The following is a 55,778-nucleotide window of genomic DNA, read 5'->3' as shown; positions in this document are numbered from 1 at the left end:
CGTCCTTGCGCAGGGACTTCGCGGGGTAGTCGTCGGGGTTCACGATGGACATGCCCGGGGTGGCGAGCACGAACGGGAACGTGGCGTCGGGCTGGTTGAGCTTGAACGTGACCTGGCGGTCGCCGCTCACCTGGACGCTGTCCAGGCTGCCCAGGAGTCCGGCGGGGCCGGTGGACGCGTTGATCGACTTGATGCGGTCGATCGAGTACTTCACCGCGGCGGCGTCGAGCGCGTCACCGTTGGAGAACTTCAGGCCCTCGCGCAGTTCGCAGCGGTAGGTGCGGCTGGAGTTGTCCGTGAACGCACAGCTCTTGGCGGCGTCCGGCTGGGGCGTGGTCGCCCCGTTCGGGTAGGACAGCAGTGTCTGGTAGATGTTGCGGAACAGCTCCCAGGAACCGTCCCAGGCCGCCGCGGGGTCCAGCGTGCTGGGGGCACTGGTGGTGCCCACGACGATCGGCCCGGCCTCGTCGGAGCTCTCGTCGCCCAGAAGACCGCATCCGCTCACCAGCGATATGGACGCGATCACCGCCATGTGCTGCAACGATCGGTTCCGGTAGAACACGCACACGCTCCTCGATAAAGCCATGCCAAGAGTGGCCAGACCATACCGCAGGCCCACGGAAGCTCAACCGGTGAGAGGAAAGCGTTATTGATCAGCGAGAAACGTGACGACGTTGTCATCCGTTCGTACCGTCCCCGGAGTCGACAGGGGCGCCGGTTCCGTCAAGGAACCGGCGCCCCTGTCAGCGCTGGATGAGACCTAGCCCACACCGGCGTTGAGGAAGATGCCGCCGTCGACGACGAGCGTCTGGCCGGTGATCCAGTCCGACTGCTCCGAGGTGAGGAACGCGGCGGTGCCGCCGATGTCGGAGGGCACGCCGAGCCGGCCCAGCGGATAGGCGGCGGCCGCCTCCGCCTCACGGCCCTCGTAGAGGGCTTCGGCGAACTTGGTCTTCACCACGGCGGGGGCGATCGCGTTGACCCTCACACGGGGCGCGAACTCGTGCGCCAGCTGCTGGGTCAGGTTGATCATCGCCGCCTTGCTGACGCCGTACGCGCCGATGAAGGGCGAGGCCGACAGGCCCGCGACGGAGGCGATGTTGACGATCGCGCCGCCGTTGTCCTTCTGCCAGGCGTGCCAGGTCCTCTGGGCGAAGCCGAGGGCGGAGACCACGTTGGTCTCGAAGACCTTGCGCGCCACGTCGAGGTCGAGGTCGGCGATCGGCCCGAACACGGGGTTGGTGCCCGCGTTGTTGACGAGGTAGTCGACGCGGCCGAAGGCCTCCATCGTGGCCTCGACGGCGGCCGTCTGGTGCCCGAGGTCGTGCGCCTTGCCGGCCACGCCGATGACCCGGTCCGCGCCGAGCCTGTCGACGGCCTCCTTCAGCGCGTCCTCGTTGCGGCCGGTGATGCAGACGCGGTCGCCGCGGGCGACGAGGGCCTCGGCGACGCCGTAGCCGATGCCTCGGCTGGCGCCCGTGACGAGCGCGACCTTGCCGGAGAGTTCCACAGTCATGTTCCTGGCCCCTAGTCGAGCGGTCCGCCGGCGACGTACAGCACCTGGCCGGAGACGAAGCCGGCGGCCTCGCCGGTGAAGAAGGCGATCGCGTTGGCGATGTCCTCGGGCTCGCCGACGCGCGCCACGGGGATCTGGGTGGCGGCCGCGGCCTTGAACTCCTCGAAGCCCATGCCGACGCGCTCGGCGGTCGCGGCGGTCATGTCGGTGGCGATGAAGCCGGGGGCGACGGCGTTGGCGGTGATGCCGAACTTGCCGAGCTCGATGGCGAGGGTCTTGGTGAAGCCCTGCAGACCGGCCTTGGCGGCGGAGTAGTTGGCCTGGCCGCGGTTGCCGAGCGCGGAGGAGGACGACAGGTTGACGATCCGCCCGAAGCCGGCGTCGACCATGTGCTTCTGGACGGCCTTGGACATCAGGAACGAGCCGCGCAGGTGCACGTTGAGGACGGTGTCCCAGTCGGAGGCGCTCATCTTGAACAGCAGGTTGTCGCGGAGCACGCCCGCGTTGTTGACGAGGATCGTGGGGGCGCCGAGCTCCTCGACGACGCGGGCGATCGCCGCCTGGACCTGGGCCTCGTCGGAGACGTCGGCGCCGACCGCGACGGCCTTGCCGCCGGCCGCGGTGATCTTCTCCACGGTGTCCTTGCAGGCGGCCTCGTCGAGGTCGACCACGGCGACCGCACGGCCCTCGGCGGCCAGCCGTACGGCGGTGGCGGCTCCGATACCGCGCGCCGCGCCCGTGACTACGGCGACCCGCTGCTCAGTGGTGGACATTGCTTTTTCTCCTCGCCCTTGAGAAAGCCCGCGTGATGAGGCCTGACTGCGCCCGGGTGAGCGCCGGCTGCTCCCGGAGTGGTGAGCGACCGCTTAGTACCTTCGGCAGACGTGACGCTAGAAGCCCTGGCACCCGGTGTCAACGCCACACGGCGCCGGTGTGATCCATTACCTCACCAGGAGTTCCAGCAACCGTCCGGTCTCGGCCGCCGGATCGGTGGTGAGCCCGGTGTGCACCGGCCCCGGCTGCACCACCGTGGAGCGCGGCGCGACCAGCCAGCGGAACCGCCGCCCGGCGTCGTCGCCCGCGGCCTGGCCGGCCGTGGTGCCGCCGCCGCACACCCCTTCGACGGCCGACAGCGCCGCCCTGATCCCGGCCACGTCCGCGTCCGGGTCGAGGGCGAGCAGCCGTGCCTCGTCGAGATGGGTGCGGGCACCGACGTAGGCCTGGGCACGGCAGTAGACCAGCACGCCCGCGTTGATGCACTCGCCGCGCTCGACCCGCGGTACGACCCGCAGCAGCGCGTACTCGAAGACGTCCCGGTCGCCGCCCTGGCCGGCCCGGGTGATGTGGCGCTCGGTCACATGACCGGCCATGTGGATGCGGTGCTCGCTCACTTGCCCTCCTCGATGCCGGTGATGCGCTCGGCGATGACGGCGGCCCGGGCCAGCAGCGGCCGCGCGTAGGCGCGCCTGAGGTCGTCCGGGGTCTCGAAGCCGGGTTCGTCGGCGAGCCAGGCGTCGGGGATCTCGGCGGTGACCTCGGCCAGCAGTTCCGCGGTGACCTGCGGGGCGAGCCGCTCCGCCGCGCCGGCGAGGTCCGGGGCGAAGGTCGCGAGGGCGTGGCCGGAGGCGTCGTACGGGCGGGCCGCGGAGGTCTCGGCGGTGGGCCAGTTGTGCTGCCAGATCATGGTGGCGCCGTGGTCGATGAGCCAGAGGTCACCCCGCAGGAGCAGCAGGTTGGGGTTGCGCCAGGAGCGGTCGACGTTGCCCACGAGGGCGTCGAACCAGACGATCCGGCCGGCCTCCTCGGGGCTCACCGGGAAGGCGAGCGGGTCGAAGCCGAGGGCTCCGGAGAGGAAGTCCATGCCGAGGTTGGTGCCGCCGCTGGACCTGAGCAGCTCCTGGACCTGCTGGTCGGGTTCGCCGAGCCCCAGCACCGGGTCGAGGTCCACGGTCACCAGGCGGGGCATCCGGAAGCCGAGCCGGCGGGCGAGTTCGCCGCAGACGACCTCCGCGACGAGCGTCTTGCGGCCCTGTCCGGCGCCGGTGAACTTCATGACGTAGGTCCCGAAGTCGTCGGCCTCGACGAGCCCCGGCAGTGAGCCGCCCTCGCGCAACGGTGTGATGTAGCGGGTGGCGGTGACTTCCTTGAGCATCGCCCCAGGTTACTGGGGCCGCGCGGGCCGCGGCCGACAGCTTGGCGACAGCTCCGGCTTACGCGGGCCTGATCTCGAACCGGTCAATATCTCGACACTGTCCGGACTTGGCGCGGACGCTGAACAAGGGGCGTCCGCCGACCGTACCTCTCGGCAGATCCATGCAGCCCCTGGAAGGGAAACCTCAGCATGACCAGCGCATCGTTCACGTCCTCGTCGGGACCCGCCCGCCGCTCCGTCATGGCGGCCGCCGGAGCTGCGGGGCTCTCCGTCGCGCTGACGGCGTGCGGAGGCTCCGACGACGACACGTCGAGTTCCTCGGCGTCGTCCGGCGGCACGTCGGGCTCCACCGGTTCGGCCGGTTCCACGGGCAGCGGCGAGTCGGCGAGCACGGGCGGGGACGCCGCGGCCGGCTCCGCGCTGACCACGACCTCCGAGATCCCCGAGGGCGGCGGCAAGGTCTTCGGCGCCGAGAAGGTGGTCGTCGTCCAGCCGACGGCGGGCACGTACAAGGCGTTCTCGGCCGTGTGCACGCACGCCGGGTGCAGTGTGAAGAGCATCTCCGACGGTGTCATCAACTGCCCCTGTCACAACAGCAACTTCTCGATCGAGGACGGCAGCGTGAAGAGCGGTCCGGCGACGAAGGCGCTGCCCGAGGTGAAGATCACCGTCAGCGGTGACTCGATCACCCTGGCCTGACGTCCGCCGGCCACAGACAGGCCAGCACCTCGTCCGTGGTCGCGACCGTGGCGACCAGAGCGAGGGTGTGACGGATCATCGCGGGGGTGTAGTCGGCAGGCACCCCCGCGATGGCGTCCGAGGGCACGACGGCCGCGTAGCCCCGGTTGACGGCGTCGAAGACCGTGTTCGGGATCGCGACGTTGGCCGAGACCCCGGTCACGACCAGGGTGCGGCAGCCGAGGTTGCGCAGCAGGGCGTCGACGTCGGTGCCCTGGATCGGCGACAGCCCGTGCAGCCGGCGTACGACCAGGTCCTGCTCGGCGACCTCGATCGGGGGCGCGAGCAGGGTGGCGTCGGTGCCGGTGAGCTGCTGGACGGGCAGGCGCTCGGCGGCGCGGAAGAGGCGTGCGTTGCGGTTGGCCCCCCGGCCGTCGGGACGGCGTTCGGCGACGGCGTGGATCACCTGGATCCCGCTGTCACGGGCGGCGGCCACCAGCCGGGCGACGTTCGCGAGAGCACCCGACTCCCTTGCCTCCCGGGCGAGTCGGGGCAACGCCGCACCCGGTCCGACGACGCCCCGCTGACACTCCACCGTGATCAGGGCGGTGGACTCGGGGTCGAGGAGGGTACTGAGCTCTTCGGATGGCGGCACGACGCCCCCTGATGTCGAGAATCTTGCTTTTCTGACACAGCGTCAGAAAAGTGGTACCGAAGTAGCAGTACACGCCGAACGGCAACAAGAGAAGAATGAGGGGGCCGGATGACCGTCACTCAGCGCCGGGGCCGGAAGATCATGATGACGCCGGGTGAGCTGGACGCGTTCCTCACCACGCAGCGCACCTGTCGGGTGGCCACGGTGTCCGCCGACGGCGCCCCGCACGTGAGCGCCCTGTGGTTCCTGTGGGACGGCAGCGCGCTGTGGCTGTACTCGGTCGTGCGCAGCAAGCGCTGGACGCAGCTGCGTCGCGATCCGCGGGTCGCGATCGTGATCGACACGGGTGAGGAGTACGAGTCGCTGCGGGGCGTCGAGCTGTCCGGCACCGTGGAGTTCGTGGGCGAGGCTCCGCGGACCGGGGAGCTGTGCGCCGAACTCGACTCCGTGGAGACGCTGTTCGCCCGCAAGAACTTCGGCCTGGACGCCATGCCGCACGACGGGCGGCACGCATGGGTGCGGCTGAGGCCGGAGAAGATCGTCTCCTGGGACTTCCGCAAGCTCGGCGACCAGTGACCGGCGACCGCCGGCGGTCGGTCAACCCACCGCAGCCCCGGCCGACTTGAGCGCCTCGACCGCCGCCCGGATCGACGGACGGCGGTCCGCGTCCGCCCGCCAGACCACGTACACGTGCCGGCGCACCCGCTGTCGGAGCGGGACCGTGACGACCCCTTCGGGCACCGGGTGACGGCCGAGCAGCGGCGCGATGCAGACTCCCAGTCCGGCGGCGACCAGCCCGAGCTGGGTATGGGTCTCGGCGGCCCGGTGGCCGACGATCGGTTCGACGCCGCGCGAGCGCAGGGTGAACATCAGCCATTCGTGGCAGAACTCGCCCTCGCCCCAGGTGATCCACTCGTCCTCGGCGAACTCCCCGAGGTCCACCTCGTCCCGGCCCGCGAGCGGATGTCCGGCCGGCATGGCGACCTCGGCGGGGTCGTCCAGGATGGGCGCCTTGACCAGGCCGTCCGGCACCGGCATCGGCTTGTTGTACCAGTCCAGGACGACCGCCAGGTCCAGGTCGCCGCGGACCACCCCCGCGATGCCGTTCTCCGGCTCCAGCTCACAGGAGCGCAGCCGCAGTCCCGGGTGCGCCTTGCGCAGTTCGGCGAGCGCCACCGGGAACAGACCGCGGGCGGCGGTCGGGAACGCGGAGATCCTCAACTCCCCCGCGACCTGACCGCGCTGGGCCTCCAGGTCGGACTGCGCGAGCTCGACCTGGGACAGGATCCGGGAGGCGTGGTCGGCGAGCAGCCGCCCCGCGTCCGTCAGCCGCACCCCCCGCCCGTGCTTGGCCAGGAGCTGCTGGCCGACCTCCCGCTCCAGTTTGGCCAGCTGCTGCGAGACGGCCGAGGTCGTGATGTGCAGTCCGGCCGCCGCGGCGCTGACCGAGCCGTGCCGGGCGAGGGCGTCGAGGGTGCGCAGGCGCTCCAGGTTCAACATGTAAGCAATGCTACGAGATACCGGGTGCGAATTCTCGATTGTGCTACGAGGTAGGGTCCAGCATCGTTACGGCCATGACCACCGTCACCGACACCACGAGCCGGGCCCCCGCCGCCGTCACCGCCCGCCCCCGCCGCAGCCTCGACTGGCGCCTGCGCTTCGGCGCGCTCTCGCTGATCTGGGGCTTCAGCTTCCTGCTCATCAAGGTGGGCACCCACGGCTACGCACCCTTCCAGGTCACCCTGGGCCGGCTGGTCTTCGGTACGGCGGTGCTGGCCGCCGCGATGGCGGTGAAGCGGGAACGGCTGCCGCGCGGGGCACGCACATGGGCGCATCTGACGGTCGCCGCGTTCCTCCTGAACGCCCTGCCGTTCTCCCTGTTCGCCTACGCCGAGCTGACGATCCCGTCCACGCTGGCGGGCATCTGCAACGCGACCTCGCCGCTGTGGGGCATGGCCCTCTCCCTGGTCGCCCTGTCGGAGGACCGGCCGACCCGGGTGCGCGTCGCGGGCCTCGGCCTGGGCTTCCTCGGTGTGCTGACGGTCCTGGGCGCCTGGCAGGGCTTCGCCGGCCTGGACGGCCGGGGCACCGCGATGGCGCTGCTGGCGTCGCTGAGCTACCCGGTCGGCTGGATCTACGTCCGCCGGACACTGGCGGGGACGGGGGCCTCGGCGCTGTCGATGACGGGCGCGCAGCTGTTCGTCGCGAGCCTCCAACTGGCCTTGGTCACCCCGCTGTTCACGAGCGTTCCGACCCGCTTCCCGCTGCTGCCGCTGCTGGCGATCGCCGCACTGGGCGCCCTCGGCACCGGTCTTGCCCTGCTGATCCAGTACGGCCTGGTCGCCGAGGTCGGCCCGACGACCGCGCAGATGGTCACGTACTTCATCCCGGTGATCGCGACGGGGGCGGGGGTCGCCCTGCTGGGCGAGTCGCTTCGGTGGAGCACGCCGGTGGGGGCCGTGATCGTTCTCGCGGGGGCGGCACTGACACAGGCGAGGGGCAGGTCGTAGACCGTAGGGGGTGCGGTGCGCTCACGGGTGCGGGTCCGTCGTGGCCGGTGGGCGCAGTTCCCCGCGCCTCTCGAGGTGGGACCGCTCACCGGCGTCTAGACGTAACTGCGTGCCGGTGACGGCCCCACCGCCGAGGCCACCGCGTCCGCCAGCGGGACGGTCTCCTCCCCCGTCAGCGTCGACACCGTGATGCGGATCGCCGGCGCGGACACGAGACGGAACCGTGCCCCCGGCGCCACCGCCCACCCGGCGTGCAGCAACCGGGCCACCGCCCCCGTCTCGTCCGGCACCGGGACCCACACGTTCATCCCGCTCCGGCCGTGAGAGGCAACCCCCCGCTCGGCCAGCGCGGCCATCAACGCGTCGCGCCGCCCCCGGTAGGAGGCGGCCACCGCGTGGCCGTCCACCGCCCCGTCCGCCCACAGCCGCACCACGGCCCGCTGCACCAGCAGGCTCACCCAGCCGGGCCCCAGTCGCTGCCGCCCCCGCACCCGGTCCACCGTCACCGCATCGCCGGTCAGCACGGCGAGCCGCAGGTCGGGGCCGTACGCCTTGGCGACCGAGCGGACGAAGGCCCAGTGCCGGGTGACACCCGCGAGGGGGTGCAGGGGCAGGTCGACGATGCCGTGGCCGTGGTCGTCCTCGATCAGCAGGGTTCCGGGGTGGGCGGCGAGGACGGCCCGCAGTTCCCCCGCCCGTGCGGCGCTCACGGACGCGCCCGTGGGGTTCTGCGCCCGGTCGGTGACGAGTACGGCGCGTGCCCCGGCCACCAGCGCGGCCCGCAGATCGCCGGGGAGCGGCCCCTCGTCGTCCACGCCCACCGGGACCGTGCGCAGCCCGAGCGCGGGGACGAGGTCCAGGGTCCGCCCCCAGCCGGGGTCCTCGACGGCGACCCCGTCACCGGGTTTGAGGTGCGCCATCAGCACCCGCTCGACGGCGTCCAGGGATCCGGAGGCCACGGTGAGCGGTCCGGCGGGCACGCCGTCGGCGTCGAGCGCGGCCCGGGCCGTCCGGGCCAGTTCGGGGTCCACGGGGTCGGCCCCGTACAGGACCGGCGCACGGTCACCCCGCTCGGCGGCGGCCGCGAACGCGCCCGCGAGCGGGGGCAGCAGGGCCGGGTCGGGGTTGCCGTCCGCCAGGTCACGGACCCCCGCCGGGACGTCGACGCGCACCTTCTCGCGGCCGGTGGTGGCCGGCTTGGGCCGCACCCGGCTGCCGCGGCGCCCATGGGTCTCGATCACCCCGCGCTCACGCAGGGTGCGGTACGCGGCCGCGACGGTGTTCGGGTTGACCCCGAGCGTGACCGCCAACTCCCTCATCGGAGGCAGTGGTTGGCCCGGTTCCAGCACGCCTTCGCCCACCGCGCGCTCGATGCTCGCGGAAATGTCCGCTGCACGCCGGCCTTTGATCGGATACTCTCCTAGCACAAAGAAGATTATGCACTAGTGCAATGGAGAACGCCATGCAGGGGACTCCCCAGCCGACGCCGCAGCCCGCCGCGTACCCCGCCACCGACCGCACGGTCCCCACGCGTGCCGCGCACAAGGCCTCCTACGACAGGGAACTGGTGCACTCGATACTCGACGAGGGCTATGTCTGCCACCTCGGATTCGTGCGCGACGGCGCGCCGGTGGTGCTGCCGACGCTGTACGGCCGGGTCGGCGAGACCCTCTACGTGCACGGTTCGACGGGCTCGCGCCCGCTGCGGATGACCGGACAGGCCGACCCGGGGCTTGCGGTGTGCCTGACGGTGACCCACGTGGACGGTCTGGTCCTGGCCCGCTCGGCCTTCCACCACTCGGTCAACTACCGCTCGGTCGTGGTGCACGGCCTCGCGTACGACGTCACCGACCCGGAGGAGAAGCGCGCCGCGCTCGACGCCCTGGTCGACCACGTCGTCCCCGGCCGGGCCGCCGACTCCCGCCCGGCCGATAAGAAGGAGCTGGCGGCGACCGCGGTGATCCGCCTCGACCTGAACGAGGTCTCCGCCAAGACCCGCACCGGCGGTGTGAACGAGGAGCCCGAGGACCTGGCACTTCCCTACTGGGCGGGCGTGGTCCCGCTGCGCAAGGGCTACGGCACCCCGCTCCCCGAGGCCGACCTCGCCCCCGGCACCGCGCTGCCGGACTACCTGGCGGTCCTGTGATGCTCGTCCACCCCTGGGACGCGCCCCGCGACGACGACGAGTGGCGCGGCTGGCTGGCCGTGCACGACTTCGGCCAGCTGGCCGTGAACGGCCTCGCGGGTGAACCGCCGTTCGTCCAGCCCCTCCACTTCGCGTACGACGCCGGCCGCGGTGAGGCGCTCACCCATCTGGCGCGCCCCAACCCGCTGTGGCCCGCCCTGGAGGCGAACCCGGTGGTCGTGCTGAGCGTGGTCGACGACTACGTGTTCGTCCGCGGCCCCTGGCAGGCCGAGCCGGACGGCCCGGCCGAGCACGGCACTCCGACCAGCTTCTACGCGGCGGTCCAGCTCCGCTGCACGGCCCATGTCGTGGACGACCCGGCCGCCAAGGCCGACCTCCTCAACCGCCAGCTGGGCCACTTCCAGCCGGAGGGCGGCTCGGCCCGGGCGGCGGTGGGCGAGGCACCGTACGGCCGTCTGCTCGCCGGTATCCGGGGCCTGCGCCTCGAGGTGACGGACGTACGGGCGAAGTTCAAGTACGCGGGCCGTCGCTCGTCCGAGGTCCAGGACCGCGTCGCGGCCGGGCTGGCGGCGCGGGGCGGACCTGGCGACGCGGCGGCACGGGAACATCTGCTGCGCCGGCGCGCCGGCTGACCCGCCGGTCCGTCACACCGGCGCCGTCCCTCCCTTCGCCTCCGCCCACGCGAGGCCCCCCACCGAGGCCAGCATCAGCAGCGTGCCGGCGAGGGTCGGGGCCGTGAGGGGCTCGTCCAGCAGCGCCACGGCGAGGACCGCCGCGCTCACCGGCTCCAGCAGCATGATCACGGACACGGTGGCCGACCGGACGACGGCCGCGCCCGCGAAGTACAGGGCGTAGGCGAGGGCGGTGGGGACCGCCGCGATGTAGGCCAGCAGCGCCAGCACCCGGACGGGCTCGGCGCTGTGCGGCACCAGCCCCTCGGCGGCCGCGAACGGCAGCAGGCACAGGGCGGTCACGGCGAAGGCCCCCACGGTGGTCGACGAGACATCCGCACCTGAGCCGCGGCCCCAGTACCGGGTGAGCAGGGTCATCGCGCTGTATCCGGCGGCCGACAGCAGGGCGAGGAGCATCCCGGCGGGGTCCACGGCCGTGCCCCCCTCCCCCAGGGACAGCACTGCGAGCCCGGCCAGCGCACCACCGACGGCGAGCGCCCCGGCGCCGCCGAGCCGCTCCCCGAGGAACAGCCGGGCGCCGAGCGCGATGAGCACGGGGCCGGCGCCGAGCGTGACCACGGTGGCGACGGCGAGGCCGGTGGCGGCGACCGCGGCGAAGTAGGCCGTCTGGAAGACGGCGAGCCCGACGCCGGTCACTCCGGTGCGCAGGAACCGGCGGTGCGGCGGCCCGGATTGCGGGGTGGTCCGGGGGCGCGGGCGCAGCAGGCGGGCGGCGAGCAGCAGCACCAGCCCGGCCGCGCACCGCCAGAAGGACAGGGCGACGGCGCCTAGATCACTGGCCCGGAAGACCAGGGAGGCGGCGGCACCCGCCGTACCCCAGGCCGCACCGGCGACGATCAGACAGAGCAGGGCCCGCCCGAGGGGCAGGCGGGAAAGAGTGAAGGACACGCGTTCTCTCCGCAGGGAGGCAGAAGTTCGGGAGGAGACCGCGACAGCGGTCCGCGGACTTCTTCTGCGGGCAGCACCGTTCGGCCCGGCAGCGCGCGCCGGGCGTACTTCTCCGGAGGGCCCGCCTCAGGCGGCCGGAGGCGCGAGAACGAGTGCGTCGGAAGGCATGATCGTCACCCTAGGCAGCGGTCGAGGGCACCGGCAACTCCCTTTCCGGGGTGCCGCCGGCCACCGGCTCGGGGGAGCCCTTGGCGGGGGTGGACGACTGGGCGATGAAGGCGCCGAGGAGCACCACGGCACCGCCCGCGATCTGCGGCAATGACAGGTGCTCGCCGAGCAGGATCCAGGCCAGGACGGTCGCGACGACCGCCTCCAGGCAGGCCACCACCCCGGCGACCGGCGGGGAGAGCCGGCGTACCGAGACCACGCCGGTGACGTAGGCGACGACCGTGGCGATCAGCACGATCCACGCGAGCAGCAGCCAGGCCGGGACCTCGGTGCCGTTCATGCCGGCGGTGTGCCGGAGCACCGACCGGTCCAGGTTCCAGGGGCGGGCCACGGCGGTCAGCACCAGGGCGCCGACGAGGAGGCCGTAGGCGATCACGCCGAGCGGGTCGGGGACGTCGTCGCCGGAGTCGCTGCCCTGGTCGGACAGGACGAAGTAGCCGACCTGACAGCAGGCGGCGGCCAGCGCGAGCAGCAGTCCGAGGGCGTCGAAGCGCAGCCCCGACCACACCTCGACGACACACGCGAGCCCGCCCACCGCGAGGACCACGCCGAACGCGGCGGCGCGGGTCACCGGCCGCCGCTGCACGAACCGCACCCAGCCGAGCACCAGGGCGGGCGCGAGGTACTCCAGAAGCAGCGCGACGGCGACGGGCATCCGGGAGATCGAGGCGAAGTAGAAGGCCTGCACCCCGGCCACTCCGAGCAGACCGAACCCGGCGAGCAGGGCGGGACGGCGGTGCAGCAGCGCGCGATGGCGGACGGCGAGCGGCAGCATCACCAGAGCGGCGCCGGTCACCCTCAGCCAGACCACGTGCAGCGGGTCGAGCCCCGCCTCGATCAGCGGCTTGGCCGCGACTCCCGATCCGCCGAAGGCGATCGCCGACCCGACCGCCAGACCGAGCCCGATGCCCTTTCCGCGGTTGCCCTGACTGCTCACAGACGTACGCACCGGCACATGATGACAGGCGATGACATGACCGTCATCCCTTTTGACACCTGTCTCGGGCTAGGGACGCGGAGGGCCGGGAAGCGGCCGGTTCCAGCGCGCGGCCTCGCCACCTCCGGCGCACTCCTCCAGCCCGTCCGACACCAGGCCGGCCCTCCCCGGGCCACCCGTCCCCGGGGCGTCGGCCGCCGGACTGTCGGCCTCCGGGCCGCCCGTGATCCGCGCGCGCAGTTCGCACAGGTCGACCCCGGCGCGGGTGAGGACCTCGACGGCCCTCGCCTCCGGGTCCGCGACGATCGCCGCGAGCAGGTCGACCCCACCGGCCGCAGCGCCGCCGCGGCGGACGGCGCTCGCGCGGGCCCGGTCGAGCGCGGCGGCGGCCAGTGGCGAGAAGCCCTCCACGGAGAGGGCGGCCGGAAGGGCGCGGGCGTCGTCGAGGGCCGTGGGGGCGTGCAGGGCTCCGGCGCCGCGGACGTCCGGCACCACGGGCAGCGCCCCGGAGTCCTCGACACCGCTCTGCCAGCGCAGGCCGTAGCCGATGCTGCGCTGCACGAGATAGCCGAGCAGCCGGGCGAGCTGGGGACCGCCGCCGAAGGCGGCGCGGACCCGGGGGTCGTGCTCCAGCAGGGAGTGCAGGAGATGGGCGGTGTCGATCTGCCGGTCCCCGTCGCGCACCGCACGGCGGCGGGCGGCCGCCAGCGCGGCCGCGGACTCGGCCTCGAGGCCCGGGGCGCCGTCCGTCCGGTGCGCCGCATGGTCACGCGTCGACTGCCGGGGAATACGGGGTTGCACACCCCCACCTCATCAGCCACGGCCGGACGGGGCATCCCCGGAGCGAAGCATTTGCGGCTCCCACGCAGAGCGGACACCGGCGGACGGAATCTCCTCCTTACGGATGAGATCAGGCCACCGCCTCCCGCACGGGGCCTGCGCTCCAGGGTTCCTGACGGTTCATCAGTATTGAATGTTCGAGGCCCTGGCGTTACGTTCCGCGACACCGCAGCCCGAGTCTGCCCGAACCCGAAGAGGTGGTCGCATGGCCGAAGTCAGCGCGGAGGCACGCATCCAGGCACCGGCCGAGACGGTGTGGGCCCAGCTCACCGACTGGCCGGCCTACGGCGCGTGGAACGCGACCCACACCAACTTCCCGCAGGGCGGGCCCGAGACCCTCGAAGTGGGCGCGACCTTCCAGGAGAACATGAAGCTGATGGGCTTTCCGGCCGAGGTCGAGTGGACGGTCGCGGAGCTGGAGCCGGCCCGGGTGCTGGCCATCCGCGGCAAGGGCCCGATGGCCGTGTCCGTCGCCACCCGCTACACCCTCACCCCCGACGGCGACGCCACGACGGTCCGGATCGACGGCGAGTTCACGGGCGCGGCGGTGTCGTTGATGGCGGGGAAGCTGAAGGACTCGGGAACGGCCGCGCTCAACGAGTCACTGCGCAAGCTGGGCGGACTGGTGGCCTGACGCCGAGCCGCCCACACCACGCGAGGGCGCCCCGCGGATCGCTCCACGGGGCGCCCCGCCCGCCGTACGACCGCCGACGGCCCTCGTCCGACCGCGGTCAGTCCTCGTCGGCGAGGATCAGGTACAGCTTCTTGCGGGCGTCGTTGATGACCGTGAGCGCCTTGTCGCGCTGCTCCTTGCTGCCGGTCTTCCAGACCTGCCCGAAGGCCTCCATCAGGCCGAAGCCGGCCTGGCGGATCTCGCCGAGCGCCTCCCAGTCGACCCCGCGCGAGGCCTCCTCCCAGGGGGCGTCCGGGCCCTGCTCCGCCGCCTCGCGGCCTTCGTCGGTGAGCGAGAACAGCTTCTTGCCGCCTTCGCTCTCACTGCTGATCAGGCCCTCGTCCTCCAGAAGCTGGAGGGTCGGGTACACCGAACCCGGGCTGGGCTTCCACGCCCCGCCGCTGCGCTCGGCGATCTCCTGGATCATCTCGTAGCCGTGCATGGGACGGTCCGTGAGCAGGGCCAGGATCGAGGCCCGTACGTCACCGCGCCGCGCCCTCCCCCGGGGACCGCCGCGCCCTCGTCCGCCCCAGGGGCCGGGACCGAAGCCCGGACCGCCCGGACCGAAACCGGGACCGCCGGGGCCGAACCCCGGACCGCCCGGGCCGAAGGGCCCGAAGGCCGCACGCCGTCCGTCGGGACCACCGAAGCCACCGCGGCCGCGCCGGGGGCCGTCCTGACCATGTCCACGCTCGAATCCATGGGTACGCATCGCACACCACTCCTTCATTCCATCGTTGATCTGTCGCGATGCGTCAACGATATATCGGAATAGTTCGCTTGGCAAGGCTCCCCGGTCGTCGCCGCCCCTGCGCCGAGACGCGTCACCTCCCTCTGGAAAACTCGGGACATGACAACCCAGCGCAGCTCCGCCACGTACCTGTCCGCACTGTTCTCGCTGGACGGTCTGGTCGCCGTGGTGACGGGCGGGAGTTCCGGCATCGGCCGGGCCATCGCCGGATCGCTCGCGCGGGCGGGGGCGAGCGTGGTGGTCGTGGCCCGCAGGGAGCCGGAACTGGCCGCCACCGTCGACGAGTTGACGGCTGAGGGCGGCCGGGCCGCCTGGGTGAGCGCCGACCTGGGCACCCGCGAGGGGGTGCGCGCGGCGGCGGAGCGGGCCGCCGCCGTGTACGGGGAGCCCGACATCCTCGTCAACTGCGCCGGCATCAACGTGCGGCCGCCGATGAGCGAGCTCGGCGAGGACGTGTGGGACGCCACGATGGCCGTGAACCTGGAGGCGCCCTACCTGCTGGGCCTGCGGTTCGGCCCCGGCATGGCGGAGCGGGGCTTCGGGCGGATCATCCACATCACGTCGCAGCAGGCGCACCGGGCCTTCGTCCGGAGCGGCGCCTACGGCGTCTCGAAGGGGGCGCTGGAGTCGCTGGCGCGTTCCCAGGCCGAGGAGTGGTCGCCGCACGGCGTCACCTGCAACACGCTCGTGCCCGGCTTCGTCATGACGCCGCTGAACGCGCGGCTGTCGTCCGATCCGGAGAAGGTGGCGGCGCTGGCCGCGCGCACGATGGTCAAGCGCAACGGCCTCGCCGAGGACTTCGCCGGAGCGGCGGTGTTCCTGGCCTCCCGCGCCTCCGGCTACGTCACCGGGCAGGCGATCTTCGTCGACGGCGGCTTCTCGGTGCACTGAGCCCGTGCGGCCGCGGGGGCGGCAGGATCACGCCGCCTGCGGGGCGAAGTGCTGGAGCTGGTCGGCGCCCGGCTCCACGACGCCGTAGCTGCTCTCGGGCACCTCGTTCCAGGCGCCGGGGAGGTCACCCAGGGGCTCGGAGACCACCAGGCGGGTGTCGTCGGAGACCCCGCGCAGGAACGTGATGTCGGGATGGAGCTCGCGCAGTGTCTCCACCCGGGTGCTGTAGTAGAGGGACCGCGAGGCTCCCTGGCTGGAGTAGCGGAAGCCCCACAGCCGGTGTCCGTCGCTGACGGCCACCGTCATCTGCAGCGGGAACTCCACGCCGTGCGTGTGCCCGGTCTGCTCCACGAAGCCGGCCATCCGTTCGACGGCGGCGGGCGGGTCCTGCTCCAGCCCGAAGGTGAGCGCCAGGTAGAACATCATCTCGGAGTCCGTCGATCCCTCCATCTCCAGGAAGAGTTCCGGGTCCACGGCCAGGGCGAAATCGCGCCGCATGCGGTGGAAGTCGGTGATCGCCCCGTTGTGCATCCACATCCAGCGGCCGTGCCGGAAGGGGTGGCAGTTCGTCTGCTGCACCGCCGTGCCGGTCGTGGCCCGGATGTGGGCGAAGAACAGCGGGGAACGGACATGGCGGGCGAGCTCCCGCAGGTTGCGGTTGCTCCAGGCCGGTCCGGTGTCGCGGAAGACCGCCGGGGCGTCGCCGTCCATGTCGGGCGCGTACCAGCCGACGCCGAAGCCGTCGCCGTTGGTCGTCTCGACGCCCATCCGGGAGTGCAGGCTCTGGTCGATGAGCGAGTGCGCCGGTCTGTAGAGGATCGTGTCAAGGAGTACGGGGGTTCCCGAGTAGGCCAGCCATCGGCACATCGTCGTCAGCCTTCCTGATCAGAGGGAGTCTTCCGGTCCTCGCGGGCGGTGCCTCACCGCTCCCCTCCCGGCCCGCGCACCGCTCGCCGGGTCGGCCGCCGCTCCCCTGACGGTCCGGCCGGGCGAGCGGTGCCGGGCGCCCCAGGGGTCACGCGTACCGGTCCGGCCGTACGACGCACAGGGCCCAGATGACGAACGCCGAGAAGGCGATCATCACGACCGACCACACCGGGTAGTACGGCAGCGAGAGGAAGTTGGCGATGATGACGAGCCCGGCGATGGCCACACCGCCGACGCGGGCCCACATCGCCGTCTGGAACAGCCCCATGCTGACGATCACCGCGACCGCGCCGAGGATGAGATGGACCCAGCCCCAGCCGGTGAGGTCGAACTCGAAGACGTAGTTGCGCGTCGTGACGAAGATGTCGTCCTCGGCGATGCCCATGATCCCGCGGAAGATGTCCAGCACTCCGGCGATCATGAGGATGACGGCGGCGAACGCCGTCAGACCCTCGGCCCACTGCCTCCGGGGCTCGTGCGCGCGCGTCGGGTTGGTCGTCATGCCTTGCCTCGATTCGGTGTCATCGTGTCGTTCGGCGGGCTCAGTGATGTCCCGGGGAACCGTGCCCGCTCAGCACCAGCTGCTTGGCCCGGTCGAACTCCTCGTCCGTGATGTCTCCGCGGGCCTTGATCTCGGACAGCCGGGCGAGTTCGTCCACGCTGCTCGTCGCTCCGCCCGTGCCCTTGGCGGTCTCCCGGATGTACTCGTCGAACTGCTTCTGCTGGGCCCGCGCCTGCGCCGCCTCGCGGCGGCCCATGTTCTTCCCGCGTGCCACGACGTAGACGAACACGCCCAGGAACGGCAGGAAGATGCAGAACGCCAGCCAGCCGGTCTTGCCCCAGCCGCTGAGGTCGTCGTCGCGGAAGATGTCCAGGACGACCCGGAAGAGCAGGACGAACCACATGATCCACAGGAAGAAGATCAGCATGGTCCAGAAGGCGCTCAGCAGCGGATAGTCGTAGGCGAGGTACGTGTCCCCGGTCATGTCACTCCTCCGTTCCGGGCCTGGGCCCGTCGGCCGTTCCCTGGCGTCTTCAGCGTGCGCACGGCAAGCGGTGGGCGCCTCACCCCGGACGGGTGAGGCCGTCCGGGGTGAGGCCGGCGGATCAGCGGGGCCCCGGGTGACCGTGCGGGGCGGGGATGCCGGCCCTGCGCAGTGCGGCCCGCCAGGCGAGGGCCAGCACCACCTCGACCAGGCCGAGCAGGACCAGCCACAGACCGAGCAGCCGGGTCAGGGCCCGGGCCGACTCGGTGGGCAGGGCCAGCACGACGACGCCCGCGACGATGCCGAGAAGCGCGGCACCCATGACGAAGGCGCGGTGGGGCAGGTCCCGGGCGGCGAGGGCCGTGTAGAGGGTGAGGACCCCGGACACCAGCCACACGACCCCGACGATCAGCGAGAGCGCGGCGATGGTCTGCAGCGGGTTGCGCAGGCAGAGCACGCCGGCCAGGACGTAGAGGACCGACAGCAGGAGCCCGGGCAGCCGTTCGCCGTGGTCCTCCCGGGCGAAGGCGGCGACGAACCGGAACATCCCCGTCACGAGCAGGTACAGGCCGATGAGGACGGCCAGGACGTGCAGGGTCTCGTCCGGCCAGACCAGGACCAGGACGCCGGGCAGGAGGGTGGCGACGGCCGACCCGAGAAGCCAGGTCCAGGAACGCCCGAGGGCGGCCAGGACGTCGGCGGGGTCCGTGCCCGCCGGCCCCGGGGCCGTACCGCCGGGCATCCGCTGCGGTCCGGGGTACGGCTCCGGTCCTCGCGACTCGGTCATGGCTCCTCCCAGCGGGGTCAGTCCGGCATCTGCCGCATCTCCAGGACCCGCAGTCCCAGCGACTGGCAGCGGGCCAGCAGTCCGTACAGATGCGCCTCGTCGACGACGTGTCCGAACAGGACGGTCTGGCCGGACATCACCACGTGCTCCAGCTCGGGAAACACCTGGATCAACGTCTCCGACATCTGTCCGTCGACACGGATCTCGTAGCGCATGAGCCTTCCTAGGGGTCTCCCTGCGATCGTCCGTCGCGGCCTCCTGCCGGGCCTCACCCGGTACAGGTGATACGCGTCCGGCCGCGCGGCTGATCTGCGGCGATGGCTCCCGGTCAATGGGTGATGACCAGCTTGAACACGATGATCAGCAGGCCGAGCAGCAGGTTCACGGTGGCGGTGATCGCCACCAGCCGCCAGGACGCGCCGACCCGCCGTGCCGCCGCCGTGGACCAGCCCACCTGGCCCGCCACGGCGACCGCGAGCGCGAGCCACAGCGCGCCCTGCGTATCGAGGCCGAGAAGGGGACTGACGGCCACGGCGAGGGCGGGCGGGACGGCGGCCTCCACGATCGGCCACTCCTCACGGCACACCTCCCGGACGACGGCGCGGTCCGGCGGCCGCTGGGCCAGCCGCGCCCCGAACAGGTGGGCGTGCACGTGCGCGATCCAGAACACCACGCCGGTGAGCAACAGCAGCAGCACCAGTTCCACCCGGGGGAACGAGCCGAAGGTGCCGGCGCCGACGACGACGGAGGCGGCGAGCATGGAGCCGTAGACGCCCCCGGTGTACTCGGCGCGGCCCCGGCGCCCGGCGGCGGGCTCCGGGGCCGTGCAGTGCTGGGTGTCGGACATGACCGGGCTCCCTCACGGGTCAGGCCGCGCGGCCGCGCGCCGGTTCGGGGCGGGCGGCGGGCCGGGCCGGCAGATTGCCCGTGACCAGGAAACTGGCCAGGGTGATTCCGCCGGCGGCGAGGATCCCCGCCTTCAGTCCGTCGAGCTGCGCCGACGCGTAGGAGTCGGTGAGCGCGTCCACCTCCGACGGCGGCAGCCCCGCCTGCTCGGCAGCGGAGCGCACCTGGTCGGTGGAGACGAAGCTGATCCCGGCCTCGAGCGCGACGCTCGTCTGCTGCTTGGCCTCCTGCGACAGCTTCGGATCGTCCTCGACCTGGGTGGTGAACGCCTGGGCGAGCGCGCCGACGAGCAACGACCCGATGAGTGCGGTGCCCAGCGCGGATCCCAGGTTCTGGGCGGTGAACTGCAGCCCGCCGGCCTCGCTGCGCTCCTCCTCGCCCACGCTGGACTGGACGACGTTGCCGAGCTGCGAGGCGAGCAGGCCCATCCCGATGCCGAGCAGCGCCATGGCGCAGGCGAACTGCGCGTCGTCGATCACCGGGTCGATGGTGGCCAGCAGCCACACGATGGCGGCGACCAGCATCAGCAGGGCCAGCCGGACCACGCGGCGCGCTCCGGCCGCCCGGCCCAGCCGCGCGGCGAGCGTGGAGGCCGCGAGCATGGTGACGGACACCGGCAGCAGGCGCAGACCGGTCTCGAAGGCGTCGAAGCCCTGGACCACCTGCAGATAGAGCGGGATCGTGAAGAACAGCCCCAGCAGAATCAGGTTCTGGCTCAGCAGGCACAGCAGGCCGGAGCGCAGCGGCAGGTTGTGCAGCAGGTCCAGGTGCACCAGGGGGTCGGTGTGCCGCGCCTCCCGGCGCCGCTCCCAGCGCACGAAGAACGCCAGGACGACGGCGCCGAGCCCGATCACGAACAGTGTGGGCGCGAAGCCCATCACCGTGAAAGGCGGGTTGCGCGGCTCCACCCAGCCCCAGGTGCCGCTCTGCAGCACGCCGAGTACGCCCAGTGCCAGGCCGGTCGCCGACAGCGCCGCGCCGACCCCGTCGAGCCGGGGCCGCGTCCCGGTCCGCGGGGCTTCCGTGATCACCCGGCGGAAGGCGAGCATCGCGAGGACGACCACGACCTCACCGGCGAAGACCAGCCGCCAGGTGAGGTACGTCGTCACCCAGCCGCCCAGCAGCGGACCGACCGCGATGCCCGCACCGGCGAGCCCGCCGACGACGCCGTAGGCGACGGCCCGCTCGCGGCCCTGGTAGGACTCGGCGACGAGGGCCGCCATGGCCGGCAGCACCATCGCGGCACCGAGCCCCTCGATGACCGACCAGCCCAGGGCGAGGACCCACACGGTGGGCGCGGCGGCGGTCAGGGCCGAGCCGACGCCGTAGACGACGAGCCCGAGGATGAACAGTCTGCGTCGTCCGAGGATGTCGCCGAGGCGGCCGCCCACGAGCATGAAGGCCGCCATCACCAGCGCGTACAGCGTGATGACGGCCTGGATGGCGGTCACCTCGGTGTCGAAGTCCTCCACCAGCTGGCTGATGGAGACGTTCATGACGGACGTGTCCAGCACCATCAGGAACTGGGCCGTGCCCAGGACGATCAGAGCCCGCCAGTGTGCCACGTCACCCACCTCGTCGAGTCGGGGCCGCCCGGGGACACCGGCGGAGCCGGCCGGGCTGCGGCCGGGGCGAACCGGCCACCTCCCCGATCCCAGCGGAGGAGCCGGCCACGCGCCTCACCCGCCAGGGGCGAACGCGGGCCCGCGGGTCACACGGTCACAGCAGGCCGAGCTCCCGTGCGCGGCGCACCGCGTCGTGGCGGCGGTTGACCCCCAGCTTCCGGTAGGCGCTCTTGAGGTGGGTCTTGACCGTGTTCACCGACAGGTACAGGTCCGCCGCGATCTCGTCCGTGGACATCATCAGCGCCAGCCGGCGCAGCACGTCACGCTCGCGTCCGCTCAGCTCCTCGACGACCACCGCGGGAGGCTGCTCGCCGGCGGGGGGCGGCGGGGCGGGGGTGAGCCAGCCATCGGCCAGTTCCCGCAGGGGCCCGGCGGTCAGCAGCGGCCGCAGCCACGGTCCGGCTTCGCGGAAGGGCCGGCGCAGCCGCTCGCGCCGGGCCTCGCGCAGGGCCCGGGCGACGAGCCGGCGGGCGGCGGCGGGGTCGCCGGTCTGCTCGGCGGCCCGGGCCCGCACCAGCGTGGCCCGGACGGTGACCGCGGGGCCGGAGCCGTCCTCGGGGCGGGCCCGGTCGAGCAGGCCGGCCGCCGCGGCGGGCTCGCCCGCCGCCAGCCGGGCCCGAGCCGCTTCCACGGCACAGGCGGGCTGCCCGTCCGGCACCTCGCGCAGCAGCCGCTCCGCGGCCTCGGGCCGGCCTTCGGCGAGGTGCGCGGCCGAGGCGACGAGCGCCGACTGCCCCGCCGCCCAGGGCGATACCGCTTCGGCGGCGACCGCCCGCTCCACCGCTTCCCGCGCGGCCCCGGTGTCTCCCCGGGCCAGGTGCAGCCGTGCCGTGACGATGGCGCGGCCCGCCTCCATCACCGGGTCCCGCAGCGCGGGGTGCGAGCCGGCCGCCGCTTCGAGAAGGGTCTTCGCCTCGTCGAACTCGTCGCGGTCGACGGCCACGGCGGCCAGGACGAGCAGTCCGACGCCGGAGCCGGCCGACCGGGGCAGCCCGAACCGCTCCGTCTCGGCCATCGCCGCGCGAGCCCTGCGCTCCGCCGGGCCGGGCCGGCCGTTCAGCCAGTCGATCAGGGCCAGGCGGCCCAGGGCGTCCTCGCGCAACAGCGCGGTCGAGGCTCCGCCGGGACAGTCGGCGGCCGCGCCGAGGGCGGCCCGCGCCTCCTCGAACCGCCCCGCCCACAGCCGGGTCGAGCCCACGTGGGTCAGCAGCAGGGCGGTGAGTTCGGGATGCTTGTCCAGCAGATGCGCGGGGACCTGCCCCCGCACCCGCTCGGCCTCCGCCACGGCCGCCTCCGCCCGCCCGGGCGCCCCGGTCAGCCGCCCCGCGGAGGCCTCCAGCAGCGCACAACTCAACTGCGCGGCCGCCCACTCCGAAACGACGACCACGGCTCCCGCCGAACCGAAGGCGGGCACCCCGGGTGAACCGGCGGCAGCCACCCCACCCGCCACCTCGGGCGCACCGACGTGCTCCTCCGCCACCGCCCCGATCGCCTCTCCGCCCGGCCCTTCCGCCCCAGCCGCGCCGGCCGCCCCCTCGGCGTCCGCCGTCCCAGCCGCGCCGTCCGCGTCCGTGGCCCCAACCGCCTCAGCCGGCTCCCCCGCCCGCACCGCCTCCGCCAGCCCCCGCTCAGCCCGGCGCAGATGGGCCAGGCCGTGTTCGAGGTCGCAGCGGGAGAGGGCGAGGGCCGCGCGGACGAGGTCCGTCGCCGGGGTTCTGGGCTCGGGTCCCATCCGGGAGAACAGGTCGACGAGGTCGTCTGAGTGCAGGCCGGTGAAGAGGCGGCCGATGGCGAGGTCGTCGACCAGCGCACCCGCGGTGAACTCCCAGTCGCCCGCCGCGGCGCCGTGCCCGAGCGTCTCCGTGAGGAACCCGGAGCGCCCGAACCAGCGGGCGGCCCGTCGGTGGAGCTCGGGCTCCAGGCCCGGGGCCCGCACCCGCAGATGGGCCCGCAGGATCTCCCCGAACAGCGGGTGCAGGCGGTACCAGGCGTGGCCGAGATCCTCCACGAACGCGTTCTCCCGGTGCAGCCCGGCCAGGATGGGCTCGGAGTCGGCGCGTTCGGTCAGCGCGTTGGCCAGCTCGGGACAGAGACGTTCGAGGACGCTGACCCGCAGCAGGAGATCCTGGATCTCGGGGCTCTGCTGCTTGAGCACCTCCGCCAGCAGGAAGTCGGCGACGGTGCTGCGGTCGGCCTCGAACTCCTTCAGATACGTCTCCGGGTCCGGGTTCTCCTGCGCGGCCAGGGCGCACAGCCGGAGGCCGGCGGCCCAGCCCCGGGTGCGCTCCACCAGCGCGCCCGCCGCGGGCAGCGGAAGGCGCAGCCCGTGCAGCGCGAGCAGTTCGGCCGTCTCCTGCGGGGTGAAGGCCAGCTCCGCGCCCCGGATCTCCGTCAGCTCGCCCGCGGCCCGGTAGCGGTGCAGCGGCAGCAGCGGTTCGGTGCGGGTGACGAGGATCAGCCGCAGGCCGCCTCCAGCGTGGTGCAGCACGAACTCCAGCTGCTGGGCGATGTCCGGGTCGTGCACCTGGTCGTACTCGTCGAGGACCACGGTCACGGGCCGCTCCCGCGCGCTCAGATCGGCGGCCAGCCGCGCCAGCAGGGTCCGGGTGACCCGGCTCGCGTCCGCCGGGCTGCCGACCCCGGCGGGCGGCGCCACCCCGGAGGCCCGCAGCGCCTGGAGCAAGTACGCCCAGAACATTCCGGGGCCCTGGTCGGCGGCTTCGGTGGTGAACCAGGCGACGGACGGCACCCGCTCGGCCGCCCAGTCGGCGACCAGCAGGGTCTTCCCCGCACCGGCGGAGCCGTTCACCATGGTCAGCGGGGTGCGCAGCGCCTGGTCGAGATGCCGTACCAGTCTCTCGCGGCGCAGGAACGTCGCCGGACGCACCGGTATCGCGAACCGCGTGCGCAGATACGGGTCTCCTTGGGGGTCGGCCTCCGGAGCCGTCGGCTCCGTACCGTCTTCCTCGAGCCCAGCCATGCGCTCACCGCCCGGCGGTCGATCGTGGGTAGCGCTCGCCTCCTCCAGCATCGCAGGGTCGGCGCACCCGCGCAGCGGGGAGGAAACCCCAGTTCAGGAGCGTGCTGACGGCCGCAGATGCGCCCGGTACCACGCGGCCGAGTCCGCGAGGCGGCTCAGCGGGCCGGGCCCCGGGGGCCTGCCGGTGAGCTTCCAGAGGTCGCCGGACAGGTACCAGTGGTCCTCGGCGGCCAGGGTGAACTGGCGTTCCGAGGCCCGTCCGGGTGTCGCCCGCAGCCGCTCCAGACAGACCGGCAGCGGCCAGTCGGCGTCCGGCCGGGGCGGCAGCACCCCCAGCTCGGCCAGCTCGGCCAGCAGATCCCCGATGCGCACGGGTTCCGGATGCCCGGCATGGTAGACGCCGGGCGGCACCGGCCGGTCCCCCACGGCGACGGCGGCGATCAGCCGCCCGAGGTCTTCGGCGTCCGTCACGGTCAGCAGCGCGCGCCCGCCGTCCCATGCGGCCGGCACCCGTTCCACCAGTTCGCGCAGTGCGGGTACGACCCACCGGTCGCCGGCGCCGAGCACGATCCCGGGCCGCAGCACGACGGCCCCCGCCCGGCGCGCGTACGCCTCCCCCGCCAGCCGGGTCCTGCTCACGGCGGAGGCGGGCTCGGCGGGGATCCCGTCGACCGCGATCCCCCGGTGCGGTCCACCGCCGTAGACGGCGGCGGTCGACAGGTGCACCACGCGGCCGGCCCCGGCCCGCGCGGCCTCCTCCATCAGCAGGCGGGTCCCTTCGACGTTGACCGCCTCGCACAGCCGTTCGTCCCCGCCGATGTACGAGGCCAGATGGACGACGGCCCGCGCGCCCTCGCACAAACCCCGCACCGAGTCCGGGTCGGTGAGGTCGCCCCGCACCCACTCGACGGGACCGTCGCCCCCGGGCGCGCTGCGCACCAGCGCGCGCACCCGCGGAGCCGGGCCGACGTCGCCGCGCCCTGCCGGGTCCAGCAGCGCGCGCAGGGTGTGCGAGCCGATGAATCCGGTCGCCCCCGTCAGCACCACCGTGCCGTCGACCTGCCGCACCGTTTCCTCCTTCACGGCGGGCGCCCAGCCCCGCCCTGCGGCTCCGTGCCCCCGTGAACGAACCGCAACCCTACGGCACTTGGCGCGATCCCCGCCGGAGTGGCCCGGGAAGACCGGGCCAGTGCTCATGGATTGGCCTTGGCCGCCGGCCTCGCCGACCCCCTACCGTCACGGGCATGCGGATTCGAATCGTCGACGCCTTCACCGACCGCCCCTTCGCCGGAAACCCGGCCGGGGTCCTCCTCCTCGACGCCTTCCCGGGCGACGACCGGCTCCAGAACGTGGCCCTGGAGGTCAACCACGCCGAGACGGCCTTCGCCCACCCGCTCCCGGCGGGCGGCGAGGCGGACTGGGCCCTGCGCTGGTTCACGCCCGTCGCCGAGGTCGACATGTGCGGCCACGCCACTCTGGCCACCGCCCACGTCCTCCACTCCACGGGCGCCCACACCGGCCCGGTGCGCTTCGCCACCCGCAGCGGCGTCCTGGTGGCGACACCGGCCCGGGACGGCTCGATCACCCTGGACTTCCCGACCGCCCCGCTCACCCCGGTCGAGCTGCCGGAGGGGGTCGCCGAGGCCCTGGGCGCCGAGCCGGTCGCCGCCTTCGACACCGGTCCGCACGTGGGCGACCTGCTGGTCGAGCTCGCCGACGAGAAGACCGTCCACGCCCTGCGCCCGGATCACAGGGCCCTCGGCGCCTACTCCCGGCGCGGCATCATCGCCACGGCCCGCGCCGAGAACCCCGCCCTGGGCCACGACTTCGTCTCCCGCTGCTTCTTCCCGAACGTCGGCATCGACGAGGACCCGGTCACCGGCAGCGCCCACACCGCGCTGGCCCCGTACTGGGCGGAGCGTCTCGGCCGTACACCGCTGACCGGGCTCCAGGCCTCCCCGCGCTCCGGCCGCGTCCGCACGGAACTGCGCGGCGAGCGCACCCTGCTGACCGGCCGCGCGGTGACGGTCATCGAGGGCGAACTGCTCGCGTAGGGGGTCATGGGGTCGGCAGCCACGCCACCTTCCCCGCGAGCAGCGCGTACCCGACGAACGCGCCGATGTCGAGCAGGGAGTGCGCCGCGACCAGGGGGCCGACCCGTCCCCAGCGCCGGTACAGCCAGACGAACACCACACCCATCACCATGTTGCCGATGAACCCGCCGACGCCCTGGTAGAGGTGGTAGGAGCCGCGCAGCACCGCGCTGGCCGTCAGCGCGGTGCCGGGCGTCCAGCCCAGCCGGTCCAGCCGGCGCAACAGATAGCCGACCACGATGACCTCTTCGAGGATCGCGTTCTGCAGCGCGGACAGGATCAGCACGGGGTACTTCCACCACACCTCCGGAAGCGCCTCGGGGACCACGGTGAGGTTGAAGCCGAGCTCTCGGGCCAGCAGGTAGAAGGCGATGCCCGTGCTGCCGATGACGGCCGCGATCCCGGCGCCCCGGCCGAGGTCCGACCAGGGCCGGGTGCGGTCGAAGCCCAGCGTCCGCAGGCCGTTCTGGCCCTCGCGCACCAGGAAGTGGGCGACCAGCGCGACCGGGACCAGTGCCGAGGCGATCCCGAACAGCTGCCAGGCGAGATCCAGCCAGGGACGGCCCGGCGCCGCCGAGGCGTTGAGGGTCGCGGCCTGGTCCTTGAGCCCTCCCGGCCGGGTGACCGACCCGACAAAGCTGATCAGCGCGGACACACCGCTCGCGCCGAGCGAGAGCCCCAGGACGAGCAGCGTCTCGTCCCGGAGGATCCGCCGCGAGGGCCGCTCGTCGTCAACAGATTCGGCCACCGGCCCCGCCTCCACCTGCACACCCGCTTCCGGTCATGGGACGTCACAGCTTGCCCCATGAACCCGGCGCGAGCGGCAGCACCCCCCGGCGAGGACCGGACATCCCCGGGAGCTCAGCCCACGGAGACGGGCTCCGGCGCGCCCACGGGCCAGGTGTGCACCGGCTCGCCCAGGTGCATCAGCTCCGCGTACCGACGGGTGGTGGCGGCCAGTGCCGCATCGCGGGACAGCCCCGCCTCCAGGCCGCGCCGGAAGGTCGCCACCTGCCAGGTCGCCCCGTTGGTCCGCCGTCGGCACCGCTCCTCGATGACGCCGAGGTAGTGGTCGCGATCGGCCGGCTCCACACCCCACGCGTCCAGCCCGGCCTCCGCCAGCGGCAGCAGCTCGTCGCGTACGAGACTCACGGCGTCGACCTCGCCCACGCCGCCGAGCCGTCCGCGCCGGGGCCACTGCAACCGCGCCTCGATGCCGTACCGGCACGCCGCGTCGAAGTTGGCCTCGGCGGCCTCGAACGGCAGCCGGGACCACACCGGCCGGGACTCCTCGGCCAGGGCACGGACGACTCCGTAGTAGAAGGCCGCGTTGGCGACCACGTCGGTCACGGTGGGCCCGGCGGGCAGCACGCGGTTCTCCACGCGCAGGTGCGGGACGCCGTCGGCGATGCCGTAGACGGGGCGGTTCCAACGGTAGATGGTCCCGTTGTGCAGGACCAGCTCGGCCAGCGAGGGGACGCCGCCCGCCTCCAGCACCGCCAGCGGGTCCTCCTCGTCGCAGATGGGCAGCAGGGCGGGGAAGTAGCGCAGGTTCTCCTCGAACAGCTCGTACGCGGAGCTGATCCACCGCTCGCCGAACCAGGTCCGCGGTCTGACGCCCTGGGCCTGGAGCTCCGGCGGCCGGGTGTCGGTGGCCTGCTGGAACAGCGGGGGCCGGGACTCGCGCCACAGCTCGCGGCCGAACAGGAAGGGCGAGTTCGCCCCTACGGCGATCTGCGCGGCGGTGACGGCCTGGGCCGCGTTCCACACGTCGGCGAAGCGGGCCGGGGTGACCTGGAGGTGCAGTTGCACGGAGGTGCAGGCGGCCTCGGGGACGATCGACTTCGAGGTGCACGAGAGCCGTTCCACGCCGTCGATGTCGAGGGCGAAGTCCTCGCCCCGGGCGGCCACGATCTGGTCGTTGAGCAGGGTGTAGCGGTCGACCTCGGACAGGTTGGACGAGACCAGGTCGTCACGGTCGAGGGTCGGCAGAATACCGATCATCACGATTCCCGCGTCGACCTCGCCGGCCTTTCGGTGGGCATATGCCAGTGACGTACGGAGTTCCTCGGCCAGCCGGTCGAATACCCGCCCGCCCAATCGGTGTGGAGCGATGTTGACTTCCAGGTTGAACATGGCGAGTTCTGTTTGGAAATCTCGGCTGGCGATCCTCTCGAGCACTGCGCCATTCAGCATTTTCGGCAGTCCGTCGGCACCCGCGAGATTCAGCTCGATCTCCAGCCCCATGAGGTTCTTGGGCCGGTCGAACCGCTTCTGGGCCAGAAGCCGCTCCAGCCCCGTCAGACACCTCTGGAGCTTGTCGCGGTACTGCTGCCGATCGGACAGGTCGAACGCGCCTGCCACGACCTTCTCCCCCATCGAAGCGTCCCTCCTCGCATGGGCGGGCCGGGGATCCGGCCGCCGGTCTCCCGGGTCAGGTGGGATGATGCCCAGCCGGACCGATCGATAACGTCCTCTCCGGTCCCCCCTACCCGCTACTCTGACCGGAAGTCCTCCGAGTTGACCGGAGGCACATTCACGGGGCAAGCGGCAGAGCGCTCATTCACGAACTCAGGAACTCGTGAAATTCTCCGACGAGAATGGGCCGACCGTTGTGTGTGCATATCCCGAGGTCATCGGGACGCCGACCACTCTGAATCGGGATGATTCACACGTATCGCCGACCGAATGAACCCTTGCCGAGTGTCCCGGCGTCGACTAGACGAAACACAGTCTGAACACATGTCGTATAAACTCCTCGAACAAGGCGGAGAAGGTGGCCCCGCGGTCGAAGGAGCCTGTCGTCCGGGTGACGGCGGGCCGCTCGCGCACCCCGGCTTTCCCCAGACCCCGGCCCCCGCCTCTCCGACCCTGACGAGAGCTAGCTGACAGCGCCGTCCGCCCCCGCCCTCGCGCCACCGCCTGTGAATGAGAGGCGACCCACCATGCCGCTGCATGTACCCCCGGCTCCCGCGCCCGCCCTGCGCTCCGTCCTCACGGCCCTCGGTTCCCCCACCGCGGTCCGCGAGGCGCGAACTCCGTCCCTGCGCACCGCCCAGGGCGAGGCCACCCCCGAACTCCCGCTGCCGCTGCACGTCCTGGACCGGATCACCCCCGAAGGCGTGACCGCTACCAGGCTGGCCGGCTGGCGCTTCTTGATCCGCTGCGGCGACCGGGCCGTGGCGGCGGCCGAGACCCGGCTGACCCCGGACGGCTGGGCGTTCTCCCATTTCTTCGAGGGTCCCTACATCGCCTCCACCGAACGCGCCCTGCGCCAGGCCGAGTCGGCGACCCAGCCGTACCAGGCGCGGCTGCTGTCGGTCCCGGGCCTCTACATGCTCACCCTCTGGCTGCACGGCGACACCGACACCGACGGCACGACCGGCCATCCCGCGGCCACCGACCTGCTGGTGCCGCTGGCCCCGGCGCCGCCCGGGATCGCCGCCCACCGCGCCCACCGCGTCGCCGAGTTGCTCCCGGTGCTGACCCTCCGGGTGACGCCCTCGGCGCCGCCTCTGCTCGGCTCGCCCGCCTGACGCCGTACCCGCACGCCCCGTACCCCGCCACCGCGGCCCCGGTGGCGGGGTACGGTGCTCTGCGCGGTGTGCTTCTCCGCGTGCCCGCGCGGTGTCCGTCCCCGCGTCCCCGCGCGCCTGCGTCCCCGTCCGGACTAGCCCTATCCGGCCACGGGAAACCACCCGAAGTGACAGTGCGGTTGAGATGAACCGCCCGCGCGGGTGACGCGTCATGAACCTGTGAGGGGCGGTGCCGCGAAATCCCTGCGGATCCACGCCCGGAGGGCAACACTGGTTTCCGACCGACTTATCACAACGGGGGGCGGCCATGAAGGACGTACACGACGCTTCACGCCGCGGGACAGACACGACCACAGCCATCTCACACATCACGCCAGAGCGGAAGAACCCATCCATGTGCCAGCACCAGCCACCGTGCCCGACAGCAACCTCCGCCGACCGGGAGTCCGCCCGGCTCGTGGCGCACCACCCGGAGCAGGGCTGGAGCCTGCTGTGCAACGGCGTCCTCCTCTTCGAGGACACCGGTGAGCTCCTGCCGGACGGCCGGGTCATCGCCCCTCACCGGGTCGTGACCGCAGCCTGAGCACCACCCGGACGGCGCGGGACCGCCGTCCGGGGACATGAGGGGCCGGACCGCAGACAGACGCTGCGAACCGGCCCCGACGCGTGTCCGGGGCCGCTCACTCCTCGTAGCCCCCGCCTTCCCTTCCGTACGCACACGTTTTCCGGAAGACTCCTGGAAGTTTCGGTCTCTCGCCCGGAACGCGGCGACGGAGGTGGGGGAATGACGGCGGACGACACAGCACCGGCGGCGCACGGCAAGGTCACCATCACGGAGATCGCCCGGCAGGCCGGCGTCTCGGTGCCGACCGTCTCCCGGGTGGTCAACGGCCGCTCCGACGTCTCGCCGCGCACCCGCGCCCTGGTCGAGGAGCTGCTGCGCGAACACGGCTACCGCAAGCGGCCCGCCGCTCCCTCCCCCACCCGGGCCGCCCTCCTCGACCTGGTCTTCAACGACCTCGACAGTCCCTGGGCGGTGGAGATCATCCGGGGCGTCGAGGAGGCCGCCCACGCGGCCGGTGTCGGGACCGTGGTCTCGGCGATCCACGGCCGCTCCGGCGACGCCCGCGAGTGGATGCGCAATCTGCGCGCCCGCGCCTCCGACGGCGTCATCCTGGTCACCTCGGCCCTGGAACCCACGCTGCACGAGCAGTTGCGCATCCTGGGCGTCCCGCTGGTGGTCGTCGACCCGATGGGGTCCCCCGCCGTCGACACCCCCACGATCGGCGCCGCCAACTGGTCCGGCGGCCTCGCCGCCACCGACCATCTGCTGGCCCTGGGCCACCGTCGCATCGGCCTGATCGCGGGCCCGCCCCGGCTGCTGTGCTCACGCGCCCGCTACGACGGCTACCGCGCTGCCCTGGAAGCGGCCGGGCTCGCCGTCGACGAAGACCTCGTCGTCCCCGGCGACTTCCACCCCGAGTCGGGCTTCACCGGCTGCACCGCCCTCCTCCACCTGCCGGAACCGCCCACCGCGCTCTTCGCGGCCAGCGATCAGATGGCGCTCGGCGCGATCGAGGCACTGCGCCGGCGCGGCCTGCGCGTCCCGGAGGACATGAGCGTCGTCGGTTTCGACGACCTCCCCGAGGTCCGCTGGTCGGCCCCGCCCCTGACCACCGTCCGCCAGCCCCTCGCGGACATGGGCAAGCTGGCCGTCCGCACGGTCCTGCGCCTGGCCCGCGGCGAGCACGCCGACTCGCCGCGGGTGGAACTGGGCACGGAGCTGGTGGTGCGCGCCAGCACCGCGCCCCCTCGCCGGGGTGTCAGCTGAGCGCGTCCCGGATCGCCCGGTAGGCGGGCTTCGGCGCGAGCTGCTCGTCCCACGGCAGGGCGGCTCCCTCCCCCGGGAAGAAGGCCGGGATCCACGAGTACTTGTCGGTGTAGTCCCAGACGGTGATGCCCACACACCGCCGCACCGCCAGGCACGCCTCGGTCATGTCCGCGTACCACTGGGCCTGCTGGGCCAGCTTCTCCTCGGTGGCGGGCAGCAGCATCCGTACGTCGACCTCGGTGAGCGCCGTGTCCAGGCCGAGCCGGGAGAAGCGGCGGAGGTTGTCCTCCAGGGTGGCCGGATAGCCGTACTGCAGGGCGAGATGGGCCTGCAGGCCGATGCCGTCGAGCGGGACGCCTCGCGCCCTCAGCTCCTTGGCCAGGGTGTGGTAGGCGTCGCTCTTCGGGCCGACGGCCTCGATGTTGTAGTCGTTGAGGTAGAGCTTCGCCTTCGGGTCGGCCTGGTGGGCCCAGCGCAGCGCGTCGGCGATGTAGCCGGGACCGAGGGTCTTGTAGAAGATCGTCTCGCGGTAGGTGCCGTCCTCGTTGAACGCCTCGTTGACGACGTCCCAGGCGTAGACCTTGCCCCGGTAGTGGCGCACTTCGGTCTGGATGTGCTTCTTCAGGACGGCCCGCAGTTCGCCGGCCGTCCACTCCCTGCCCGTCAGCCAGTCGGGCAGCTGGCTGTGCCAGACGAGGGTGTGGGCGCGGACCTTCTGGTGGTGGGCGCGCGCGAGGTTCACGATCTCGTCGCCGGCGGTCCAGTCGAAGACGCCCTGCTGCGGCTCGGTGGCGTACCACTTCATGCCGTTGCCGGGGGTGATCATGTCGAACTCACTGCCCAGGATCTTCGTGTAGGCGGTGTCGGTGAGTTCGGGGTTGTCGGTGGCGCTGCCGAAGTAGCGGCCGTGGCTCTGGGCCAGGTCGGCCAGGGTCGGCCGGGGCTTCTCGTGCGCCTGGGCGGCGGGTCCGCCGGCGATCCCGGCGGCGACCAGGACGGCGGCGAGCGCTCCGGCGAGTCTCAGCCGGGTGCGGGCGGCTGTGCTGGGCATGGTGCGACTCCTCACGATCGACGGGTGTGGGTGAGCCGTACGGGTCCGCGGGCGCGCGTCATCCCTTCGTGGCGCCGGCGGCGAGACCGCCGACGAGCTGGCGCTCGGCGACGGAGTAACAGGCCAGGGCGGGGACCATGGCGAGGACGAGGTACGCGAAGATCCGTGCGTACTCGGCGGAGTACTGCCCCTGGAACTGCTGCACGCCGATGGGCAGCGTCCACCAGGTGGGCTCGTTGAAGACCAGCAGCGGCAGGAGGAAGTTGTTCCAGCTGCCGACGACGGCGAGCACGGAGACCGTGCCGAGCGCGGGCCGGGCCATCGGCAGCAGGATCCGCCAGAGGAAGCCGAGCGGCCCGCAGCCGTCGAGGGTGGCCGCCTCCTCCAGCTCGGCCGGGATCTCCCGGAAGAACCCGCGCAGGATGACGATGGTCATCGGCAGCCCGAAGGCCGCCTGCGGCAGGATCACGCCGAGCGGGTTGTCCAGCAGGTCCATGGACCGCAGCAGCAGGAACAACGGCAGGGCGGCCACCGCGAACGGGAACATCAGCCCCATCGTGAACAGCGTGAACAGCAACTCCCGGCCCCGGAAGGCGAACCGGGCGAAGGAGAACGCGGCGAGCGCGGACACCGCGACCACCACCACCGTCGTACCGGCCGCGATCAGGGTGCTGCTGCCGAGCAGCTGCCAGAAGGAGCGGGAGCCGAGGATGTCGGTGTAGTTGGAGGTGACCCACGGGTCGGGCAGGCCGATGGGGTTGCGGGAGAGCTGGTCGGTCGACTTGAACCCGGACAGGACGGCGTACAGCAGCGGTACGCCCATCACCGCGCCGACGACGGCGAGGAGAAGGTGCACGGGCAGGGTCCGGCCGGTCCTGCGGACGCTCACGAGCCGCCTCCCCGCATGGTCGTGGTGGCGCCCTCCAGGTCGCGGCGGAGCACGAACCGCTGGTAGGCGAGGGCGAAGACGAGGCTGATGCCGAACATGGCCACGCTGATCGCGCTGGCGTAGCCCACCTGGTAGCGCTTGAAGCCGTACTGGAACATGGTCACGGCCATCGTCTCGGAGTGGTGGTCGGGGCCGCCCGCGGTGAGGATCCACACGAGGTCGAAGAGCTGGATGGCCCCGATCACCGACAGGAACACGCTGATCCTCAGGGTGGGCGCGAGCAGCGGCAGTGTGACGCTGCGGAACCGCTGCCAGGGCCCGGCCCCGTCGATCAGCGCGGCCTCGGTCAACTCGGCCGGGACGGACTGCAGTCCGGCCAGGTAGAGCATCATGTGGAAGCCGAAGTACTTCCACGTCATGACCAGGAAGAGGGTGGCCATGACGGTGGACGGATCGGCGAACCACTGACCGCCGAGCCCGTCCAGGCCCACGGCGCCCAGCAGATGGTCCGCGAGCCCGTCGTCGGGGGCGAAGATCATGCTGAACAGCACGCCGGTGATCGCCTCGGAGAGGATGTACGGCGCGAAGAAGAGCATCCGGTACACGGCCCGGCCGCGGATCCTCTGGTTGAGCGCGACCGCGAGGGCGAGCGCGAACGGCAGCTGGAGCAGCACGGACAGTGCGACGAGGAGGAGGCAGCGCCACAGATCGCCCAGGAACACCGGGTCCTGGAAGAGCCGGGTGAAGTTGTCGCCGCCGACGAAGTCCTCGGGCATCCCGAAGCCGCCCCAGCGGAAGAACGCGGCGTACAAGGCGAACAGCATCGGCAGCAGCACGAGCGTGCCGAACAGCACCAGGGCGGGCACCTGGAAGCCGACGGCGGTGAGCCAGTGCAGCACACGTCGCCTCGCCCGCCCGCTGTCCGCCCCGGGGACCGCGGGCCGGTGACCGACGTCCGGGCCGCTGCGCTTGTCCGGGAGGAAGGTGGAGGTCATCGCCTCCGGCCCCCCTTCCTTGAGAAGGTCGAGGTCATCGCGGCTACTGCTCTTCCTTCGCGACCTTGGTGATCGACTCGGTGACCTGCTGGGGGGACTTGGAGCCCGCGATGAGCCCGGCGACACTGTCGTTGATCTCCTGGCCGACGGCGGGCGCGTACGCCTGGTCGAGATAGAGCTGGAAGCCGGTGGCGGCCTTCAACTGGGCTTGTACGGCCGAGAGGTTGGGGTCGGTGAGCGCGCTCTCGGCAGCCGGTACGACGGGCAGCACTCCGGTCTTCTTGACCAGGGTGGTGTCCGTGGCCGCCGAGGCGAAGAACTTCAGGAAGTCGACGGCCGCCTGGGGGGCTCCCTTGCGCAGGGCATGCCCACCGCCTCCGCCGAAGACCTCGGTGATCGCGCCCTGGCCACCCTCGACCGCGGGGAAGGGGAAGAAGCCGAGGTTCGAGCCGAGTCCCTTGCCCGCGTCGGCCTCCACGACCGGCGCCCACTGGCCCATCAGCTCCATGGCGGCCTTGCCGTTGCCCATGCTGGCGGCCTGACCGGTGGGGGTGCTGTAGGCGGCGCCGAGGAAGCCCTTCTGGAACGGCTGGAGATCGACCAGTTCCTGAAGGTGCTGACCGGCCTGCACGAACCCGTCCCCGGTGAAGTCCTTGTCGTCGTTCGCCTTCCGCAGCGCGTCGAGCCCCGCGGTGCGCATGGCGAGGTAGGCCCAGTAGTACATCCCCGGCCACTTCTCCTTGCCGGCCAGGGCGAGCGGGGTGATCCCGGCGGACTTCAGCTTGCGCACGGCGTCCAGGAAGCCGCTCCAGGTGGTGGGGGGCGCGCTGATGCCGGCCCGCTTGAAGAGGGCCTTGTTGTACCAGAAGCCGATCATGCCGATGTCGAACGGGATGCCGTAGACCTTCTCGTCGTACAGGTACGGCTCCCGGGCGACCGACAGCAGGGAGTCCCCCCACCCCTTGCTCCTGTCGGTCAGGTCCTCCACGAGCCCGGCGTCGATCTGCTGCCTCAGGACACCGCCGCCCCAGGTGTGGAAGATGTCGGGGAGCTTCCCGGAGGCGGTCAGCGCCGTCATCTTCGACTTGTAGGGATCGTTCTCCAGCTGGACGATCTTGACCTTCACCTTGGGGTTCTGGGCCTCGAACTGCTTGGCGAGGGCGGCCCAGACATCCTTGGTGGGCTGGGTGGTGGAGATGTTCCACCACTCGATCGTGGTCGTCCCCGACGACCCTCCGTCCGAGTCGCCGCCGCAGCCGCTCAGTGCCGTCATGCTCACACCGGCCGCGGCGGAGGCCGCCAGGAAGCCTCGGCGGGACAGTGCCGGGTCGCCCATCATGCGCTCCTTGGTAGATCGAAAGTTTCGAACCAGATCCAGAAAGCTTCGCTGCTGCCGCACCCTAGAGACACCCTCCGACAGGTGGCAACCCCTTGAACACAGGCAATCCAAGGGTCTGTCCAAGAGCGGGAAACCAAAGGACTCGACGGAGGCTGCGAAACATTCGGAGTGAACGGCGAACATTACGGAGCGGGCGGGTGGCAGTCACCCGGCGGCCGGACGCCACCCGTCGACGCATGACGCCCTGCGCCTCCAGCCCCTGACCAGTCTTAACGGAAGCTTGACGCCGTCCGGCCCCGCAGCCGTGGGCCCCTGCGTCACGCTCCGCTTACGCTGATTCCGCCGTCCGCCGGAAGGCCGAAACCGCACGCTGCGCCGCACCCCAGGAGCACCCCGCATGGCCACGACCGAGCACCCTCCCCCCAGTCGCCTGCGCGCCTGGATGCTGGAGGGTCTGGCCGACATGGGCAAGGGTCATGACCAGCCGGCGCCGTCCGCCGAGCCGGAGGCCGGACCCGGGCACCGGGGTCAGCGCTGGTACCGCGTGATGTGCCTGACCGGTGTCGACTACTTCTCCACCCTCGGCTACCAGCCGGGCATCGCCGCCCTCGCGGCCGGCCTGCTCTCCCCCGTCGCGACCGTCGTGCTCGTCGTGGTCACCCTGGCCGGCGCCCTGCCGGTCTACCGGCGCGTGGCCGAGGAGAGCCCGCACGGCGAGGGCTCGATCGCGATGCTGGAACGGCTGCTGTCCTTCTGGAAGGGCAAGCTGTTCGTCCTGACCCTGCTGGGCTTCGCCGCCACCGACTTCCTGATCACCATCACGCTCTCGGCTGCCGACGCCTCGACCCACCTGGTCGAGAACCCGCATCTGGAAAGCGCCCTGCAGGGCCGGCAGATGATCATCACCCTCGTGCTGATCGCCCTGCTCGGCGCGGTGTTCCTCAAGGGCTTCCTGGAGGCCATCGGCGTCGCGGTCGCCCTGGTGGTCACCTATCTCGGCCTGAACGTCGTGGTCGTACTGGTCGGCCTGTGGCACGTGTTCACCGAGGGCCACGTGGTCACCGACTGGTCGAGCGCCCTGACCGCCGAGCACGGCAACGTCTTCGCGATGATCGGCGTGTCCCTGCTGGTCTTCCCCAAACTGGCGCTGGGCCTGTCCGGCTTCGAGACCGGCGTCGCCGTCATGCCCCACGTCCAGGGCGATCCGGACGACACCGAGGAGCGCCCCACGGGCCGCATCCGGGGCACCAAGAAGCTGCTCACGGCCGCCGCGCTGATCATGAGCGTCTTCCTGATCGCCACCAGTTTCATCACCACCTGGCTGATCCCGGAGAAGGAGTTCGAGTCCGGCGGCCAGGCCAACGGCCGCGCGCTCGCCTACCTGGCCCACGAGTACCTGGGCAACGCCTTCGGCACGTTCTACGACGTCTCGACCATCGCCATCCTCTGGTTCGCCGGCGCCTCCGCCATGGCCGGGCTGCTCAACCTGATGCCCCGCTACCTCCCCCGGTACGGCATGGCCCCGCACTGGGCGCGGGCGGTGCGCCCGATGGTCATCGTCTTCACCCTGGTCGCCTTCCTGGTCACCTGGATCTTCGACGCCGACGTCGACGCCCAGGGCGGCGCCTACGCGACCGGCGTCCTGGTGCTGATGTCCTCGGCCGCCATCGCGGTGACCATCGCCGCCCGCCGGGCCCGGCAGCGCGGCTGGACCATCGGCTTCGCCACCGTCTCGGCGGTCCTGCTCTACGTCACCGGCGCGAACGTCGTCGAGCGGCCCGACGGTGTGAAGATCGGCGCCTGTTTCATCGCCGGCATCATCCTCGTCTCCCTCCTGTCCCGGCTGGCCCGTGCCTTCGAGCTGCGCGTGACCAGCGTGACGCTGGACCCCATGGCGGAACGTTTCGTCCGGGACATGTCCAGCCGCAAGATACGGTTCATCGCCAACGAACCCGACCAGCGCGACCAGCGCGAGTACCGCGACAAGATCGAGCAGATCCGCGAGGACAACGACATCCCCGGCGAGGACTTCGTCTTCGTCGAGGTCACGGTCCTCGACCCCTCCGAGTTCGAGGCCGGCCTGACCGTGCGCGGCGAGGTCCTGCACCACCGCTACCGCGTCCTGACCCTGGAGTCCTCCTCCATCCCGAACGCCCTGGCCGCCCTGCTGCTGCACACCCGTGACACCACCGGCTGCACGCCGCACATCTACTTCGAATGGACCGAGGGCAACCCCTTCGCCAACTTCCTGCGCTTCTTCCTCTTCGGGCAGGGCGAGGTCGCCCCGGTCACCCGCGAGGTCCTGCGCGAGGCCGAGCCGGACCGCGCCCGCCGTCCCCGCGTCCACACCGGCTGAGGGCCGCGGGGCCGGCCGCACGATCGCCCGGCCGGCCCTCGCTGCGCCGGGGAACGCCCTGGCGGGCCGTACACCTCGCTCCCGGCCCTATCGTGAGCCGCATGCAGAGCTACACAATCGGCCAGGCGGCACGGCTGCTCGGCGTGAGCCCCGACACCGCGCGCCGCTGGGCGGACGCCGGCCGGGTGGCGACCCACCGCGACGAGGCGGGACGGCGTCTGATCGACGGCAAGGACCTCGCCGCGTTCTCCGTGGAACTCGCCCGGTCCGACGGTGCGGACGAGGAACCCCCGTACACCTCGGCCCGCAACGCCTTCCCCGGCATCGTCACCGCGATCAAGCTCGGCGATGTCGCCGCCCAGGTGGAGATCCAGGCCGGCCCGCACCGCCTGGTCTCCCTGCTCACCCGGGAGGCCGTCGAGGAACTGGGCCTGGAGGTCGGCATGGAGGCCACCGCCCGGGTGAAGTCGACAAACGTCCATATCGACCGCGTCTGAACCGTCACGGTCCACGCCCCGGCACGAACGCACATGCAGGGCATCGGAGGCCTCCTCCTCGGATTATGCGAAGCCACAGGAGACTTCTGTCTCGCATATGCGGCATCATCATCACACTGGGCCGTTCGAGGGGCCGCTGAGACCGAGGAGCACACCGTGATGACCCGTACCCAGGGCCGCAGCCGCCGCGCCTGCCGGGTGACCGGCGCGGGAGCCGCCGCGCTGCTGGCCCTGAGCGCCTGCTCCTCCGACGGCTCCGGTGACACGAAGGCCGCTTCCGGCTCCTCCCCGGCCTCCACCCGGCTCTCCGGCACGGTCACGGTCTTCGCGGCGGCCTCGCTCAAGGAGAGCTTCACGGCACTGGGCGAGGAGTTCGAGAAGGCGCACCCCGGCACGAAGGTCACCTTCAACTTCGGCGGCAGCGACACTCTGGCGGCGAGCATCACCAGTGGTGCCCCGGCCGACGTGTTCGCCTCCGCCAGCCCCAGGACCATGGCGATCGTGACGGACGCGAAGGACAACGCCACCGAACCGGTCACCTTCGTCCGCAACCAGCTGGAGATCGCCACCCTGCCCGGCAACCCCGACAAGGTCGCCTCCCTGAAGGACCTCACCCGCTCCGGCCTGAAGGTCGTGCTGTGCGACAAGGAGGTGCCGTGCGGCGCCGCCGCGCAGAAGGCGCTCCAGGCGAGCGGTCTCCGGCTCACGCCCGTCTCCTACGAGCAGGACGTCAAGGCCGCCCTGACCAAGGTCGAGCTGAAGGAGGCGGACGCCGCGGTCGTGTACAGGACGGATGTGCGCGCGGCCGGTGACAAGGTGGAGGGCGTGGAGTTCCCCGAGTCCGCCGACGCCGTCAACGACTACCCGATCGCCCTGCTCGAGGACGCGCCGAACGCCGGGGCCGCCAAGGCGTTCATCGCCCTGGTGCGGTCCGCGGAAGGTCAGCGGGTGCTGACCGGGGCCGGGTTCCTGAAGCCGTGACGTCTCCCGCCACGACCGGCGCCGCGGACACCCCGGAGGGCGGCCCGCGGCGCCGCCGCGCCCGCGGGGGCGGCTTGCGCAGGGGCGGCGGTGCCCTCCGTGGGGGCCGTGTCCCGCTCCCCCTGCTCCTCCCGGCCCTCCTCGGGCTCGCCTTCCTCCTCGTCCCCCTCGTCGCCCTCCTCGTACGGGCCCCCTGGCACACCCTGCCCGAGCAGCTGACCAGCGCCGAGGTCTGGCAGGCCCTGCGGCTGTCGCTGGTGTGCGCCACGGCGGCGACCGCGGTGAGCCTGGTCGTCGGGGTGCCGCTGGCCTGGCTCCTGGCCCGCACGGACTTCCCCGGCCGCGGCCTGGTCCGCGCCCTGGTGACCCTCCCCCTCGTCCTGCCCCCGGTCGTCGGCGGTGTGGCGCTGCTGCTCGCCCTCGGCCGCAACGGCGTCGTCGGCCAGTGGCTGGACTCCTGGTTCGGCGTCACCCTCCCCTTCACCACGGCCGGCGTGGTGGTCGCGGAGACGTTCGTGGCGATGCCGTTCCTGGTCATCAGCGTCGAGGGCACCCTCCGGGCGGCCGACCCGCGCTACGAGGAGGCCGCCGCCACCCTCGGCGCCTCCCGGTTCACCGCCTTCCGCCGGGTCACCCTCCCCCTGATCGCGCCGGGCATCGCGGCCGGCGCCGTCCTGGCCTGGGCCCGCGCGCTCGGCGAGTTCGGCGCGACCATCACCTTCGCCGGGAACTTCCCGGGCCGTACCCAGACCATGCCGCTGGCCGTGTACCTGGCCCTGCAGAGCGACCCAGAGGCCGCCATCGCCCTCAGCCTGGTCCTGCTGGCCGTCTCGATCGCCGTCCTCGCCGGTCTGCGGGACCGCTGGATGACGGCGTCATGAGCACCCCGCGCGAGGATGCCCGCATGCCCGAGGCCGGACCCGGCCAGGGCCTCGACGCCCGCCTCGTCGTCGACCGGGGCCCCTTCCGGCTCGATGTCGCCCTGACCGCCGCCCCCGGCGACGTCGTGGCCCTCCTCGGCCCCAACGGCGCCGGCAAGACCACCGCCCTGCGCGCCCTGGCCGGCCTCCTCCCGCTCGACGGCGGCCACCTGCGCCTGGACGGCAGGGCCCTGGAACGTACGCCGCCGGAGGCCCGACCGGTCGGTGTCGTCTTCCAGGACTACCTCCTCTTCCCTCACCTCACCGCCCTGGACAACGTGGCCTTCGGGCCCCGCTGCCGCGGCGCCGCCAAGGCGGAGGCCCGCGCCCAGGCCGCGGAGTGGCTGGCGCGGATGGGTCTCGCCGAACACGCCCGTACCAGGCCCCGCCGCCTCTCCGGCGGCCAGGCCCAGCGCGTCGCCCTCGCCCGCGCCCTGGCCACCCGCCCCCGGCTGCTGCTCCTCGACGAACCCCTCGCCGCCCTGGACGCGCGCACCCGCCTGGAGGTGCGCGCTCAGCTGCGCCGCCATCTGGCGGGCTTCGAGGCGGTCGCCGTCCTCGTCACGCACGACCCGCTCGACGCCATGGTCCTGGCGGACCGTCTCGTCGTGGTCGAGGACGGCCGGGTCGTCCAGGAGGGCACCCCGTCCGACATCGCCCGTCACCCGCGTACGGACTACATCGCCCAGCTGGTCGGCCTGAACCTCTACCGCGGCCTCGCCGACGGTCACACGGTCCGCCTCGACGCCGGCCCGACGATCACCACCACGGACGTCCTGTCCGGCCCCGTCTTCGTCGCGTTCCCGCCGAGCGCGGTCACCCTCCACCGGGACCGCCCCGTCGGTGCCAGCGCACGCAACCTCTGGCCCTGCGAGGTCACCGGCCTGGAGACCCACGGCGACCAGATCCGCGCCGCCCTCACCGGCGCGCTCCCCCTCGCCGCCGACCTCACCGCCGTCGCCGCCGCCGAACTCGATCTGCATCCGGGCGCCCCTGTCTGGGCGACGGTCAAGGCGGCACAGACTCACGCATACCCGGCATAGCACACCCGGGGTCATACCGTTGCTGCCCATGACCCTGAGCATCCGCAACCAGCTCCCCGGCACCGTCACCGCCGTCCATCCCGGCGAGATCATGGCCACCGTCAAGATCCGTCTGGACGGCGGCCAGGACCTCACCGCGGCCATCACGCTGGAGGCCGTGGACGAGCTCGCCCTCGCCGCCGGCACCGCCGTCCGCGCGCTGGTGAAGTCCACGGAGGTCTCCGTCGCCGGCACCCGGGTCGAGGGGCTCTCGATCCGCAACCAGCTCTTCGGCACGGTCACCGGACTCACGCTCGGTGAGGTCATGACGATGGTGAAGATCACCGTGGACGGGGGCGAACTCACCGCCGCGATCACCAAGGACGCGGCTGTTGACCTCGGCCTCTTCGTGGGCTCCGACGTCATCGCGCTGGTCAAGTCCACCGACGTGGCCCTCATGACGGCCTGACCCGCCGAAGGCCGAGTGCCCCGCCCGAGCTGGGCGGAGCACTCGGCCTTCGGCTTTCGCTCAGTCCTCGTACGCGTCCAGCGGCGGGCACGAGCAGACCAGGTTGCGGTCCCCGAAGGCCTGGTCGATCCGGCGCACCGGCGGCCAGTACTTGTCGGCGGCGGACACCCCGGCCGGGAAGACCGCCTCCTCGCGCGTGTACGCGTGGTCCCACTCGGCACCGAGCGCGGCGGCGGTGTGCGGGGCGTTGCTCAGCGGGTTGTCCTCGGCCGGCCACTCACCCGAGCCGACCTTCTCGATCTCCGCGCGAATCGCGATCATCGCCTCGCAGAACCGGTCCAGCTCGAGGAGGTCCTCGGACTCGGTCGGCTCGATCATCAGGGTTCCGGCCACCGGGAACGACATCGTCGGCGCGTGGAAGCCGTAGTCGATGAGACGCTTCGCGACGTCGTCGACGCTCACCCCGGTCGCCTTGGTCAGCGGCCGCAGGTCGATGATGCACTCGTGCGCGACCAGCCCGCCGGGGCCGGTGTACAGCACCGGGTAGTGCGGCTCGAGCCGCTTGGCGATGTAGTTGGCGCTGAGCACGGCCACCTGCGTGGCCCGCTTGAGCCCCTCGCCGCCCATGAGCCGGACGTAGGCCCAGGAGATCGGCAGGATCCCCGCGGAACCCCACGGTGCGGCCGAGATCGGCCCCACGCCGGTCTCGGGCCCGGCGGCGGGCTGCATCGGGTGGTTCGGCAGGTACGGCGCGAGGTGCGACCGCACCGCCACCGGCCCGACGCCCGGGCCGCCGCCACCGTGCGGGATGCAGAACGTCTTGTGCAGGTTCAGATGGGACACGTCACCGCCGAAGTGGCCCGGCTTGGCGAGCCCGACGAGCGCGTTGAGGTTGGCGCCGTCGACGTACACCTGCCCACCCGCCTCGTGCACCTGCGCGCAGATGTCGGCGACGTGCTCCTCGAACACCCCGTGCGTCGACGGGTACGTGATCATCAGCACCGCCAGCTCGTCCCGGTGCTGCTCGATCTTCGTCCGCAGGTCCTGGACGTCGATCTCGCCGTCCTCGGCGGTCTTCACGACGACGACCTTCATCCCGGCCATCACGGCGCTCGCCGCGTTCGTCCCGTGCGCGGAGGACGGGATCAGACACACGGTCCGCTGCTCGTCCCCGTTGGCCCGGTGGTAACCGCGGACGGCCAGCAGCCCGGCCAGCTCGCCCTGCGAACCGGCGTTGGGCTGCAGCGACACCTTGTCGTACCCGGTGACCTCGGCGAGCCGCTCCTCCAGCTCCCGGATGAGCGTGAGGTAGCCCTCCGCCTGCCCGGCGGGCGCGAAGGGGTGCAGCTGCCCGAACTCGGGCCAGGTGACCGGCTCCATCTCGGTGGTCGCGTTGAGCTTCATGGTGCAGGAGCCCAGCGGGATCATGCCCCGGTCCAGCGCGTAGTCCCGGTCGGCGAGCCGGCGCAGATAGCGCAGCATCGCGGTCTCGGACCGGTGCTGGTGGAACACGGGGTGGGTGAGGATCGCGTCGGAGCGCAGCAGCCCGGCCGGCAGCGTCTCCTCGGTGACCGCGTCGAGCGCCTCGATGTCCCCGGTGACCCCGAAGGCGGCCCATACGGCGGCCACCTGGCCCCGCGCCGTGGTCTCGTCGCACGCGATCGACACCTGGTCGGCGTCGACGAGGTGCAGGTTGACCCCGTGGTCCCGTGCGGCGGCGACGACCTCCGCGGCCTTGCCGGGCACCCGCACGGTCAGCGTGTCGAAGTAGGAGCCGTGCACGACCTCGACCCCGCCGGCCGCGAGGCCGGCGGCCAGGATCGAGGCGTACCGATGCGTCCGCCGCGCGATCGCCCGCAGTCCGTCGGGCCCGTGGTACACGGCGTACATGCCGGCCATCACCGCGAGCAGCACCTGCGCCGTGCAGATGTTGCTGGTGGCCTTCTCTCGCCGGATGTGCTGCTCACGCGTCTGCAGCGCGAGCCGGTAGGCCTTGTGGCCGTCCGCGTCCACGGACACACCCACGAGCCGCCCGGGCAGGCTGCGCGCGAACTTCTCGTGCACCGCCATGTAGCCGGCGTGGGGACCGCCGAAGCCCATCGGCACACCGAACCGCTGCGTCGTCCCGACCGCGATGTCCGCCCCCAGCTCACCGGGCGACTTCAGCAGCGTCAGCGCGAGCAGGTCGGCGGCGACGGTGACGAGCGCCCCGAGCCCGTGCGCCTGGTCGATCACGGCCTTGATGTCGCGTACGGCACCGGAGGCGCCCGGGTACTGCAGCAGCACGCCGTTGATCTCACGCGCGGCGAGGTCGGCCGGGATGCCCTCGGCGAGGTCGGCGACCACGACCTCCACGCCCGCCGGCTCGGCGCGGGTCTCGATCACGGCGACGGTCTGCGGCAGCACGTCCGCGTCGACCAGGAAGAGGCCCTTCTTGTTCTTCCCCATCCGCCGGGACAGCGCCATCGCCTCGGCCGCTGCCGTGCCCTCGTCGAGCAGGGAGGCACCGGAGGTCGGCAGCCCGGTGAGGTCGGCGACCATGGTCTGGAAGTTCAGCAGGGCTTCGAGGCGCCCCTGCGAGATCTCCGGCTGGTAGGGGGTGTAGGCCGTGTACCAGGCCGGGTTCTCCATGACGTTGCGCAGGATGACCGGCGGCGTGAACGTGCCGTAGTAGCCGAGTCCGATCATGGAGTCGAGGACCTGGTTGCGGTCGGCCAGCGAGCGCAGCTCCGCCAGGACCTCGGCCTCGGTGCGCGCGGACGGCAGGTCCAGCGCGTCGGCGTTCTTGATCACGTCCGGGACCGCGGCGGCGGTGAGCTCGTCGAGCGAGCCGTAACCGACCTGCGCGAGCATCTTGGCCCGCGCCTCCTGGTCGGGCCCTATGTGGCGCTGCTCGAAGGGGATGCCCTGTTCGAGCTCGGAGAGCGGAATGCGATCGGCGGTCATTTCTGAGGCCTCCTGGTCTGACGCGACCTTCGAGGGGCACCACGACGCGGGTACCCGGACGGCCTCCCCCTCTGTCATCTCAACCTGAGAGCTTCACCGACCGCCACGGGGGCAGCCGGTTTTCACCGTCGGTGAGGACGGAGGCCGTCGACGCCGTCGACATCCGCCCTGCTTTCCAGAGTGACCTCGTCCGCGCGGTACGTGGGCCTGAGAGATTCCGGGGAGGATTTGCTCCTTCGGCGCCTCCGGTGATCTCCGGAGGACTCTCCCGCACGGGGTCAGCAGCCGTTGCCAGACTACCAGCGAGGTCAACGGGACCTCCTCGAGTGGCCGCCCGTCCCGATGTGTTCTTTTGTAGTGCTTACGGATGAGTTGCGACCAAGTGGAGGGCCCGTGCAGACCGACATCGATCCGCGCAACCTGATCGGCCGCAAGGCGTTCGACCGCAATGGGACCAGGATCGGCACCGTCGACGAGGTCTACCTGGACGACGCCACCGGTGTGCCGGAGTGGGCGGCCATACGGACCGGCCTGTTCTCCCGGGACGCCTTCGTCCCCCTGGAGCCCAGCGAACTGGTCGACGGCGCCCTGCGCGTCCCCTTCGACCGGGCCCTGATCAAGGACGCCCCCGACTTCGGCGTGGGCCGGCACCTCTCCCCGGAACAGGAACTCCAGCTCTACCACCACTACGGCCTCGACGTGGCCGCGCCTCCCGCCTTCCCGGACCACGACTTCGGCAGGCTCGCGGGCACGGACGAGAGCTGAGCGGCGCTCACCCGGTGGTCCCGGATCCCACCGTCCGGTCAGGGGAGGGCGAGCCATCCGGGAGGGGCGAGCACGGAGCCCCGTCCTCCTCAGGTCTTCGCCGCACCAGCGGCAGTGGTTCCGCCGGAGCCAGCAGCGGGTCGTCCACACGGAAAGTCCGTACGCGCCCCGGCGCCGACTCCGGCGTCTCGAACCGCACGGTGACGCGGCCCAGGCCGCTGCCCTGCACCCATCCGTGCCCCAGCTCGGCGTGGACCACGTCATGTCCGGGGCGCCACCGGTGCTCGACCGGCACCGGCTCCTCGCCGGCGGGCTCCTCGGGAACCACCTCCTCGGCCCCGACGCCCCGCTCCTCCTCCGCCGCCTGCGCGAACAGGTCCTCCTGCGTGAAGTCCGCCAGACCGCTGACGCCGACCCCGAGCAGCCGTACCCCACCCGTGGTGTCGACGGACTCCAGCAGCCGGGCGGCGGCCTCCCGCACCACCGCCGGATCGTCCGTGGGCCCGCGCAGGGTCTCGGACCGGGTGAGCGTGGAGAAGTCGTAGCGCCGCACCTTCAGCACGATCGTCCGCCCGGACAGGCCCGAGCCCCGCAGTCTGCGCACACACCGCTCCGCAAGCCGCCGCACCTCCAGCTCCACCCGCGTGCGGTCGTGGATGTCCACGTCGTACGTGTCCTCCACCGACACCGACTTGGCCTCCCGCTCCGCCACCACGGGCCGGTCGTCCCGCGCCAGCGCCATCGCGTACAGCCCGTGCCCGTGCGCCTTGCCCACCAGGCGCACCAGCTCGTCCTCGCCGGCCTCGGCGAGTTCGTCGACCGTGGTGATGCCGGCCCGCCGCAGGTGGTCTCCGGTGGCCGGGCCGACGCCGGGCAGCGTCCGCACCGACATGGGCCCGAGCAGGGCCCGCTCGGTTCCCGGTTCGACGAGCACCAGGCCGTCGGGCTTGGCCTCCTCGGAGGCGATCTTCGCCAGCATCTTCGAGGCGGCCAGCCCCACCGACCCCGTGAGGCCGGTGACGGCCCGGATGTCCGCCCGCAACCGGACCCCGGCCAGCCGCGCCGACTCGCTGTCCCAGGCCGCTCCCCCGGCCTCCAGGTCCACGAACGCCTCATCGAGGCTCAGCGGCTCCACCAGCGGTGACAACGCCCGCAGCAAGGCCATCACCTGGTCGCTGATCGACCGGTAGAACGTGAAGCGCGGCACCAGGTACGCCGCGTTCGGTGCCAGCCGGCGCGCCTGGGCCGTCGGCATCGCCGAGTGCACCCCGAAGGCCCGCGCCTCGTACGAGGCGGTGGCCACCACCCCGCGCGGCCCCAGACCGCCCACGACCACGGCTTTCCCCCGCAGACTCGGCTTGGACGCCTGCTCCGCCTGGGCGTAGAAGGCATCCATGTCGAGATGCAGGATCGTGGGCGCGTTTCTCACATCTCCGATGCTGCACCACGCCACTGACAACGGCCCCGCGCAGCCGTCCTCCGCCGGGAGGTGCCTCAGACCGCCCGGTTGCGCCTGCGGGCCAGCTCGTCCGCCGGGTTCGGCCCGACGAGCGTCTCACCGGTGTCGACCCGTTCACCGTGCAGCTGCGACAGCGCGCTCTCCACGTCACGCCAGACCACGCCCACGGCGATCCCGAAGACGCCCTGGCCGCCCTGGAGCAGCGCGTGGACCTCGTCCGGCGAGGTGCACTCGTAGACCGTCGCGCCGTCGCTCATCAGCGTCATGCGCTCCAGGTCACGGAAGCCGCGCTCCCGCAGGTGCTGGACGGCGGTACGGATGTTCTGGAGGGAGACCCCGGTGTCGAGGAACCGCTTGACGATCTTCAGGACGACGACGTCCCGGAAGCTGTACAGCCGCTGCGTACCCGACCCGTACGCGGGCCGCACGCTGGGCTCGACGAGACCCGTACGGGCCCAGTAGTCGAGTTGCCGGTAGGTGATGCCGGCGGCCGCGCAGGCCGTCGGTCCGCGGTAGCCGATCTGCTCGGACGCCATGGACGTCGCCCCTCCGCTGCTCGGCACGGCCGCGGGTCGCTGCGGAGCGTGGTCGGCCGCACTGCCCTGATGGGGGTATCCCCTGCTCGGGCGTAGCCGAGAGCTTGGGGGAGGGTACGGACCGCTCCCCCCGACACCGAGTCCGGGGGCACCCCCAGCCGTACCGTCGCCGCTGCTTCTCACGCCGACCTCCGTCCTTGACCTGCCCTCTCGACGGTAGGCAGTCACCAGGGGTGCGTCAACGATCGCCACACTCGCCACGCCGGGTGATAATCACCCTAAGAGTGGTTTCCCGCACCCCACCGCGGGGAAAGGCTAGCCGAATGCGCTCCGCACGGGGCGTAGGACGCTCTCACTCGCCGTCGGCACGTGCCGGAAACAGGGCGGCCGTCCTCGTGCCGAGGGCCTGCCGCCGAAGCCGCGGCTACTGGTTGCTGGTGCCGAAGTCCTCGGGCGAGATCTGGTCGAGGAACTCGCGGAACTTCTCCACCTCGTCCTCCTGCTCGTCCGGGATCGCGATGCCCGCGTCGTCGAGGACCGTGTCGCTGCCGAAGATCGGCGTCCCGGTGCGCAGCGCCAGCGCTATGGCGTCGGACGGGCGTGCGCTCACCTCGACACCGCTGGCGAAGACCAGCTCCGCGTAGAAGACACCCTCCCGGAGATCCGTGATGCGCACTTCGGTGAGCTCCTGGCCGACGGCTTCCAGCACGTCCTTGAACAGGTCATGGGTCAGCGGTCGCGCGGGGGCCATGCCCTGCTGGGCGAAGGCGATCGCCGTCGCCTCCCCCGGTCCGATCCAGATGGGGAGGTAACGGTCGCCTCCCACTTCACGCAGCAGCACGATCGGTTGGTTGGAGGGCATTTCGACCCGGACACCTACGACATCGAGCTCGTTCACACAGCAACCCTAGGCCGTGCCCGGGACGTTTGGGTAGTCGGGCCGGGAACGGGTGACCGATCCGCCAGGGCGAAACGGGCGTCTCAGGGCAGCCGGACCCCGAGCGCGGTCTGCACGAGCGCCGCGTGGAGCCGGACCGTGAGCCCCGCCAGCTCCTTCGTACGGGCCTCCGCGTGGGCCCTGGTCTGCGGGTTGCGGTGACGCCTGAGCGGGGCCACCACCTGGTCCACCAGCCCGGCCTCACGGTCGGCCGCGGCCTTCATCACCCGCAGATGGCGGGGTTCGATCCCGAAGCGCCCCAGCTCGGCGACGACCGAGGCCACCGTGGCGGCCTCCGCGTCGTAGACGCCGTTCTCCAGCGGGACGAGGAGCCCGTAGGACTCCCACTCCGCCAGCTCGGACTCGTCGATCCCGGCGGCCGCCAGCAGCTCGGCCCGCCCGATCCGGGCCGCCGTGGGCCCCTCTGCGGGCTCCGGGGCGGCCTCCCCGTCCCGCTGCCGGCCCACGCTCGGCAACGGCAGGGCCTCGCCCCGCTCCATGGCGTCCAGGTGCTCCCTGATCACCTTGAGCGGCAGATAGTGGTCCCGCTGCATCCTCAGTACGTGGCCGAGGCGCTCGACGTCCTCCGCGCTGAACTTGCGGTACCCCGAGGGGGTCCGCTGCGGCTCGATCAGGCCCTCCGCCTCCAGGAAACGGATCTTGGAGACGGTGACCTCGGGGAACTCGTCGCGCAGCGCGGTCAGCACGGTGCCGATGCTCATCAGACCACCGTCCGCGGCGGCGGTGCCGTTCCCGGCACCGCCCCTCGGTGTTTGAAGCATGGACCTTCCCTCTGTTCCCCCCGGACGGACTCCGGGGGAGGGTCAGTAGCCCCGCTGGCTCGCGTAGAAGACCAGCCGGTACTTGCCGATCTGCACCTCGTCACCGTTCGACAGAGCGACCTCGTCGATCCGCTCGCGGTTGACGTACGTGCCGTTCAGACTGCCGACGTCCGCGACCTTGAACGTGCCGTCCGGGTTGCGACGGAACTCCACATGGCGACGCGACACCGTCACGTCGTCCAGGAAGATGTCGCTCTGCGGGTGACGCCCGGCCGTGGTCAGGTCGCCGTCCAGCAGGAAGCGGCTGCCCGAGTTCGGACCGCGGCGCACGACCAGCAGCGCGGAGCCCAACGGCAGCGCGTCGACCGCGGCCTGCGCCTCCGGGGAGAGCGCCGGCAGCTGGGTCTGGCCGGTGGCCTCGGAGTCGTAGGCCTCGAGACCGGAGATGGAGATGGTGGAGGTCGTCTCCGACGCGCGCTCGGGCGTCAGACCGGGGCGCAGCGGGGCGCCGCAGTTGGAGCAGAAGCGGCTGTTCTCCGCGTTGCGGTTACCGCACCTCGTACACACCAGGGCCGACATGGGAGAAAACCCTCCACCCGTACTTGAGGTTGACGGTTGGCCGAAACCTATGCCGCCGGACTGGGCGGGGTCAACAGACGCCGCGCCCTGACCTCCGGAAATGTCACCGCCCGGACCACCGACCTGGTCCCGGAACAGCGGCCGCTGGCCCTCAGCGTCGGGCTGTGCGCGATGGCGGGCGGTCGCGTTGTCGCCACCCTCTCGCGCGCTCTTGCCGAACAACTTCGCAAACAACTTCACGGGCGATTCCCCTTGACCGAAACAGACCCGCCCGTGGGGCAGGACGAACCCTGACTGAATACACCGGCCGACCCGGACACCTTCACAACGTCCGTATCCACCAGACAGTTTCCACCACGCACCACCGGATCGGTGCGCCGACCCCCCGCATCCTCATGCCCCTGCCGGTTGTCCCCCATGCGCCCCCGGTTCACCGGGAGGACGACCGAGCGTAGTCAGGCTGCTTCGCTGCTCGCAAGGCGTCCACAACGATCTTGTCCGACCGCTCCACGGTCACGGTGGCCTGCTCCTTCTCGAGAGTCTGCACCACGCCTCCAGGGATGTTCAGCGCCGGTTCGAGGTCCTGCGGGTTGCCGATGACCTTGAAACGAAACGGCGCGTTGATCTTGTTCCCGTCGACGCTCACGCTGTCGTCCGAATCCGTCAGGTAGGTGCCGGCCACGACCCGCACGTCATTGACCTGGATCGCCTCGGCGCCGGCGGCGCGCAGTTCCTGGATCGCGTCGAGCAGCATGTCCGCCTCGACCGTCCCCTTCGTGTCCTCGATCGTCATCGTGATGCCCGGCCCCTGCGCGGCCACCGTGCCCGCCAGAATGCCGAGTTGCTTCTCCTTCTCGACCGTCTGCTTGCGGGCCTCCTCCGCCTGGTCGGAGCTGTTCTCCAGTTCCTCCCGCTGCTTCTCGAGGCCCTGCTTCTCGTCCTCAAGACGCTGACTTCGGTCATCGAGTTCATCGAGGATGCGGACAAGATCCTCCTGGCGCGCCCCCCGCAGCGCGTTTCCGCTGTCGCTGTTGGAGGCGACCTGGACGGCCAGGCCGAAGCCGAGACCGAACAGCAGCAGGGCGACGATGAGTTGGGCCCGGGTGACGCGCGGCGGCCACAGCCCCTTCACCAGGCGCTGCCGGCCGGTCAGCGCCGGCTCGGCGGCGTCCTCGGGCTGCTCCTTCGCGGAGGGGGGCGCCGGGACCTCCTCGGGCAGTTCCTTGCGCAGCCTGTTCTCGGCCGCCTCGTCCGGGCTGCTCATCGGCCTCACGCCCGGAAGACGTGCCGGCGGATCGCCGCGGCGTTGGAGAAGATCCGGATGCCGAGGACGACCACGACACCGGTGGACAGCTGGGCACCCACACCCAACTTGTCGCCCAGGAACACGATCAGCGCGGCCACGACCACGTTCGACAGGAACGACACGACGAAGACCTTGTCGTCGAAGATGCCGTCGAGCATGGCCCGCAGACCGCCGAACACGGCGTCCAGCGCCGCCACGACGGCGATCGGCAGATAAGGCTCGACGACCGCCGGAACCTCAGGCCGGACCAACAGGCCGGCCACGACTCCCACGACGAGGCCCAGTACGGCGATCACGATGTGCCCTTCTCCGTTCTCGGCTGTGCAGTACGTACGATCACACTCGGTGCGGCGGGCAGCCGGACGTCGTCCTCCACGGAGATGGCCGTCCGGATGCCGTAGTTCTCCTGCAGCACGTTCAGATAGACGCCGTCGGCGCTGTTCTGGAACCGGCTGCTGAGGTTCTTCCCGTCCCCCACCGCGAGCACCGTGTACGGCGGCACCAGCGGCTTGTTGTCGACCAGTATCGCGTCACCCGCGGCCCTGATCGCCGACAGGGCCGTCAGCCGCTGCCCGTTGATCGAGACGGCCTCGGCACCCGAAGCCCACAGTCCGTTGACCACCTTCTGCATGTCACGGTCACGGACCCGCCCGGTGTCCGAGAACCCGGAGGTCTCCCGAGGGTCGCCGTCGCCGCCCGTGGTGGCTTCCTTGGCGTCGTTCACGACGAGCTTGATCCCGGGCCCGTGCACCTCCACGGCCCCCGACAGAACGCTCACCAGGTCCGCCTGCCCGCTGCCGCCGCTCTTCTCGAGCGCCTCCCGCTGCCGCGCGCTCACGTCGTCGCGCAGCTTGTCGACCGTGCTCTCCAGGTCGTCGGCCGCCCTCGTCTCACTGTCGATGCGGTCGATCAGCTCCTCGCGCTCCTTGGCGACGACCGGGGCCGCGATACGCGCCTGTGCCGCGCCGACGGTCACCACGAGGGCCGCGAGCACCAGACCGGCGGCGAGACCCAGCTTCGCCCGCAGGGTCTTGGGCAGGCCGCCGGTGCCCTCGGACTGCTTCCGCGCGGCGGCCTCGGCGTAGCCGTCGTCGAGGCTGTGGTCCATGACGTTGGTGAGCAGCGACATGGACGCGTCCGGGCGCGTCGCGCGCGCGGGTGTGCTCCGAACGGGGGGCTGCTGCGGCATGCCGCACATCGTCGCATGTCGCGACCACTACCTCCGAATGGCCCCACCGGCGTGCCGGACAGGCCCCCTTGGGGACACTTGTCCGGCACGCGCGTGTGGTGCGCGGATCAGCGCCCCGCGCTGTCCACGACCGACGACCACTCGTCCAGCAGGGCCTGCGCGGAGGCGTCGTCGGGCCCCTCCGCCCACAGATGGGTGACGGCCTCGGCCGGGTCGGGCAGCACCATCACCCAACGCCCGTCCGTCTCGACCACCCGCACCCCGTCGGTGGTGTCCACGAAGCGGTCTCCGGCCGCCTCGACGACCCGCCGCATCACCAGCCCCTTGACGGCCCACGGAGTCGCCAGATCCCGCTTCAGGACGTGCGCCCGCGGAATCCGCGCGTCGATCTGGCTCAGCGTGAGCTGCGTCCGCGCCACCAGCCCGATCAGCCGCACGAAGGCCGCCGTACCGTCGAAGACACTGCTGAACTCCGGGACGATGAACCCGCCCTTGCCGTCCCCGCCGAAGATGGTCGACTCGTCCCGCCCGACCCGGGTCAGGTCGTCGGGCGAGGTCGTCGTCCACTCGACCTGCGTCCCGTGATAGGCGGCCACCTGCTCGGCGATCCTCGTCGTGGTCACCGGGAGCGCCACCCGCCCGCTGCGCCGCTCCGCGGCCACCAGGTCGAGCAGCACCAGCAGTGCCCGGTCGTCCTCGATGATGCGGCCCTTCTCGTCGACGAGGGAGAGCCGCTCGCCCACGGGATCGAACCGCACTCCGAACGCCGCCCGCGACGAGGCCACGATCTCCCCGAGCCGCACGAGACCCGAGCGCCGCTGATCACCGGTCTCCGTGGGCCTGGACTCGTTGAGACCGGGATTGATGGTCAGCGAGTCCACGCCCAGCTTCCCGAGCAGACTCGGCAGCACCAGTCCCGCACTGCCGTTCGAGGCATCGACGACGACCTTCAGCCCGGACTCGGCGATCCCGGTCGTGTCCACGTTCCGCAGCAGCGATCCCGTGTACGAGTCGAACACGCTGGCCGGGAAGTGCAGGTCCCCGATCTCTCCCGGGAAGGCCCGCCGGTACTCCTGCCGCGCGAACACCCGGTCCAGCTTCCGCTGGCTGCCCTGCGACAGATCGGCGCCCTGGCTGTCGAAGAACATGATGTCCACCGAGTCCGGAACCCCGGGCGAGGTCCGGATCATGATCCCGCCGGCCGACCCACGCGCCGTCTGCTGCCGCGCCACGGGCAGCGGCACGTTCTCCAGGTCCCGTACGTCGATGGCGCTGGCCTGCAGCGCGGAGATGACCGCCCGCTTCAGCGCCCGGGCGCCACGGGAGTGGTCGCGGGCCGTGGTGACCGTGGAGCCCTTCTTGAGCGTCGTCGCATAGGCGCCGGCGAGACGCACCGCCAGCTCCGGCGTGATCTCGACGTTCAGGATTCCGGACACTCCGCGGGCGCCGAAGAGATGCGCCTGCCCGCGGGACTCCCAGATCACCGAGGTGTTGACGAACGCGCCGGCCTCGATGGTCTTGAACGGGTAGACCCGCACATTGCCCTGCACGATCGATTCTTCACCGATCAGGCATTCGTCGCCGATGACGGCGCCGTCCTCGATCCGGGCGGCGCGCATGATGTCGGTGTTCTTCCCGACGACACAGCCCCGCAGATTGCTGTGCTGCCCGACGTACACGTTGTCGTGCACGACGGCCTTGTGCAGGAAGGCCCCGCTCTTCACCACGACATTGGAACCGACGACGGTGTGCTCACGGATTTCCGCGCCGGCCTCGACCTTCGCGTAGTCGCCGATGAACAGCGGCCCGCGCAGAACGGCGTCGGGATGCACTTCGGCACCTTCCGCCACCCATACGCCCGGGGAGATCTCGAAGCCGTCGATCTCCACGTCGACCTTGCCCTCGAGCACGTCGGCCTGGGCCTTCACATAGCTCTCGTGCGTGCCGACGTCCTCCCAGTAGCCCTCGGCGATGAAGCCGTAGATCGGCTTCCCCTCCTTCATCAGCTGCGGGAAGACATCGCCGGACCAGTCGACGGGCACATCGGCCTCGACATAGTCGAAGACCTCCGGCTCCATGACGTAGATGCCCGTGTTCACGGTGTCCGAGAAGACCTGGCCCCAGGTCGGCTTCTCGAGGAACCGCTCGACCTTGCCCTCTTCGTCGACGATGGTGATGCCGAACTCCAGCGGATTGGGCACACGCGTCAGACAGACGGTGACGAGCGCACCCTTTTCCTTGTGGAAGTTGATCAGCTCGGTGAGGTCGAAGTCCGTCAGGGCATCGCCGGAGATGACGAGGAAGGCGTCGTCCTTCAGCGCTTCCTCTGCGTTCTTGACGCTTCCCGCGGTGCCGAGTGGCTTCTCCTCATTGGCATAGCTGAGCTCCATACCGAGCTCTTCACCGTCACCGAAGTAGTTCTTGACCAATGAGGCCAGGAACTGCACGGTCACGACGGTCTCATTGAGCCCATGCCTTTTGAGCAGCCTCAGTACGTGCTCCATGATCGGCCGGTTGACCACCGGCAGGAGCGGCTTGGGCATGCTCGAGGTCATGGGGCGAAGGCGCGTGCCTTCGCCTCCGGCCATCACAACGGCCTTCATGTCGGAAGCGTCCTCCTAAAAGAGACGACGGTCTAGCCGACTTTCCCCATCCAGATTGTCCCGCACTTTTCCGCAACGGGCCATCGAGCCACCACTGCTGTCACCAATCGGCGAGGTCAGTCGGCCATGGCGTCCGCACGAACCAGGCGGCGGACCTGCACCACGTAGAGGACTCCTGCCCACCAGTACAGGGTTGTACCCCATCCTGCGAACGCCCATCCGAAAATAGCAGCGAGTGACGCGAGCCATCCACTTCCGTCACTGAGCAGGAGCAGCGGGAACGCGTACATCAGGTTGAAGGTGGCCGCCTTGCCCAGGTAGTTCACCTGGGGCGGCGGATAGCCGTGCTGCCTGAGGATGCCCACCATGACCAGCAGAAGCAGTTCCCGCGCAAGAAGTACGGCCGTCAACCAGAGAGGCAGAATCTCCCGCCAGGTGAGGCCGACCAGGGTCGAGAGGATGTAGAGGCGGTCCGCAGCGGGGTCCAGGAGCCGGCCGAGGCTGCTGATCTGGTTCCAGCGCCGCGCGAGCTTGCCGTCCAGGTAGTCGCTGACGCCGCTCAGAGCCAGCACCAGAAGCGCCCAGCCGTCGCTCTGCGGGCCCCCGAACTCGGGCCTGAGGATCAGCCACAGGAAGAGGGGCACGCCGAGGAGACGCGCCATGCTGAGGATGTTCGGGATGGTGAGGACCCGGTCCGTCTGAACACGGGTCTCCTGGACTGCCACCCGGGGGCCTCCAGTAGAAAATGAGCCAACGATGCTCCCTGACCCTACCTCAACGCAAAAAAGCTCTGGCTCCTGGGCTGCATGCCCAAGAGCCAGAGCTCTAAAAGGAGTTCGGCGGTGTCCTACTCTCCCACAGGGTCCCCCCTGCAGTACCATCGGCGCTGTAAGGCTTAGCTTCCGGGTTCGGAATGTAACCGGGCGTTT

55 protein-coding genes, 1 rRNA gene, 1 pseudogene and 1 riboswitch (1 of these 58 running past the window's edge) are annotated in these 55,778 nt (G+C 71.7%); of the genes and pseudogenes, 18 read left to right on the top strand and 39 right to left on the bottom strand.

From position 1 onward, the window contains the following. From ACFY30_RS32950 to ACFY30_RS32930, 5 genes are all read right to left on the bottom strand, one after another. Positions 1-562 carry the 5' end (the start) of an ABC transporter substrate-binding protein gene (locus ACFY30_RS32950; RefSeq protein ID WP_390848803.1) on the bottom strand. Its footprint begins 1,022 nt before the window's first position, so the window shows 562 of its 1,584 coding nt (coding positions 1-562); its start codon is at positions 560-562; the stop codon falls past the left edge of the window. A 198-nt stretch (positions 563-760) separates the two neighbouring features. Further along, a complete protein-coding gene (locus ACFY30_RS32945; RefSeq protein ID WP_390848802.1) occupies positions 761-1,516 on the bottom strand; it encodes an SDR family oxidoreductase in 756 nt (251 codons plus the stop codon). An 11-nt stretch (positions 1,517-1,527) separates the two neighbouring features. Further along, positions 1,528-2,289 carry a 3-oxoacyl-ACP reductase FabG gene (gene fabG, locus ACFY30_RS32940; protein WP_390848801.1) on the bottom strand — a complete coding sequence of 254 codons (762 nt, stop codon included), beginning with the start codon at positions 2,287-2,289 and terminating at the stop codon, positions 1,528-1,530. Between the two features lie 168 nt (positions 2,290-2,457). Further along, complete coding sequence (locus ACFY30_RS32935; protein ID WP_390848800.1) at positions 2,458-2,907, bottom strand: DUF3037 domain-containing protein; 450 nt, start codon at positions 2,905-2,907, stop codon at positions 2,458-2,460. After that, complete coding sequence (locus tag ACFY30_RS32930) at positions 2,904-3,668, bottom strand: HipA family kinase (RefSeq protein WP_390848799.1); 765 nt, start codon at positions 3,666-3,668, stop codon at positions 2,904-2,906. The genes ACFY30_RS32935 and ACFY30_RS32930 overlap by 4 nt, the downstream gene beginning before the upstream one ends. Positions 3,669-3,857: 189 nt before the next feature. Here ACFY30_RS32930 and ACFY30_RS32925 point away from each other — a divergent pair, with 189 nt between their 5' ends. Next, entirely contained in the window at positions 3,858-4,367 is a 510-nt protein-coding gene (locus ACFY30_RS32925) for a Rieske (2Fe-2S) protein (protein WP_390848798.1), read from the top strand. On the opposite strand, the gene ACFY30_RS32920 is transcribed toward ACFY30_RS32925, so the two are convergent. Next, complete coding sequence (locus tag ACFY30_RS32920) at positions 4,354-5,001, bottom strand: cysteine hydrolase (protein ID WP_390848797.1); 648 nt, start codon at positions 4,999-5,001, stop codon at positions 4,354-4,356. The genes ACFY30_RS32925 and ACFY30_RS32920 overlap by 14 nt on opposite strands. A gap of 108 nt (positions 5,002-5,109) precedes the next feature. Between ACFY30_RS32920 and ACFY30_RS32915 the strand changes: the two genes are divergently transcribed. After that, positions 5,110-5,577, top strand: coding sequence for a pyridoxamine 5'-phosphate oxidase family protein (locus tag ACFY30_RS32915; protein ID WP_390848796.1), 468 nt, complete (start codon positions 5,110-5,112; stop codon positions 5,575-5,577). 21 nt (positions 5,578-5,598) lie between these two features. Here the strand turns inward: ACFY30_RS32915 and ACFY30_RS32910 are convergent, their stop codons facing one another. Continuing rightward, positions 5,599-6,501, bottom strand: a complete 903-nt coding sequence (locus ACFY30_RS32910) for a LysR family transcriptional regulator (RefSeq protein ID WP_390848795.1) — start codon at positions 6,499-6,501, stop codon at positions 5,599-5,601. Positions 6,502-6,575: 74 nt separating this feature from the next. Here ACFY30_RS32910 and ACFY30_RS32905 point away from each other — a divergent pair, with 74 nt between their 5' ends. Further along, entirely contained in the window at positions 6,576-7,511 is a 936-nt protein-coding gene (locus ACFY30_RS32905) for a DMT family transporter (protein ID WP_390848794.1), read from the top strand. Positions 7,512-7,606: 95 nt separating this feature from the next. On the opposite strand, the gene ACFY30_RS32900 is transcribed toward ACFY30_RS32905, so the two are convergent. Then, positions 7,607-8,938: an aminotransferase class I/II-fold pyridoxal phosphate-dependent enzyme gene (locus ACFY30_RS32900; protein ID WP_390848793.1), complete on the bottom strand. Its 1,332-nt coding sequence runs from the start codon at positions 8,936-8,938 to the stop codon at positions 7,607-7,609. A 35-nt stretch (positions 8,939-8,973) separates the two neighbouring features. On the opposite strand from ACFY30_RS32900, the gene ACFY30_RS32895 reads away from it, so the two are divergent. Both ACFY30_RS32895 and ACFY30_RS32890 read left to right on the top strand, forming a co-directional pair. Further along, on the top strand, positions 8,974-9,657 hold the full coding sequence (locus ACFY30_RS32895; RefSeq protein ID WP_390848792.1) for a pyridoxamine 5'-phosphate oxidase family protein: 684 nt from the start codon (positions 8,974-8,976) through the stop codon (positions 9,655-9,657). After that, positions 9,657-10,289, top strand: coding sequence for an FMN-binding negative transcriptional regulator (locus ACFY30_RS32890; protein ID WP_390848791.1), 633 nt, complete (start codon positions 9,657-9,659; stop codon positions 10,287-10,289). The genes ACFY30_RS32895 and ACFY30_RS32890 overlap by 1 nt, the downstream gene beginning before the upstream one ends. 12 nt (positions 10,290-10,301) lie before the next feature. Here the strand turns inward: ACFY30_RS32890 and ACFY30_RS32885 are convergent, their stop codons facing one another. From ACFY30_RS32885 to ACFY30_RS32875, 3 genes are all read right to left on the bottom strand, one after another. Beyond that, a complete protein-coding gene (locus ACFY30_RS32885) occupies positions 10,302-11,237 on the bottom strand; it encodes a DMT family transporter (RefSeq protein ID WP_390848790.1) in 936 nt (311 codons plus the stop codon). 178 nt (positions 11,238-11,415) lie between these two features. Further along, positions 11,416-12,420: a DMT family transporter gene (locus ACFY30_RS32880; protein WP_390848789.1), complete on the bottom strand. Its 1,005-nt coding sequence runs from the start codon at positions 12,418-12,420 to the stop codon at positions 11,416-11,418. A 51-nt stretch (positions 12,421-12,471) separates the two neighbouring features. After that, entirely contained in the window at positions 12,472-13,203 is a 732-nt protein-coding gene (locus ACFY30_RS32875; RefSeq protein WP_390848788.1) for a Clp protease N-terminal domain-containing protein, read from the bottom strand. Positions 13,204-13,447: 244 nt separating this feature from the next. Here ACFY30_RS32875 and ACFY30_RS32870 point away from each other — a divergent pair, with 244 nt between their 5' ends. Next, a complete protein-coding gene (locus tag ACFY30_RS32870; RefSeq protein ID WP_390848787.1) occupies positions 13,448-13,876 on the top strand; it encodes an SRPBCC family protein in 429 nt (142 codons plus the stop codon). Positions 13,877-13,973: 97 nt separating this feature from the next. On the opposite strand, the gene ACFY30_RS32865 is transcribed toward ACFY30_RS32870, so the two are convergent. Then, positions 13,974-14,627 carry a PadR family transcriptional regulator gene (locus tag ACFY30_RS32865; RefSeq protein WP_390848786.1) on the bottom strand — a complete coding sequence of 218 codons (654 nt, stop codon included), beginning with the start codon at positions 14,625-14,627 and terminating at the stop codon, positions 13,974-13,976. A 138-nt stretch (positions 14,628-14,765) separates the two neighbouring features. Between ACFY30_RS32865 and ACFY30_RS32860 the strand changes: the two genes are divergently transcribed. Then, entirely contained in the window at positions 14,766-15,557 is a 792-nt protein-coding gene (locus ACFY30_RS32860; protein ID WP_390848785.1) for an SDR family NAD(P)-dependent oxidoreductase, read from the top strand. A gap of 27 nt (positions 15,558-15,584) precedes the next feature. Here the strand turns inward: ACFY30_RS32860 and ACFY30_RS32855 are convergent, their stop codons facing one another. From ACFY30_RS32855 to ACFY30_RS32815, 9 genes are all read right to left on the bottom strand, one after another. Further along, a complete protein-coding gene (locus ACFY30_RS32855) occupies positions 15,585-16,424 on the bottom strand; it encodes a class II glutamine amidotransferase (RefSeq protein ID WP_390848784.1) in 840 nt (279 codons plus the stop codon). Positions 16,425-16,572: 148 nt separating this feature from the next. Continuing rightward, on the bottom strand, positions 16,573-16,986 hold the full coding sequence (locus ACFY30_RS32850; protein WP_390657178.1) for a hypothetical protein: 414 nt from the start codon (positions 16,984-16,986) through the stop codon (positions 16,573-16,575). Between the two features lie 40 nt (positions 16,987-17,026). Next, positions 17,027-17,470 (bottom strand): SHOCT domain-containing protein, encoded by a 444-nt coding sequence (locus tag ACFY30_RS32845; RefSeq protein ID WP_390848783.1) that lies wholly within the window; start codon positions 17,468-17,470, stop codon positions 17,027-17,029. A gap of 121 nt (positions 17,471-17,591) precedes the next feature. Further along, on the bottom strand, positions 17,592-18,257 hold the full coding sequence (locus ACFY30_RS32840; RefSeq protein ID WP_390848782.1) for an HdeD family acid-resistance protein: 666 nt from the start codon (positions 18,255-18,257) through the stop codon (positions 17,592-17,594). Between the two features lie 17 nt (positions 18,258-18,274). Next, a complete protein-coding gene (locus ACFY30_RS32835) occupies positions 18,275-18,472 on the bottom strand; it encodes a hypothetical protein (RefSeq protein ID WP_390657175.1) in 198 nt (65 codons plus the stop codon). A gap of 113 nt (positions 18,473-18,585) precedes the next feature. Beyond that, positions 18,586-19,104 carry a hypothetical protein gene (locus ACFY30_RS32830; protein ID WP_390848781.1) on the bottom strand — a complete coding sequence of 173 codons (519 nt, stop codon included), beginning with the start codon at positions 19,102-19,104 and terminating at the stop codon, positions 18,586-18,588. Between the two features lie 19 nt (positions 19,105-19,123). Beyond that, a complete protein-coding gene (locus ACFY30_RS32825) occupies positions 19,124-20,728 on the bottom strand; it encodes an MFS transporter (protein WP_390848780.1) in 1,605 nt (534 codons plus the stop codon). Between the two features lie 154 nt (positions 20,729-20,882). Further along, positions 20,883-23,768, bottom strand: coding sequence for a LuxR C-terminal-related transcriptional regulator (locus ACFY30_RS32820; RefSeq protein ID WP_390848779.1), 2,886 nt, complete (start codon positions 23,766-23,768; stop codon positions 20,883-20,885). Positions 23,769-23,861: 93 nt separating this feature from the next. Next, complete coding sequence (locus tag ACFY30_RS32815; protein ID WP_390848778.1) at positions 23,862-24,836, bottom strand: NAD-dependent epimerase/dehydratase family protein; 975 nt, start codon at positions 24,834-24,836, stop codon at positions 23,862-23,864. Positions 24,837-25,012: 176 nt separating this feature from the next. Here ACFY30_RS32815 and ACFY30_RS32810 point away from each other — a divergent pair, with 176 nt between their 5' ends. Beyond that, entirely contained in the window at positions 25,013-25,822 is an 810-nt protein-coding gene (locus tag ACFY30_RS32810; RefSeq protein WP_390848777.1) for a PhzF family phenazine biosynthesis protein, read from the top strand. Between the two features lie 4 nt (positions 25,823-25,826). Here the strand turns inward: ACFY30_RS32810 and ACFY30_RS32805 are convergent, their stop codons facing one another. Together ACFY30_RS32805 and ACFY30_RS32800 are read right to left on the bottom strand one after the other, a co-directional pair. Then, on the bottom strand, positions 25,827-26,630 hold the full coding sequence (locus ACFY30_RS32805) for a CPBP family intramembrane glutamic endopeptidase (RefSeq protein ID WP_390848776.1): 804 nt from the start codon (positions 26,628-26,630) through the stop codon (positions 25,827-25,829). A gap of 92 nt (positions 26,631-26,722) precedes the next feature. Continuing rightward, the gene (locus ACFY30_RS32800; protein WP_390848775.1) at positions 26,723-28,240 is read right to left on the bottom strand and encodes a glutamate-cysteine ligase family protein; all 1,518 of its coding nucleotides are present in this window, start codon (positions 28,238-28,240) and stop codon (positions 26,723-26,725) included. A gap of 566 nt (positions 28,241-28,806) precedes the next feature. Here ACFY30_RS32800 and ACFY30_RS32795 point away from each other — a divergent pair. The 3 genes from ACFY30_RS32795 (at position 28,807) to ACFY30_RS32785 (ending at position 31,228) form a co-directional block, all read left to right on the top strand. After that, positions 28,807-29,397, top strand: a complete 591-nt coding sequence (locus ACFY30_RS32795) for a hypothetical protein (RefSeq protein ID WP_390848774.1) — start codon at positions 28,807-28,809, stop codon at positions 29,395-29,397. Positions 29,398-29,791: 394 nt separating this feature from the next. Beyond that, on the top strand, positions 29,792-29,980 hold the full coding sequence (locus ACFY30_RS32790) for a DUF5999 family protein (protein WP_057580598.1): 189 nt from the start codon (positions 29,792-29,794) through the stop codon (positions 29,978-29,980). A 201-nt stretch (positions 29,981-30,181) separates the two neighbouring features. Further along, a complete protein-coding gene (locus ACFY30_RS32785) occupies positions 30,182-31,228 on the top strand; it encodes a LacI family DNA-binding transcriptional regulator (RefSeq protein WP_390848773.1) in 1,047 nt (348 codons plus the stop codon). Here ACFY30_RS32785 and ACFY30_RS32780 read toward each other — a convergent pair. The 4 genes from ACFY30_RS32780 to ACFY30_RS32765 all read right to left on the bottom strand — a co-directional run bounded on the left by ACFY30_RS32780 (position 31,221) and on the right by ACFY30_RS32765 (position 35,499). Then, positions 31,221-32,279 carry an endo-1,4-beta-xylanase gene (locus tag ACFY30_RS32780; protein WP_390848772.1) on the bottom strand — a complete coding sequence of 353 codons (1,059 nt, stop codon included), beginning with the start codon at positions 32,277-32,279 and terminating at the stop codon, positions 31,221-31,223. The two genes, ACFY30_RS32785 and ACFY30_RS32780, sit on opposite strands and share 8 nt — an antisense overlap. A 58-nt stretch (positions 32,280-32,337) precedes the next feature. Further along, entirely contained in the window at positions 32,338-33,102 is a 765-nt protein-coding gene (locus ACFY30_RS32775; RefSeq protein WP_390657876.1) for a carbohydrate ABC transporter permease, read from the bottom strand. A 62-nt stretch (positions 33,103-33,164) separates the two neighbouring features. Next, a complete protein-coding gene (locus tag ACFY30_RS32770) occupies positions 33,165-34,163 on the bottom strand; it encodes a carbohydrate ABC transporter permease (protein WP_390848771.1) in 999 nt (332 codons plus the stop codon). 43 nt (positions 34,164-34,206) lie between these two features. Continuing rightward, on the bottom strand, positions 34,207-35,499 hold the full coding sequence (locus ACFY30_RS32765; protein ID WP_390848770.1) for an extracellular solute-binding protein: 1,293 nt from the start codon (positions 35,497-35,499) through the stop codon (positions 34,207-34,209). Between the two features lie 400 nt (positions 35,500-35,899). Here ACFY30_RS32765 and ACFY30_RS32760 point away from each other — a divergent pair, with 400 nt between their 5' ends. From ACFY30_RS32760 to ACFY30_RS32735, 6 genes are all read left to right on the top strand, one after another. Next, positions 35,900-37,858: an amino acid transporter gene (locus ACFY30_RS32760; RefSeq protein ID WP_390848769.1), complete on the top strand. Its 1,959-nt coding sequence runs from the start codon at positions 35,900-35,902 to the stop codon at positions 37,856-37,858. A 101-nt stretch (positions 37,859-37,959) separates the two neighbouring features. Next, positions 37,960-38,355, top strand: a complete 396-nt coding sequence (locus ACFY30_RS32755) for a molybdopterin-binding protein (protein ID WP_390657162.1) — start codon at positions 37,960-37,962, stop codon at positions 38,353-38,355. A 159-nt stretch (positions 38,356-38,514) separates the two neighbouring features. Continuing rightward, positions 38,515-39,336, top strand: coding sequence for a molybdate ABC transporter substrate-binding protein (modA, locus tag ACFY30_RS32750; RefSeq protein ID WP_390848768.1), 822 nt, complete (start codon positions 38,515-38,517; stop codon positions 39,334-39,336). Further along, a complete protein-coding gene (locus ACFY30_RS32745) occupies positions 39,333-40,217 on the top strand; it encodes an ABC transporter permease (protein ID WP_390848767.1) in 885 nt (294 codons plus the stop codon). Before modA ends, ACFY30_RS32745 begins: the two co-directional genes overlap by 4 nt. Next, entirely contained in the window at positions 40,214-41,299 is a 1,086-nt protein-coding gene (locus tag ACFY30_RS32740) for an ABC transporter ATP-binding protein (protein ID WP_390848766.1), read from the top strand. Before ACFY30_RS32745 ends, ACFY30_RS32740 begins: the two co-directional genes overlap by 4 nt. A gap of 28 nt (positions 41,300-41,327) precedes the next feature. Beyond that, a complete protein-coding gene (locus ACFY30_RS32735; protein WP_390848765.1) occupies positions 41,328-41,747 on the top strand; it encodes a molybdopterin-binding protein in 420 nt (139 codons plus the stop codon). Positions 41,748-41,807: 60 nt separating this feature from the next. On the opposite strand, the gene gcvP is transcribed toward ACFY30_RS32735, so the two are convergent. Beyond that, positions 41,808-44,693, bottom strand: a complete 2,886-nt coding sequence (gene gcvP / locus ACFY30_RS32730; protein WP_390848764.1) for an aminomethyl-transferring glycine dehydrogenase — start codon at positions 44,691-44,693, stop codon at positions 41,808-41,810. Between the two features lie 185 nt (positions 44,694-44,878). Beyond that, positions 44,879-44,974, bottom strand: a riboswitch (glycine riboswitch). 112 nt (positions 44,975-45,086) lie between these two features. Between gcvP and ACFY30_RS32725 the strand changes: the two genes are divergently transcribed. Further along, positions 45,087-45,458, top strand: a complete 372-nt coding sequence (locus ACFY30_RS32725; protein WP_390657156.1) for a PRC-barrel domain-containing protein — start codon at positions 45,087-45,089, stop codon at positions 45,456-45,458. On the opposite strand, the pseudogene ACFY30_RS32720 reads toward ACFY30_RS32725, so the two are convergent. The 11 genes and pseudogenes from ACFY30_RS32720 to rrf form a co-directional block, all read right to left on the bottom strand. Beyond that, positions 45,380-46,887, bottom strand: a pseudogene (locus tag ACFY30_RS32720) (DNA polymerase IV). The gene ACFY30_RS32725 and the pseudogene ACFY30_RS32720 sit on opposite strands and share 79 nt — an antisense overlap. 65 nt (positions 46,888-46,952) lie before the next feature. Next, positions 46,953-47,636 carry a MerR family transcriptional regulator gene (locus ACFY30_RS32715; protein WP_390657154.1) on the bottom strand — a complete coding sequence of 228 codons (684 nt, stop codon included), beginning with the start codon at positions 47,634-47,636 and terminating at the stop codon, positions 46,953-46,955. A 241-nt stretch (positions 47,637-47,877) separates the two neighbouring features. Then, on the bottom strand, positions 47,878-48,351 hold the full coding sequence (locus tag ACFY30_RS32710) for a bifunctional nuclease family protein (RefSeq protein WP_055634823.1): 474 nt from the start codon (positions 48,349-48,351) through the stop codon (positions 47,878-47,880). 83 nt (positions 48,352-48,434) lie between these two features. Further along, complete coding sequence (locus tag ACFY30_RS32705; protein WP_390848762.1) at positions 48,435-49,172, bottom strand: MerR family transcriptional regulator; 738 nt, start codon at positions 49,170-49,172, stop codon at positions 48,435-48,437. A gap of 42 nt (positions 49,173-49,214) precedes the next feature. Next, positions 49,215-50,099: an FHA domain-containing protein gene (locus tag ACFY30_RS32700; RefSeq protein ID WP_390657874.1), complete on the bottom strand. Its 885-nt coding sequence runs from the start codon at positions 50,097-50,099 to the stop codon at positions 49,215-49,217. An 82-nt stretch (positions 50,100-50,181) separates the two neighbouring features. Continuing rightward, entirely contained in the window at positions 50,182-51,015 is an 834-nt protein-coding gene (locus ACFY30_RS32695; RefSeq protein WP_390848761.1) for a DUF881 domain-containing protein, read from the bottom strand. A gap of 5 nt (positions 51,016-51,020) precedes the next feature. Then, a complete protein-coding gene (locus ACFY30_RS32690) occupies positions 51,021-51,353 on the bottom strand; it encodes a small basic family protein (protein WP_003988855.1) in 333 nt (110 codons plus the stop codon). After that, positions 51,350-52,255: a DUF881 domain-containing protein gene (locus ACFY30_RS32685; protein WP_390848760.1), complete on the bottom strand. Its 906-nt coding sequence runs from the start codon at positions 52,253-52,255 to the stop codon at positions 51,350-51,352. The genes ACFY30_RS32690 and ACFY30_RS32685 overlap by 4 nt, the downstream gene beginning before the upstream one ends. Before the next feature lie 98 nt (positions 52,256-52,353). Next, positions 52,354-54,849, bottom strand: a complete 2,496-nt coding sequence (locus tag ACFY30_RS32680; RefSeq protein ID WP_390657150.1) for a sugar phosphate nucleotidyltransferase — start codon at positions 54,847-54,849, stop codon at positions 52,354-52,356. Positions 54,850-54,965: 116 nt separating this feature from the next. Then, on the bottom strand, positions 54,966-55,574 hold the full coding sequence (locus tag ACFY30_RS32675; protein WP_390848759.1) for a CDP-alcohol phosphatidyltransferase family protein: 609 nt from the start codon (positions 55,572-55,574) through the stop codon (positions 54,966-54,968). A gap of 109 nt (positions 55,575-55,683) precedes the next feature. Beyond that, positions 55,684-55,778, bottom strand: a 5S ribosomal RNA gene (gene rrf / locus ACFY30_RS32670); the annotation flags it as partial.

It is taken from the genome of Streptomyces sp. NPDC000345, from assembly GCF_042898825.1.
Classification (GTDB): Bacteria; Actinomycetota; Actinomycetes; order Streptomycetales; family Streptomycetaceae; genus Streptomyces.
This window is presented reverse-complemented; position numbering and strand designations above follow the sequence as displayed.

Bases quoted from the DNA above. Each gene is read 5' to 3' on its own strand.
- ACFY30_RS32945 (WP_390848802.1), bottom strand. From the start codon at position 1,516: ATGACTGTGGAACTCTCCGGCAAGGTCGCGCTCGTCACGGGCGCCAGC.
- fabG (WP_390848801.1), bottom strand. From the start codon at position 2,289: ATGTCCACCACTGAGCAGCGGGTCGCCGTAGTCACGGGCGCGGCGCGC.
- ACFY30_RS32930 (WP_390848799.1), bottom strand. From the start codon at position 3,668: ATGCTCAAGGAAGTCACCGCCACCCGCTACATCACACCGTTGCGCGAG.
- ACFY30_RS32925 (WP_390848798.1), top strand. From the start codon at position 3,858: ATGACCAGCGCATCGTTCACGTCCTCGTCGGGACCCGCCCGCCGCTCC.
- ACFY30_RS32915 (WP_390848796.1), top strand. From the start codon at position 5,110: ATGACCGTCACTCAGCGCCGGGGCCGGAAGATCATGATGACGCCGGGT.
- ACFY30_RS32910 (WP_390848795.1), bottom strand. From the start codon at position 6,501: ATGTTGAACCTGGAGCGCCTGCGCACCCTCGACGCCCTCGCCCGGCAC.
- ACFY30_RS32905 (WP_390848794.1), top strand. From the start codon at position 6,576: ATGACCACCGTCACCGACACCACGAGCCGGGCCCCCGCCGCCGTCACC.
- ACFY30_RS32895 (WP_390848792.1), top strand. From the start codon at position 8,974: ATGCAGGGGACTCCCCAGCCGACGCCGCAGCCCGCCGCGTACCCCGCC.
- ACFY30_RS32890 (WP_390848791.1), top strand. From the start codon at position 9,657: ATGCTCGTCCACCCCTGGGACGCGCCCCGCGACGACGACGAGTGGCGC.
- ACFY30_RS32870 (WP_390848787.1), top strand. From the start codon at position 13,448: ATGGCCGAAGTCAGCGCGGAGGCACGCATCCAGGCACCGGCCGAGACG.
- ACFY30_RS32865 (WP_390848786.1), bottom strand. From the start codon at position 14,627: ATGCGTACCCATGGATTCGAGCGTGGACATGGTCAGGACGGCCCCCGG.
- ACFY30_RS32860 (WP_390848785.1), top strand. From the start codon at position 14,766: ATGACAACCCAGCGCAGCTCCGCCACGTACCTGTCCGCACTGTTCTCG.
- ACFY30_RS32855 (WP_390848784.1), bottom strand. From the start codon at position 16,424: ATGTGCCGATGGCTGGCCTACTCGGGAACCCCCGTACTCCTTGACACG.
- ACFY30_RS32850 (WP_390657178.1), bottom strand. From the start codon at position 16,986: ATGACGACCAACCCGACGCGCGCGCACGAGCCCCGGAGGCAGTGGGCC.
- ACFY30_RS32845 (WP_390848783.1), bottom strand. From the start codon at position 17,470: ATGACCGGGGACACGTACCTCGCCTACGACTATCCGCTGCTGAGCGCC.
- ACFY30_RS32840 (WP_390848782.1), bottom strand. From the start codon at position 18,257: ATGACCGAGTCGCGAGGACCGGAGCCGTACCCCGGACCGCAGCGGATG.
- ACFY30_RS32835 (WP_390657175.1), bottom strand. From the start codon at position 18,472: ATGCGCTACGAGATCCGTGTCGACGGACAGATGTCGGAGACGTTGATC.
- ACFY30_RS32830 (WP_390848781.1), bottom strand. From the start codon at position 19,104: ATGTCCGACACCCAGCACTGCACGGCCCCGGAGCCCGCCGCCGGGCGC.
- ACFY30_RS32820 (WP_390848779.1), bottom strand. From the start codon at position 23,768: ATGGCTGGGCTCGAGGAAGACGGTACGGAGCCGACGGCTCCGGAGGCC.
- ACFY30_RS32810 (WP_390848777.1), top strand. From the start codon at position 25,013: ATGCGGATTCGAATCGTCGACGCCTTCACCGACCGCCCCTTCGCCGGA.
- ACFY30_RS32800 (WP_390848775.1), bottom strand. From the start codon at position 28,240: ATGGGGGAGAAGGTCGTGGCAGGCGCGTTCGACCTGTCCGATCGGCAG.
- ACFY30_RS32795 (WP_390848774.1), top strand. From the start codon at position 28,807: ATGCCGCTGCATGTACCCCCGGCTCCCGCGCCCGCCCTGCGCTCCGTC.
- ACFY30_RS32790 (WP_057580598.1), top strand. From the start codon at position 29,792: ATGTGCCAGCACCAGCCACCGTGCCCGACAGCAACCTCCGCCGACCGG.
- ACFY30_RS32785 (WP_390848773.1), top strand. From the start codon at position 30,182: ATGACGGCGGACGACACAGCACCGGCGGCGCACGGCAAGGTCACCATC.
- ACFY30_RS32780 (WP_390848772.1), bottom strand. From the start codon at position 32,279: ATGCCCAGCACAGCCGCCCGCACCCGGCTGAGACTCGCCGGAGCGCTC.
- ACFY30_RS32775 (WP_390657876.1), bottom strand. From the start codon at position 33,102: ATGGGCGTACCGCTGCTGTACGCCGTCCTGTCCGGGTTCAAGTCGACC.
- ACFY30_RS32770 (WP_390848771.1), bottom strand. From the start codon at position 34,163: ATGACCTCCACCTTCCTCCCGGACAAGCGCAGCGGCCCGGACGTCGGT.
- ACFY30_RS32765 (WP_390848770.1), bottom strand. From the start codon at position 35,499: ATGGGCGACCCGGCACTGTCCCGCCGAGGCTTCCTGGCGGCCTCCGCC.
- ACFY30_RS32760 (WP_390848769.1), top strand. From the start codon at position 35,900: ATGGCCACGACCGAGCACCCTCCCCCCAGTCGCCTGCGCGCCTGGATG.
- ACFY30_RS32755 (WP_390657162.1), top strand. From the start codon at position 37,960: ATGCAGAGCTACACAATCGGCCAGGCGGCACGGCTGCTCGGCGTGAGC.
- modA (WP_390848768.1), top strand. From the start codon at position 38,515: ATGACCCGTACCCAGGGCCGCAGCCGCCGCGCCTGCCGGGTGACCGGC.
- ACFY30_RS32740 (WP_390848766.1), top strand. From the start codon at position 40,214: ATGAGCACCCCGCGCGAGGATGCCCGCATGCCCGAGGCCGGACCCGGC.
- ACFY30_RS32735 (WP_390848765.1), top strand. From the start codon at position 41,328: ATGACCCTGAGCATCCGCAACCAGCTCCCCGGCACCGTCACCGCCGTC.
- gcvP (WP_390848764.1), bottom strand. From the start codon at position 44,693: ATGACCGCCGATCGCATTCCGCTCTCCGAGCTCGAACAGGGCATCCCC.
- ACFY30_RS32705 (WP_390848762.1), bottom strand. From the start codon at position 49,172: ATGCTTCAAACACCGAGGGGCGGTGCCGGGAACGGCACCGCCGCCGCG.
- ACFY30_RS32695 (WP_390848761.1), bottom strand. From the start codon at position 51,015: ATGAGCAGCCCGGACGAGGCGGCCGAGAACAGGCTGCGCAAGGAACTG.
- ACFY30_RS32685 (WP_390848760.1), bottom strand. From the start codon at position 52,255: ATGTGCGGCATGCCGCAGCAGCCCCCCGTTCGGAGCACACCCGCGCGC.
- ACFY30_RS32680 (WP_390657150.1), bottom strand. From the start codon at position 54,849: ATGAAGGCCGTTGTGATGGCCGGAGGCGAAGGCACGCGCCTTCGCCCC.